The sequence below is a fragment of the Bradyrhizobium sp. BRP19 genome, from assembly GCF_020194195.1.
Classification (GTDB): Bacteria; Pseudomonadota; Alphaproteobacteria; order Rhizobiales; family Xanthobacteraceae; genus Bradyrhizobium; species Bradyrhizobium yuanmingense.
The window spans coordinates 221,298-277,334 of the sequence record NZ_JADYVZ010000005.1 but is presented as its reverse complement, the minus strand read 5'-3'; the positions used below and the strand labels follow the sequence as shown (position 1 = coordinate 277,334).

The window sequence follows — 56,037 nt, the reverse complement described above, 5'->3', positions numbered from 1 at the left end:
TCGACGAGCATTGTCACGGCAGTCTCCTCGCTTGGGCCTTCAGCCGCTGGTTCGCTGCGCCCTTGCCGAGACGCTGATTTCGTTCCGGCGGCCTTCTCCGTCAGCCGCCGCCGCAACCGACGTCCACCAGTCCCCCAAAGCATCGATCAAGGGCACGAGCGCGTGACCGGCGGAGGTCAGATCGTACTCCACGCGCAGCGGATATCCGCCGAATTCGGTGCGGCTGACGATGCCGGCGTCCTCCAGCTTGCGAAGCTCGAGCGCGAGCATCCTGTGTGAGATGGTCGGATTATCGCGGCGCAAGTCGCTGAAGCGCTTGGTGCCCTGCTTCAAATAATAGATCAGCAGAGTCGGCCAGCGACCGCTCAGAATCTGCATCACTTCCTCGATGGGACATCTCGACACGAGATCCTTCATCGGCGCCTCCAGGTTACAAAAAAGTTCGTAATTTACTTGATGCGGCGAGCGGCTAGGGTCGCATCACCGCTGCGCAGCGTGATCATCAGAAATCACGGAGAATGGATCATGGACCCAATTCTACTCTACGGCTTCCCGAAGGGAAGCTCCATGGGGCTCGTTGCGGCTCTCGAATGGCTGGGCAAGCCATATCGGCTGTGTCGGGTCGATATGTTGGGCGAGATGCGAAACCCGTCATACGCCCGTATCAATCCGCGACACGAGACGCCGGTCTTCATCACCGAGCAGGGCGAGGTGCTGACGGAAACGATGGCGATCGCGGCCTGGCTAGAGGCCAGGGATGTCGAACGGCGCATCAGCTTCGATCCGCTGTCGCGGCAAGCCGATCGCATGCATCAGCTCATGGCGTTCGTGAATACCGGTTTCACCGCCGCGTTCGCGCCGCTGTGGGCCGCATTGGAAGCCGAAGCCATGGAGCCTGCCGCGAAGTCGGTCCTGCGCGCCTTCGGCACAGCAAGGGTCATCGAGCGTCATGACAAGCTCGAAGAAATGATCGAAACGCAGCAATTTCTGCTCGGGGACCGGCCGACCCTCGCCGACGCCGTGCTTGTCGGTGTCGCACGCTGGCTCGACTTCCACGCGGTCGCGGAGAGGAGCCGCTGGCCGAAGCTGGCGGCGCTGCGCGCGCGCCTCGAAGCCGATCCCGCGGTCCTCTACGCCACCGCTCTGGAGGACGGCGGGTCTGATCCGGGAACGGGATCGTGCACAGGCCACGTCGCGCTAGCCGAATTGATCGCGCAGTTCGGCAAATAGCGGCCGGTGCGCACGCCTCGTCCTTCGAGACGGCGTTGACGCGCCTCCTCAGGATGAGGCTCATCAGCATCAGTGCTCGTTGAAAACTGCTGCCGCGCACTCCTCCCTCATCCTGAGGAGCCCGCTTAAAGCGGGCGTCTCGAAGGATGGGCCGCAGGGAATGCTCTCAAATGGCGATAGCGCTCCTACTTCACCGGGCGCTTCTCGAGCTTCCTCGCCAGCGTCCGCCGGTGCATGCCCAGCCGGCGGGCCGCTTCCGAGATGTTGAAGTCGGTCTCGATCAAGGTCTGGTGGATGCGTTCCCATTCCAACGTCTTGATCGAGGTCGGCCGCGAATCGAGCGCGACCTCGGCGTTGCCTTCGGCCTTGTGGAAGGCGGCCTCGATGTCGTCGGTGTTCGACGGCTTTGCCAGATAGTGACAGGCCCCCAACTTGATCGCCTCGACCGCGGTGGAGATGCTGGCAAAGCCGGTCAGCACCACGATCAGCATGTCCGGGTCATGCGTGTGCAGGAGCTCGACGCAGGCAAGGCCCGAGGCGCCGCCGAGCTTGAGGTCGACCACGGCATAACCGAAAGAGCGTTCCTCCAGCACCTGGCGCACCTCCTCGATCGAGGCGGCGAGTACCACCTCGTAGCCGCGGCGCTCGAACGAGCGCTTCAGCGTGCGGGCAAAACCCGCATCGTCCTCGACGACGATCAGCGAACGGTCAGGCGTCAAAATTCCCTCCGATCGCCAATGTTGCGAGCGGCAGCGTGAGGCGCACCGTGGCGCCGCGCTTCCTGTGGTTCTTGGCGCTCACGGTGCCCCCCAATTTGCGCACGACGTTCACCACCAGGAACAGGCCGAGCCCGCCGCCGGCGCGACCCTTGCTCGACTGGTAGGGCTTGCCCAGCTGCGCCAGCATCTCCGGCGCAAAGCCCGGGCCGCGGTCGGAGATCGACAGCACGAGATTGTCGCCCTCGCGCTCGGCGACGAGCTCGACCCACTCGCGCGAGACCTCATAGGCGTTGTCGAGCACGTTGAAGATCACCTGCTTCAGCGCGACGTCGGAGACGATTGCGACGTCCTCGCCGAAGGTGTTGACGAAGTAGAGCGTGCGGGCGGAGCGCGCATTGCGCCATTCGTCGACCAGCGCGGTGACGAAGGCCGTCACCGTCGTCGGTGAGGAGCCTTCACCGCGCGCTTCGCCCGCCGACACCAGGATGCCTGTCACGATCGACTTGCAGCGCTGCAACGAGGTTTCCATCTCCGCGAGGTCCTCGGCAAGCTCCTGATCGGCGGCAAGATCGGGCATGCGGCGCCAGTCGCTGAGGATTACCGAGAGCGAGGCGAGCGGCGTGCCGAGCTCATGCGCCGCACCGGAGGCGAGCAGGCCCATGCGCACGATATGGTCCTGTTCGGCGGCATGCTGGCGCAGCGCCGCCAGATGCGCGTCGCGCTCGCGCAAATTCCTGTTGATGCGGGTGACGAACACGACGAGCAGCACGGCGTTGAGCACGAAGCCCAGGAGCATGCCTGTTACGGTGAGCGTATAGGTCTCGCTCAACGGATTGGGCGGCAGATCGAGCGGCCGGTAGGCCAATGTCAGCCAGACGAAGCTGGCGCAGGTCAGCGCCACCAGCGACCAGGTCGATCGGGCATCGAGCAGCACCGCACCGAGCGTCACCTGGAGCAGGAACAGCGAGGTGAAGGGATTGGTGGCGCCGCCGGAGAGATAGAGCTGCGCGGTCAGCGCGGCGACGTCCAGTATCAAGGCGACCAACAGCTCGTTGTTGGTGATCGCAGCGCGATGGCGCACCCAGACCAGGCTGGAGACGTTGAGCAGCACCAGCGCGCCGATCACCGCGCCCATCCGCTCCAGCGGCAGGGGGATGCCGAGGCCGAAATGCACGGCACCGATGGTCACGATCTGGCCGACCACCGCGGTCCAGCGCAGCTGGATCAGCAGCGCCATGTTCTTGCGGTTGGTCTCGTCCTCGGTCGGCATGGTGCCGATCAGCTCGCTGCGCGCGTCGGCCTGCGATTGCAGCGTGACGGCTTGCCCGTCACGCCCAAGCGTCTGGGAAAGCGTTTTCCCGTCGTCAGGTCGGCTCGACGATCGTTCCAGCATCTGATCCCGTCCTGCGGGCGTCGGCATCCGAGCCGCCGGCCTTGTCGTGGACGAAGCGCTTGCGACGGAACAGCCCGCCGCCGAATATGACGAAAAGTCTGCCGGCCAGCATGAAAACCAGGGCAAACCACGTCAGCGCGTAGATCAGGTGGTTATTGGGAAAGCGGATCACGGTCAATCCGCCGATTGGGCCGCCGGCGATTTGTGATCCGGCGTCGGCGTCCACGAAGAAGGGCGCGACCTCGCGAAGACCGCGCGCCGCCGCAATGGCGGCGACGTCCCGCGAGTACCAGCGGTTGTGCTGGGGCACGTTGGTCCGCAAGAAGCCGCCCTTCGGCTCGGTGATGCGCAGGAGGCCGGTGATCTCGACTCGACCTTGCGGATTGCCGTCCCGGCGCGTCGATGCGTCGCGGCGCTCGGACGGCACGAAGCCGCGATTGATCAGGACCAGCATGCCGTCGTCGCGCGCAAGCGGCGTCAGCACCCAATAGCCGGGGCCTTCCTCGGTGACGGCCTGAACCAGCGTCTCGCTCTCATGCAGGAAGCGCCCGCTGAGGCTGACGTGCCTGTATTCGTCGCTTGCGGCGCTGACGGTGGACCACGAAGCGGGCGAGGGGATCGGCTGAGCCGGCGCGTGGACGCGCTGCTCGACCCGGTCGATCAGCGCCAGCTTCCAGGCGCGGCGCTCGATCTGCCAGACGCCAAGCGCGATCAGAAGCACGAAAGCAATGAGCGAGAGGACCGTGAGCCACAAGGACGGCGACCGCGCAGCCTTGCTGCGCGCATCTCCGTCCTCACCCGTCACGGTCCCGGTTTCGCTCACTTCATGCCGCTCATCTGGTGCATCGGCATCATGTTGCTGTTGAGGTGGCTCATCACCCACAGCGAACCCGACAGCGCGATCACCACCATCACGATGGTGAAGATCAGCGCCATCATGGTCCAGCCGTTCTCGGACGTCGTGTTCATGTGCAGGAAGTAGACCATGTGCACGACGATCTGCACGATTGCGAAGGCCATGATCACCAGCGCGGTGATCTGCTTGCTCGGCAGCGCGCCGCTCATCACCAGCCAGAACGGGATCGCGGTGAGCACGACCGAGAGCACGAAGCCGAGCATGTAGCCCGAGAACGTGCTGTGGGCGTGGCCGCCCTCGTGGTGATGGTCGTGCGCGCCAGCTGCGTGGGTATCAGTGCTCATCGCAGAACTCCCAGGAGATAGACGAAGGTGAAGACGCCGATCCAGACCACGTCGAGGAAGTGCCAGAACATCGACAGACACATCAGGCGGCGGCGGTTGGCCTCGATCAGGCCGAACTTTCCGACCTGCACCATCAGCGTCACCAGCCAGATCAGGCCGCAGGTGACGTGCAGGCCGTGGGTGCCGACCAGGGTGAAGAAGGCGGAGAGGAAGGCGCTGCGCTGCGGCGTGGCGCCCTCGTGGATCATGTGGGCGAACTCGAAGAGCTCGATGCCGATGAAGGCGAGGCCGAACAGGCCGGTGATCGCGAGCCAAACCTGCGTCTGCGCGACCTTGTTCTGCTGCATCGTCAGCATCGCAAAGCCGTAGGTGATCGACGACAGCAGCAGCATCGAGGTGTTCACCGCGACCAGGGTGAGGTCGAACAGGTCCTTCGGCGCGGGGCCGGCGGCATAGTTGCCGCCGAGCACGCCGTAGGTGGCGAACAGGATCGCAAAGATGAGACAGTCGCTCATCAGATAGATCCAGAAGCCGAGCGAGGTGCTCCAGCCTTCCGGATGCGGATGCTCGTCAGCGAGGTAGAAGACCGGTTCGCCGGTCTGCGAGGGATGAACAGCGGCAGTCATTTACTTGGCTCCGGCGAGCAGCTTGGTGCGCGCGTCCTCGGTCCGGATGATGTCGTCAGCCGGAATGTCGAAGTCGCGGTGATAGTTGAAGGTGTGGCCGATCCCGACGGCGAGCATCGCGATGAAGCTCAGGGCGGCGAGCCACCACATGTACCAGACGAGAGCAAAGCCCATCGCGGTGGCGAAGCCGGCGAGGATGATGCCGGTGCCGGTGCTGCTGGGCATGTGGATCGGCTTGAACCCGGTGAGCGGACGCTGATAGCCGCGCCGCTTCATGTCCCACCACGCGTCATTGTCGTGAACGACCGGGGTGAAGGCGAAGTTGTAGTCCGGCGGCGGCGAGGACGTCGCCCATTCCAGCGTGCGCGCGTCCCAGGGATCGCCGGTGACGTCCTTTAGCTGCTCGCGCTTGAGCAGGCTGACCGCGAACTGCATCAGCATCGCGAGGATGCCGATGAAGACGAACACGGCACCGATCGCGGCGATGACGAACCAGATCTGCAGGGACGGATCGTCGAACACGCGCAGGCGGCGGGTCACGCCCATCAGGCCGAGCACGTAGAGCGGCATGAAGGCCAGGTAGAAGCCCGTGACCCAGAACCAGAACGACATCTTGCCCCAGAACGGATCGAGCTTGAAGCCGAACGCCTTCGGGAACCAGTAGTTGATGCCGGCGAACGCGCCGAACACTACGCCGCCGATGATCACGTTGTGGAAGTGCGCGATCAGGAACAGGCTGTTGTGCAGCACGAAGTCGGCCGGCGGCACCGCGAGCAGAACGCCGGTCATGCCGCCGATCACGAAGGTCAGCATGAAGGCGATGGTCCACATCATCGGCAGCTCGTAGCGGATGCGGCCGCGATACATCGTGAACAGCCAGTTGAACATCTTCGCGCCCGTCGGGATCGAGATGATCATCGTGGTGATGCCGAAGAACGAGTTGACGCTGGCACCCGAGCCCATCGTGAAGAAGTGGTGCAGCCAGACCAGGTAGGACAGGATGGTGATGACCACAGTGGCGTAGACCATCGAGGTGTAGCCGAACAGCCGCTTGCCCGAGAAGGTCGAGGTGACCTCGGAGAAGATGCCGAAGGCCGGGAGAACCAGGATGTAGACTTCGGGGTGGCCCCAGATCCAGATCAGGTTCACGTACATCATCGGGCTGCCGCCGAAATCGTTGGTGAAGAAGTTGGTGCCGACGTAGCGGTCGAGCGACAGCAGCGCGAGCACCACGGTCAGGACCGGGAAGGAGGCGACGATCAGCACGTTGGTGCAGAGCGAGGTCCAGGTGAACACCGGCATCTTCATCATGGTCATGCCGGGGCAGCGCAGCTTGACGATGGTGCAGATCAGGTTGATGCCGGATAGCGTCGTTCCGACGCCGGCGACCTGCAGCGCCCAGATGTAATAGTCGACGCCGACATCGGGACTGTAGCCGATGTTCGACAGCGGCGGATAAGCCAGCCAGCCGGTGCGGGCGAATTCGCCGATGAACAGCGAGGCCATCACCAGCACCGCGCCGCCGACCGTCATCCAGAAGCTGAAATTGTTCAGGAACGGGAACGAGACGTCGCGCGCGCCGATCTGCAGCGGCACGACGTAGTTCATCAGGCCGGTGACCAGCGGCATCGCCACGAAGAAGATCATGATCACGCCGTGGGCGGTGAAGATCTGGTCGTAGTGATGGGCGTTAAGATAGCCTTCGGAGCCGTTGAACGCGAGCATCTGCTGGCCGCGCATCATCAGCGCGTCGGCAAAGCCGCGCAGCAGCATCACGATGCCGAGGATCATGTACATGATGCCGATGCGCTTGTGGTCCACCGTGGTGAACCATTCGCGCCAGAGATAGCCCCAGAGGCGGAAATAGGTGAGGCCGCCGAGCAGCGCGGCGCCGCCGAGCGCGACCACTACGAAGGTGCCGACGACGATCGGCTCGTGCAGCGGCAGCGATTCGAGGCCGAGCCGGCCGAAGATGAGCTTGAGAAGATCAGGAGACATGCGCGTTCTCTTTAGGAATCTGACTTCAGGAATCGGACTTGGGACGCTGTCCAAGGAAGAAGGACGAGGACTTCAGCGGCGTGAACGACGGGCGCTTCAGGCCGGCACCCAGGAGCGGCGCGAAATCGGTCGGAGCCTTGATCGAGGCGGTGGTCTGCCCCTGCGGCGCATCCGGCGTGCAGGTGCCGGCGACGAAGGTCGGCTCGGGTCCGAGCACCGTGCCGCGGCGGGCATACTTGTCGTAGGCGAGTGGCAGGGTGTTGTTCAGGCCCTGATGGCCGTTGCCGCCCTTGGCGTCGATCGCCATCATCTCGCTCTGGCACATCTTGCCGGTCTCGACGCACATGTTGAGGATCAGGCGGTAGAGATCGGCATCGACGGTGCCCCAGCGCCGCACCGGCTCGTTCTGGCTGGGCTTCTCCAGCTGGAGATATTCGGCGCGGCCGAGCGAGCCGCCGGCCGACTTGGCGCTGGCGATCCAGGCGTCAAAACCCTTGTCGTCGAGCCCCTTGAAGTTGAAGTGCATGCCGGAGAAGCCGGCGCCGCTATAGTTCGCCGAAAAACCCTTGTAGGTGCCGGCGTGGTTGACGACGGCGTGGAGCTTGGTCTCCATGCCCGGCATCGCATAGATCTGGCCGGCGAGCGCGGGGATGTAGAACGAGTTCATCACCGAGGACGCGGTGATGCGGAAGGTGATCGGGCGATCGACCGGAGCTGCGAGCTCGTTGACGGTGGCGATGCCGTAATCCGGGTAGATGAAGAGCCACTTCCAGTCGAGCGCGACGACGTCGACCTCGAGCGGGGCCTTGGACTTGTCCACCGCGCGCTCGGCATGAATGCGGCCGAGGGTGCGATAAGGGTCGAGCAGATGCGTGCCCATCCAGGTTAGCGCGCCGAGGCAGACGATGATGAGAAGTGGCGCCGACCAGATCACCAGCTCGAGCTTGGTCGAGTGATCCCAGTCCGGCTCGTAGCGGGCCTCGGTGTTGGACTGGCGGTAGCGCCAGGCGAACAGCACCGTCAGCGCCATCACGGGCACGACGATCAGCAGCATCAGGACGGTGGAGATGATGACGAGGTCGCGCTGTTGCGCTGCGATATCGCCGGCTGGCGCCAGCACGACGTAGTCGCAGCCGCTGAGCGCGGCAGCCAGAGGTAGTAGCGCCAGGATCTTGAGACGGGACACGGGCCGAGCCTTATGAGATTGAGTTTCCTTTGCGGGGCCAAGGGGTAGCTGCGGCGCAACAATGGGGACATTGGACAATTTGTCCAATGTTGCAGTGCGGGAGGTTGGGCCAGATAGGGCCAGATTGCCTGGGCCCCGCCGGGCGGTCGGCTTTGGTTTTCAGGACGTTAAGGGCGCACGAATGGCGACGGCACAGACCCCCGCAATGGCAAACCTCCACACGGGCGAGCACGGCCACGACCAGGCCAGTCCCGGCGAGATCGCCATCGGCGTCATCATCGGCCGTACCTCGGAATTCTTCGACTTCTTCGTCTTCGCGATCGCCTCGGTGATCGTGTTTCCGCGGCTGGTTTTTCCGTTCGCGAGCGAGCTGACCGGGACCCTCTATTCCTTCATGGTCTTCGCGCTGGCCTTCATGGCCCGTCCGATCGGCACCGTCATTTTCATGACGATCGACCGGGAATACGGCAAGACGGCCAAGTTGATCTCGGCGCTATTCCTGCTCGGCACCGCCACCGTCGCGCTCGCGTTCCTGCCCGGATATCAGGAGATCGGCGTCGCCGCGATCTGGCTGCTGGCGCTGGCGCGCATCGCGCAGGGTCTGGCCTGGGGCGGCGCCTGGGACGGCATGGCTTCGCTGCTGGCGCTGAATGCGCCGGCCTCGCAGCGCGGCTGGTACGCGATGGTGCCGCAGCTCGGCGCCCCGCTCGGGTTGATCGTGGCGAGCGCGCTGTTCGCCTATTTCGCCGGCCTCCTCTCGGCCGATGACTTCTTCGACTGGGGCTGGCGCTATCCGTTCTTCGTCGCCTTCGCCATCAATGTCGTCGCGCTGTTCGCGCGTCTGCGCATGGTGACGACGGAAGAATACGCTACGCTATTCGAGACCCGCGAACTCCAGCCGGCGCGGATCTCAGAGACGGTCGCGCGCGAAGGCCAGAACATCATGCTAGGGGCCTTTGCGCCGCTGGCGAGCTTCGCGCTGTTTCACATGGTCACGGTGTTCCCGCTGTCCTGGGTGTTCCTGTTCACCCACGAAAGCCCGGTGCGCTTTTTGATCATCGAGATCGTCGCCGCCGTGTTCGGCGTCGCCGCGATCGTGGCCTCCGGCATCATTGCCGACCGCGTCGGGCGCAAGTCGCTGCTGATGGGATCGGCGATCGCGATCGCAGTCTATAGCGGCTTCGCGCCGCAGCTGCTCGACGCCGGCGCGTTCGGCGAGACCATCTACATGGTGATCGGCTTCATCCTGCTCGGCCTGTCCTTCGGCCAATCCTCCGGTGCTATCGCCTCGAACTTCCGGCAGGCCTATCGCTATACGGCCTCGGCGCTGACCTCCGACATGGCCTGGCTGTTCGGCGCCGGCTTCGCCCCGCTGGTCGCACTGCTGCTCGCCACCAATCTTGGCGTCATCGCCTCGGGTGCGTATCTGCTGTCCGGCGCGTTCTGGACCCTGCTCGCGCTCTGGCTCAGCGGCCAGCGCGAGGCGGGGGACATGGACGCAGGGCGCTGATCACGCAGCGCATGCAGGGTGGGCAACGGCGCTGGTGGCGCCGGGCCCACCTCTAGGCATCACCCCTCCCGCTGCCGCAACAGCGCTTCGACATCCAGCCGCTTGGTGAACATCGCGAGCTTCCCGTCAGGCCCGAACGGCCATTGCTCCCGCGGCTTGTCCCAATACAGCTCCACGCCGTTCTGGTCGGGATCACGCAGGTAAAGCGCCTCGCTGACGCCATGGTCGCTGGCGCCATCGAGCGCAATCCCGGCCGTGAGCACCCGATGCAGCGCATCCGCCAGCGCAGGGCGCGTCGGAAACAGGATCGCGGTGTGATAGAGCCCGGTCGCATCAGGCGGCGGCGGTGAGCCGCCCTTGCTCTCCCAAGTGTTGAGCCCGATGTGGTGGTGATAGCCGCCGGCCGCGATGAAGGCCGCCCCCGAGCCCATCCGCTGCATCAGCTCGAAGCCGAGCACGCCGCAATAGAAGCCGAGCGCACGATCGAGATCGGCGACCTTAAGGTGGACGTGGCCGATCCTGGTGCCGGCAGGAATGGTGGGGCTTTGCGACATGTGAATGCTCCCTCGAAAACACGCACGTAAGCCCCGCTTCGAGCCAGTGCTATGGCCAAACTCGAAACCCATCGTTTCTGAATGGGAAACTAAGCCAGCTCCGACACCTCGCCCTCGGGCAGGCCGAACTCGAACGTGTTCAGCGTCATCGACACCAGCGTGTAGTAGCCGCACAGCCCGATGACCTCGACGACGCCGCGCTCGCCGAGCAGCTTGACCGCTTCGTCGTAGAGACCTTTCTCGACGCCGTGGCCCTCGTGCAGCGACTTCGCGAGATCGTAGATCATCTTCCCCATGGGATCGTCGAAGTCGGGGGTGCGGCGGTCGCGGATCGCATCGATGATCTCGCCCTTCATGCCGCCGGCGAGCGCGAGGCGCTTGTGCGCGTACCATTCGTAATGCGCGGTCCAGTGCCGCGCCGTCACCAGGATCGCGATCTCCGACAGCTTGGCCGGGAAGATCGTGTCGAAGCGCATGACCTCGCCGAGCCGCGTGGCGTGCCGGGCCATCTCGGGACTATTGAGCCAAGCCATCATCGGAGGCGGCGGCTTGCCGCGCTTGCCGGCGATCGACTCGTCATAGGTCTGCCGCTGGCTCTCGTTCATTTCGCCAGGCGAAAGAAGTTTTAGGCGCATTGTCGTTTCCTCTTTGTTTTCAAGGCTCGCCGCAGCAATGACTATACCCGATAAGTGGTTGAATTCCGCGGGGGCTTGGCCCAGACTCGCTGGCAACAATTCGAATGTTGGGTGATGGAAACGACCAATGACCGATCTCAAAACCAGCGATTCTGAATCCGCCGATCTCGAAACATTCCGCAACGAGACCCGCGCCTGGCTGGAGGCCAATTGCCCGCCGGAGATGCGCAAGCCCGCAACGTCGGACGCCGACGTGTTCTGGGGTGGACGCAATGCAAAATTCTCGTCCGAGCCGCAGCGCATCTGGTTCGAGCGCATGCGCGACAAGGGCTGGACCGTGCCGGATTGGCCGCGGGAATATGGCGGTGGGGGCCTGAGCGCGGCCGAGCACAAGGTGCTGCGTGCGGAGATGGCGCGGATCGGCGCGCGGCCGCCGCTGTCGAGCTTCGGCATCTGGATGCTTGGGCCGGCGCTCTTGAAGTACGGCAACGAGGCCCAGAAGAAGGAGCATCTGCCGAAGATCGCCGCGGGCGAGATCCGCTGGTGTCAGGGCTATTCCGAGCCGAACGCCGGCTCCGACCTCGCCTCGCTCCAGACCCGCGCCGAGAGCGATGGCGACGACTTCATCATCAACGGCCAGAAGATCTGGACTAGTTACGCCAATTACGCCGACTGGATCTTCTGCCTGGTCCGCACCGACCCGACCGCAAAGAAGCATGACGGCATCAGCTTCATCCTGTTCGACATGGCCTCGAAGGGCGTCTCGACCAAGCCGATCCTGCTGATCTCGGGCTACTCGCCGTTCTGCGAGACCTTCTTCGACAATGTCCGCGTGCCGAAGTCGCATGTCGTCGGCACCATCAACCGCGGCTGGGACGTCGCGAAATATCTGCTCCAGCACGAGCGCGCGATGATCTCGGGGATGGGCGAGCGCGGCGTCGGCCGGCCGCTCGGCCAGATCGCGGCCGATTCCGTCGGCACCGATGGGCAGGGCAGGCTCGACGACGCCATGCTGCGCGGTAGAATCGCGACCTTCGACGTCGATGAGGCCGCGCTGGCGGCCTGCGCCGAGCGCGCGGTCGATCTCGCCAAGGCCGGGCAGGCGCATCCGGCGTTCTCCTCGGCGATGAAATATTACGGCACCGAGCTCAACAAGCGCCGCCACGAGATCCTGATGTCGGCGGGCGGCGTCGATGCGCTGGAATGGGAGAGCGAGCGCTCCAGGCAGGGCGCGCGCCCGCGCGCCTGGCTGCGCACCAAGGCCAACTCGATCGAGGGCGGCACGTCCGAGGTCATGCTCGGCATCGTCGCCAAGCGCATCCTGGATCTGCCGGGGGCGTGAGGTTTCCGTCATTCCGGGGCGCGACGAAGTCGCGAGGCCGGAATCCAATTCATCCTCCCCCTCTGCCGCCCGATGGATTCCGGGCCTGCGCCTGCGGCGCATTCCGGAATGACGAACCAGATAGATTTCGAATCGGAAACACGCATATGGCCCTCGTCCTCACCGAAGAACAATCCATGCTCCGCGACTCCGCGCGCGGGCTGATCAGCGACAAGGCGCCGGTGTCGCACCTGCGCCACTTGCGCGACAGCAAGGACCCCACCGGCTTCTCCAAGGATCTTTGGCATTCCTTCGCCGAGATGGGGTTTGCCGGCTTGCTCGTGCCGGAAGAGTTCGGTGGCAGCGGTCTCGGTTTCGTCGAGGCCGGAATCATCATGGAGGAGATCGGCCGCACCTTGATGCCATCGCCCTTCCTCGCGACGTCAGTGGTGGCGGCATCAGTGCTGACCCGCGGCGGCAATGCCGCGCAGAAATCGGAATATCTGTCGAAGATCGCGAACGGCTCGCTGCTCGCGACGCTCGCGATCGACGAGGGCGCCAAGCATCGCCCGCTGCAGACCAGCCTCAAGGCTGTGCGCGCCGGCAACGGCTTCAAGCTCTCCGGTGCCAAGGCGCTGGTGATCGACGGTCATGTCGCCGATCTCCTCATCGTCGCCGCGCGCACCGCGGGCTCTGCCGGCGAACGCGAGGGCCTGACGCTGTTCCTGGTCAACCCCAAGGCCAAGGGCGTTGCGATCGAGCGCACCATCATGGTCGATGCGCACAATGCGGCGCGGATTGAATTCGCCAATGTCGAGGTCACCGCCGACAGCGTGCTCGGCGAGGTCGACCAGGCGGCCGGCCTGCTCGATGGCGTGCTCGACATCGGCCGCGGTGCGGTCGCCGCCGAAATGGTCGGTCTCAGCGACGAGGTGTTTGGCCGCACCGTCGAGTATCTGAAGAGCCGCAAGCAATTCGGCAAACTGATCGGCGAATTCCAGGCGCTGCAGCATCGCGCCGCCGAGCTCTACATCGACATCGAGATCACCCGTGCCGCCACCATGAAGGCGCTGCAGGCACTGGACGCCGACATTGCCAAGGCCGCACCCGCCGTCGCCGTCGCCAAGGCGCGCGCCGGCACCACCGCCACGCGCGCGGTGCAGGAAGGCGTGCAGATGCACGGCGGCATGGGCATGACCGACCAGTTCGACATCGGCTTCTTCATGAAGCGCGCCCGCGTCTGCGAGGAGTTGTTCGGCGATGCGAACTATCACACCGAGCAGTTGGCCAGGTCGCGGGGTTATTGAGATGCCCTCGTAGGGTGGGTTAGCACTGCAGAAGCGCGAAGCGCATCTGCAGTGCTAACCCACCATCTTCGTCCGGCAAACGCGGAAGCATGGTGGGTTACGCCGAGCAATTGCGCTTAGCGCAATTGCAAGGCTAACCCACCCTACGACGTTCGCCGGAGACACCCCTTACCGCATCGGCGGTGCGTACTGCACGCCGCCTGCGTTCCACAGCTGGTTCATGCCGCGCGGGATCTTCAGCTTCGACTTCTCGCCGATGTTGCGATCGTACATCTCGCCGTAATTGCCGACGTGGCGGATGATGCGCGCGGCCCAGTCCTTGGTGAGGCCGAGCTGCTCGCCGTAGCGGCCTTCGGTGCCGACGAGGCGCATCACCTCCGGCTTCTTCGACTTCAAGGCCTCGTCGATGTTCTCCGAGGTCACGCCGAGCTCCTCGGCGTTGATCATCGCGTAAAGCGTCCACTTCACGATCATCATCCAGTCGTCGTCGCGCTGGCGCACCACGGGGGCGAGCGGCTCCTTGGAGATCATGTCCGGCAGGATCATGTGGTCGCCGGGCTTCGTCAGGTTCAGCCTGAGAGCATAGAGCTGAGAAACGTCGGCGGAGAACGTGTCGCACTTGCCGGTGTCGTACGCCTTCACCACGTCGTTGAGGTTATCGAACTTCACCTCTTCATACTTCATGTTGTTGATGCGGAAGTAATCGGCGACGTTGAGTGTCGTCGTGGTTCCGTTCTGCACGCAGACCTTGCTGTCTGCCAGGTCGAGCGAGGTCTCCTTGTTGCGCGTGCGCGGCACCATGAAGCCGACGCCGTCGTAATAGGCCACGGCCGGGAAATACAAATCGTAGTCGAGCTCGCGCGCCATGCTCCAGGTCGTGTTGCGCGAGAGGATGTCCACCTTGCGGCTCTGCAGCTCCTTGAAACGCTCGTTGGCGTCGAGCGGAACGAACTTCGCCTTGCCGGGGTCGTTGAAGATCGCAGCGGCCACCGCGCGGCAGAAATCGACGTCGAAGCCGGTCCAGTTGCCCTTGTCGTCGGGGATCGAGAAGCCCGGCAGGCCCTTGTTGACGCCGCACAGCACCTCGCCGCGGCGAACCGTGCGCCTCAGGGTGCGGGTGTCGTAAAACTCGTAAATGATCGCGCCGATGGCGACCAGCACGGCGATGGCGACCCCGATCAGCAGGCCGCCACGAAAAGTGCGCATCATGTTGCTCTCTCGAAAAATCGGGAAAAGGAATCAGGCGAGGACGGAGTGCATGATCCGGATCCGGACGACCGCGTTGGCGCAAGGCACGCTGCGGCCGTCCGAAGAATCATGCCGGGATCATGAACCTTAGAGCTCGGGCTTCTGCCGGATGACCACCTTGGTGCCGACAGGGACGCGATCGTAGAGGTCGGCGACGTCGGCGTTGACCAGGCGGAAGCAGCCGGACGACACCTTGGTGCCGATCGTGTCGGGTCGGTTGGTGCCGTGGATGCGGTAGACGGTGGTGCCGAGATACATGGCGCGGGCCCCCAGCGGGTTGCCCGGGCCGCCGGCCATGAAGCGCGGCAGATAGGGCTGGCGCTGGATCATCTCCGGCGGCGGTGTCCAATCCGGCCACTCCTTCTTGTTGGTGATGGTCACCAGCCCCTGCCACTGGAAACCGTCGCGGCCGACGCCGATGCCGTAGCGGATGGCGCGCCCGCCGGGCTGCACCAAATAGAGGTGACGTTCGGCCGTCGAGACGATGATCGTGCCCGGCGGCTCGGTGGTGCGGAAGTAGACCACCTGCTTCTGCCATTCCGGCTCGAGCTGGTATCCGTCATCGGCGATCAGGCCCGGCTCGTCGCCGCGGTCCGGCTGCTGGGCGAAGGCGTGCGGCGTGGACAGGACCAGTCCCATCGCAGCCACGAAAATCCCGGTCAGGCGACGAAAATTCGTCATTTCAAGCTCTCCCCGCTGCCACAGCGCAAATCATTCGGAACCATCAAACCTGAGGGGCAAGTTCATGGCAAGTTGATGGCGCGCCGTCCTGGCATGTCACGAGAATGCTTTGGTTTTTTGACGGGCCCGGCGCAATGCCACGAACAGGGGATGGCGCGAAAAGCATAGGATGTGCGGCTGGGCGGGGTGCGCTCCCTTCCCCGCTTGCGGGGGAGGGTTGGGGAGAGGGTGCTTCCGCAATGGGACACTCCCCCAGAGGATAGAACCCTCACCCGCCGCTACGCGGCGACCTCTCCCGCAAGCGGGAGAGGCTTAGATCGAACGCGTGGTGAGATCGAGGCCGACAATTTGCGCCAGCTAGATCTTGTTGCTCTCCGCCGGGATCCCGAGCCGCCGCACGATCTCCGCCGCGACGGCGCGGGCTTCGACGCGCGAGCCGATGCGGGGGCTGCGAAACCGCCGCCCCGAATGCAGCCGGATCACCACGATGCAATGCTCGTCCTCGGAGCGGCCGCGGCGCTCGACCGTGATCGTTTTCACGTCGGGTCCGGCGATGCGGTCGGCGCGCAGGCTGCCGTCGCCCCACAGGCGCTCGACGCGAATATCGTTCGGCCCGATGATCCAGAACGCGCCGGTCGCAAGGTTGGCATAGCGATAGACGGCGAATGCGGCGATCGCGCCCAGCGGCAGCAGCAGGATATCGACATGGCTCGGCGAGAGGCCGCGCCACAGCTTGTAGGCATAGGGGGCCGCGGACAAAGCCACCGCGATCAGTGCGACGATGCGGATCTCCCGTGCAGGAAACGCCTCGAGAGGCTCGCCGAGATGCATCTCGGGATTGCTGGCATCGAGCGGGTTGCTCGGCGCCTCGACATTGGGAACGTCGAAATGCGCCGCGATCCACGCCACGGTGTCGCGGACATGGGTGACATCGGAAATCGGCGGCGAGGTCAGCCGCTCGCCCGAGGCCAGGGTGAAGACGAGCTGGAAGCGGGCCTTCACCCGCTTGCTGCCGGGGACCTGTAGCGCGGCGATCTCGTCCTTGCCGACGAGGCGCGTCCGGAGCTTTCCGAACGGCCGCTGCCGGCCGATCAGGATCTCGTCCGGCGTGATGATCCACACCACCGCCGGCGCCATCATGATGCCGACGACGAATCCGGCTCCCACCAGCAGCGCCACCGTCGATATCGTGATTTCCAGGAGGTCCTGCGTGAACAGACCCGGCGTGAAGCAGAGCGCAACGGCAGCCGCACAGCCGGCCACGACCAGCCGCTGCGCGATCGAGGAACCTTCACGAAGGCGGATGTCGGTGCTGGTGGTCGCGTCCATTGCGGGGGCTGATTGCGTCGGTTGCGAAACTCCACGGACGGCTCCGTGGAGTCAAGCAACAAGGGCGACAATTGAAGCCCGCCGCGCGATGACCGTGCGGCGTCAGCTGCTCGCGTTCAGCAGCTTGGCCACCGTGCGGTCGATCTCGTCATAGCTGCCTTCGCCGGCGTGCTGGAACACGATCTTGCCGCTCTGGTCGACGATGTATTGCGCCGGCCAATATTGATTGCGATAGGCGCTCCAGGTTTTGGACTCATTGTCCTGCGCCACCGGATAGGTGATGCCATGGCGCTTCAGCGCGGCCTGCACGTTGGCGGCGGAGCGCTCGAACGGGAATTCCGGCGTGTGCACGCCGACCACGACGAGGCCTCGATCCCGGTACTTGGCGTAGAGGCCGGTGACATGCGGCAGCGTGTTGACGCAGTTGACGCAGCCATAGGTCCAGAAATTGACCAGCACGACCTTGCCGCGGAGATCGGCGATATGAAGCGGCTTCGAGTTGAACCAGTTGGTGATGCCGGTGAAGTCGGGCGCGGCCTGCTGGTTCGCGGCGGCGGTGACGACAGGCGCGGCGCGTGCGGCCTCGTCGCAGATGCCGGGGATCACGACGCCGGTCACTGTGATGCCGATCAGTGCAGCAGACATTGCGAGCAGCTTGAGAGTCATGGAAAGTGTCCTCCGGTGAAGATGAGGGGGATCACAGGCCGATCTGGCCGGTGGGGTAGAAGCCGGTGAGCCACGCCACGATCAGCGTGTCGTATTGAAAATAGGCGGCGACCGCGAAGCCGATCACGACGACGCCAAAGCCCTGCTGCAGCCGCGGTGAGATCCGGGCCAGGCTGCGTACGCGCGTGGTCGCGGCCTGTCCGCCGTAGGCTATTCCCAGCATCGGGATCGCAGCGCCAATGGCATAGGCGACCAGCAGCGTGCCGGCCCAGGCAACGTTCTTCGACGTCGCCACCAGCGTCAGGATCGAGCCGAGCACGGGCCCTGCGCAGGGCGTCCAGACCAGTCCCAAGGTGGTGCCGAGGATCAGCCCACCGAGCGCGCCCTCGCGCTGTGTGGCGCCGATGTTGCCGAGATCGAGCCAGCCGTTGATCCGGAGCGACAGCCATTCGAACGGCGCCGGCCACAGCATCAACAGGCCGAAGCCGAGCAGCAGGACCGCTGCCGCCTCGCGCAGCACGTTCGGATCGAAATCGAAGGCCCGCGTGATCGCGCCGAGCGCCAGCGCGACCATCGAGAAGGAAAAGACGAAGCCGAGCGCGATCATCGCGGGTCGCAGATGCCCCGCGCGCCCGATCGAGGCGCCGAGCAGGATCGGCAACATTGGCAGCGTACAGGGCGCCGCGATGGTGAGGATGCCGGCGAGGAGAGCAAAGAGCAGGTCGAGCATGAGGCACTCGTGAGGGAGGTCACGAGGGCTGTTCGCGTGCGGTGGGGCGGTCGTTACGCAGCGTCACGGCTTCGTGACGGGGGCTGTTGCTTTGCAGAGCACGGTGGCCGCGGGCTCCCGCCTCTCCCGCTTGCCGGAGAGGCCGGCGCACTCGCAGAGTGCGGCGGGTGAGGGTTCTTTCCTCTGGGGGGAGTGCCCCGTTGCGGAAACACCCTCTCCCCAGCCCTCCCCCGCAAGCGGGGGAGGGAGCGCACCGACCGCGGAGCCGGCAACCACTCAGGCCCAAATAAAAACGACCCGGACGGGGCATCGTCCGGGTCGCTGGAGGTCTTGGGAGGTTTAACGAAACCGTATGGGAGCTTTATAGAAGGGAAGTTTTTCCGCCTGATGTTGTCGTTTGTTTCAATTGTTTCGTCAGTGGTAACGCTTCCGTGTCCGGGGAGAGGGCCAAAACGGAGGTCCTATCCCCTTGAAAACATTGTTGTTAAGCGGCGAAACGGTCGACGCCGGCGCCCTTAAGCAAATCGGCGAGTTGCTTGCGAGCATAGAACATCCGCGTCTTCACCGTGCTCTGGGGGATGCCGATGATCTGGCCGACCTCCTCCACCGACTTCTCTTGGTAATAGACGAGGTTGATGATCTCCCGATGCGCCGGCGACAGCTTCTGCACGCAGGCGCGCAGGATGGCGCTGGTGTCGCTGCGGTCGAGCGAGGTCTCCGGCGTGTCGCAACCATCAGGGATCTGACGCACGTCCTCCTGATCGATGTCCTCAAAGCGGCGCTGGCGCATCGCGGTCAGCGCCTTGAAGCGGGCGATCGAGAGCAGCCAGGTGGACACCTGCGAGCGGCCCTGGAATTGGCCGGCGGTCCGCCACACGTCCAGAAACACCTGGCTGACCAGATCTTCCGCCGTGGTGGCGTCGCGCACGATGCGCAGGATGAATCGGTACACCCGTACATTGTGCCGGCAGTAAAGGATGTGCATGGCCGTCCGGTTGCCGTCGGCAATGCTTGCGAGGAGCATGTCGTCCGAGGTCGCCTGAGCGGCAATGATGCTCTGGCTGGCTTGGGCGTTGATGGCAATGACGTTCGGCATGGACTTGGCTCCCCGTAGCGCCGCAACCGAGCGGCGTTTCCTTGGGTCAAAGTGTTAATGAGCCAACGTTTCGGGACGTCTGCACGAAAAGCGGAAAATGGTTTCGTGCGCCGTCAAATTGTTTCGCCGGACAGGGTGCGACGAAACATTCGGGGCAAAAAACCTTGTGATTTCAACGTACGGAAAATACGGGGGTGGGGATTCGGGGCCGGACGGGCGCGCCGCGGAACGAATTTAGGAGGATTGCGTTTGGTCGCGCCGCACCTACCGCTGTCGTCCCGGGGCGATAATCTCGTAGCCCGGATGAAGCGCAGCGAAATCCGGGGCAACTCCATCCGCGGCTACAGCACCCCCGGATTGCGCTGTGCTCCATCCGGGCTACGGCAGAGCGGGTTGTGCCGCTCGCCCTACGCCTTCTCGCCCTGCGGCGAGAACAGATAGCCGCCGCCGCGGATGGTGCGGATTACGGCAGGCTTGGCCGGGTCGGGCTCGATCTTGCGGCGGATGCGCATGATGCGCAGATCGACCGCGCGGTCGAAGGCTTCGGCGTCGCGGGCGTTGGCAAGCTCGAGCAGGCGCTCGCGCGACAGCACGCGCTTCGGATTGGCCGCGAACACCTTGAGCAGCCCGAACTCGGATGCGGTCAGCGGATGCTCGTTGCCCTCGTCGTCGCGCAAGGCCTGCGCTTCGAGGTCGAGCCATTTGGTGCCGAAGCGCACCAGCTGCTCCTTGTCCGACTTCGCCGCCGGCGCCTCTGCCGCCTTGGCCGGTCCGCTCCGCCGCAGCACCGAGCGGATGCGCGCCATCAGCTCGCGCAGCTCGCAGGGCTTCGCCACGTAATCGTCCGCGCCGAGCTCGAGGCCGACGACGCGGTCGATCGGGCTCGCGGTCGCCGTCAGCATGATGACGGGCACGTTGATGCGGCTCTTGAGGTCGCGGATGATCGAGAGCCCGTCTTCCTCGGGCATGTTGAGGTCGAGCACGACGAGATCGGGCATGCTGCCCTGGATCGCGGCGCGCAAGGACTTGCCGCCGTCGCACAGCGTCACGGTGAAGCCGTGCATCTTGAGGTAATCGCCGACCATCTCCCGGGCCGGAGCCTCATCGTCGACGATCATGATGTGCTGGCTTTGGGTCATGGGCTTTGCATCATGGGCTTTGCATCACGGGCTTTGGCATCACGGCGCTTCAGTCGCAGGGAGGGTGATGGTGAAGGTCGAGCCCTTGCCGGGGCCCTCGCTCTCGGCGGTCACCTCGCCGCCGTGCATGTCGATGATACGCTTGACGATGGAGAGCCCAAGTCCCGTCGAGCTCTCCCCGGCAGTCGGCTTGGCCGACAGCCGCTGGAACCGGCCGAACAGCCGGCCGAGGTCCTCCGGCGACAGCCCGGCGCCCTCGTCGCTGACGCTGACGATGGTGTCGCTGCCCTCGTGGATCACGGTGACGTCGATCTTGCCGCCGATCGGCGAGTATTTGATGGCGTTGCTGATGAGATTGTCGATCGCCTCGCGGATGCGGTCGGTGTCGCACATGGTGACGATGTTGGGCGGCGCGGTGACGCTGATCGCCTGCTGCTTGTTGACCGCGAGCGGCTGGTTGGCCTCGGCGACTTCCTTGACCAGGGCGGCGACGTCGACCGGCTCGCGGCGGATGGTGATGTCGAAGGCATCGGCCATCGCGTCCGAGATCAAATGATCGACCATCGTGGTCAGGCGCTTGGTGGCGTCGCGGATGTGGTCGACCTGGGCGACGACCCCGCTTTCCGAGGCGCCGGTCGAGATCAGCTCCTTGAGCATCTCGGTGCGGCCGAGAATGACGCCGAGCGGGTTCTTCAGGTCGTGCGCGACGGTGCCGAGAATCTCGTTCTTGAAGCCGTTGGCGCGCTGCAGCCGCAGCCATTGCGCCGAGAGGCGGCGGTTGGCCTGCATCAGGGCGCGGGTGCGCTGGGCGACGCGGTCCTCCAGCTGGGTATTGGCGTCCTGCAGCTGCTGGTAGAGGATGACGTTGTCGAAGGCGATCGAGAGCCTGGAGGAGAAGATCTCGACCAGCGAACGGTCGGTCTCCGACAGCTCGCGCTCGGCCTGGAGGAGCACCACGACCTCGCGGCCCGATCCGGTGCGCAAATAGATCACGCTCCGGTGGTCGGCGAATTCGTTCTTGCGGCGCTGGAACGCGGCCTCCACCATCTCGCGCAGCTCGGGGTCGAGCGCCTTCGATGAGGTGGTGCCGATGAAGCGGCTGTAGCAGCCGCTGCCGGCGAGCACCGAGAGCTCGGGGTCGATGCCGCCATTGTCGCGCAGCACCAGGATGCCGGCGCAGTCGACGTTGAGCAGCGAAGCGAGCTGGGTCAGGACGCCCTCAGCGAGCCGCTGCATCGACTTGAAGTCGTACAGCGTGGACGCCGCGTCGATGATGATCTCCAGCCCGCGCCGGGTCTGCACCATGCGCTCAAGCTGCTGGTAGGAGCGCAGCGCCGCGGTCAGCGAGGTGAACAGCTTGTCGGCGGTGAGCTCGGTCTTGGCCTTGTAGTCGTTGATGTCGTACTGCACGATGACGCGCCGCTCCGGCGCCTGGCCGGGCTGGCCGGTGCGCAGGATGATGCGCACGGTCTCGTTCCGGATCTCGTTGCGGATGAACTCGACCAGCTCGAGGCCGGCGACGTCGGTCTCCATGATGACGTCGAGCAGCACGGCGGCGACGTCGCGGTGCTCGGCCATCAGCTTGCGCCCTTCGGCCGCGGAATAGGCCGACAGGATCTCCAGGCTCTGGCCGTTCAGGCTGTAGTCCGACAGCGCGAAACGCGTACCGTCATGCACGGCCGGATCGTCATCGATGACGGCGATCTTCCATTTCCGGGCGTTGCTGTCCTCCGACGCGGTACCGGTGTCGTCGATCAGGTGGAGGACATCGTCCTGTTCGGCCATTGCGAAGATCCGTCACTTTCTGTGCTTTGCGCGCCGCCCTTGGCGACGCGGGGCATGATAATGCGAAAAGTAGTGCCTTGTCCCAGCTTGGATTCCAGCATCATCCGGCCGCCGAGCTGCTGGGTGACGAGGTTATAGACGATATGAAGGCCAAGTCCCGTGCCGCCTTCATTGCGCCGGGTGGTAAAGAAAGGGTCAAAGGCCTGGCGCTGCACGTCCGGGGTCATGCCGGCCCCGTCGTCGGAGAAGCTGATCTCGATGTCCTCGGTGCCGCGCGGCCGCGCCGAGATCGCGATCCGGCCGGCGCGGCCGTCGGCGAAGGCGTGGTTGGCGGCGTTGAGGAAGAGGTTGGTCAGGATCTGGCCGTAGGAGCCGGGATAGCCGTCGAGCAGCAGCCCCTCGGGGACATCGACCTCCAGCGTGATCGGCGAGCGCTTCAGCACCGGCTTGAGGCTGGCGATGATCTGGTCGGTAGCTTCGCTGAGCGAGAACTGCCGCCGCTCGGCATGGGAGCGGTCGACCGCGACCTGCTTGAACGACTGGATCAGCTCGCCGGCGCGGGTCAGGTTGGCGACGAGCTGCTGCGAGGCGTCGCGCGAGGACTGCACGAATTCCTCCAGCTGTGAGCGGCGCAGGCCGCCCTCGCCCTTGAGCTGGGCTTCGAAAATCTCGGTGCGCCGGGCAAAGCTCGAAGCCACCGTCAGGCTGATGCCGATCGGGTTGTTGACCTCGTGCGCGACGCCGGCAACCAGGCCGCCGAGCGCGGCCAGCCGCTCGGCGTCGATCAGGTTCTGCTGCGCGGTGTTGAGCTCGAGCAGGGCGCTCTCGGCCTTTTCCTTGGACGCGCGCAGCTCGTCCTCGGTCCGGCGTTTGGCGATCGCGTTCTCGCGGAACACCTCCACCGCGCGCGCCATGGCCCCGACCTCGTCGCGCGCTTTCGTGCCCTGCACCTCGCGGTCGAGGTCGCCGAGCGTGATCGCCCGCATCGCGGACATGATCTGCTGCAGCGGCAGGCGGATCGACAGCGCGATCAGGACGCCCGCGGTGAGGATGATGCCGAGGAAGATCACCGCGATCGACAGCACCCTGCGTGAGATATCCGCCAGCGTGCGGTCGAACACCTCCTGCGCCTTCTGCTCGCGCTGGCGCATCTTGGTCGAGAGGTCGTCGATGGCGCCGATCGCCTCGGCCTGGCTGGCGTCGATGGTGTTGCGGAGCAGCTCGGTGCGGCTCGCAAGCTGCTCGGAGAGTTTTGCAAAGCCCTCGCGAAGTGCGGCGGTGCGGGCCGCGAGCCGCCGCAAGGCCATCTTCTGCAGGTCGTTGTCGGCGAGATCGATCATGACCGGGATGGTCCTCTCGATCGTCTCGGTATGGCGGCGCGCGTCGTCGGCGGCGCCCGACGACTGCGACAGGTAATAGGAATTGGCCGCGACCAGCATCGCGGTGAAGGCTTCGCGGGATTTGCCGAGCGAGGGCCAGATCAGCGCGTCGCGATGGCCGGTGGCACCCTCGATGATGGAGTAGAGTCCCGCCATGTCCCTGGCCGGGCCCTGCACCTGCTCCTCATAGGTCTTGGCGATGGTGGACTGCACGCTGCGCAGCTCGCCGAAGCCGTTGAGGAAGCGGTCGGTGGTGCGCTCCAGCTCCTCGACCGACCCTGATAGCATCGGGTCCTTGGCGGCGCGGTTGGTCAGCGTGCCCAGCACCGCCTCGCGCAGCAACAGGATCTCGGCGAACAGGTCCGGACTCGGCTGGTTGATGTAGCGGTGGATCAGGTTCTGCAGCCGCCCGGTCTCGCTTTCGAGCAGCGCCAAGATCCGGTCGGACTCGCGCACCTGGCGCACATCGTCCCAGGCCGAGCCGAGCACCTTGGCGCCGTTCCAGATCATCGCCACCAGCACCACGACCACGGCGGAGTTCAGCGCGGCGATCGACAGGATGCGCCAGCGGATCGGCACCGCCCGTAAGAGGCCGACGATGCGCGCGCGCAGCTGCCCGATCGGGCCGGGTGGCTTGTCCGCGTGATCGCTATGTCCAAGCGCAGCCAACAGGCCTCACTCCACCTTGCGAATCCGTTCGATCAGCGCGGCCGCCGCGGGGTCGCGCGCGGCCTTGGCGTAGATTGCGGCCATGGCGTCCTCGAACGGCTTGCGGTCGATGTCCCTGATGATGGTCACGCCGGCTTCCTGCGCTTTGCGCTGCGACTGTTCCTCGAGGTCGCGCCACTTCTCGCGCATGAACCGGCTGGAGCGCTGCGCGGCCTCCTTAAAGATCGTCTGCTCCTCCGCCGACAGGCTGTTCCAGGCCTTCAGAGAGATCACCAGCACCTCCGGGCTCATCGTGTGCTCGGTCAGCGTGTAATGGCCGGCATGCTTGTAATGGTTCGTGGTCACGAAGGATGGCCAGTTGTTTTCGGCGCCGTCGATCAGATGGTTGGCAAGCCCGGTGAGCACCTGCCCGTAGGGCAGCTCGACCGGTTCGGCGCCGAGCGCGCGCATCATCTGGCTCATCAACTCCGACTGCTGCACGCGGATCCGCAATCCCTTGAGGTCCGCGATGGTCTTCACCGGGCGGACCCCGTTATAGATCGAGCGCGCACCCGAATCGTAGAAGGCGAGCCCGACGAAGCCGTAGGGCTCGAAGCTACCGAGGATCTCGCTGCCGACAGGTCCGTCCAGCACCTTCTGCATGTGCTCGATGGACCGGAACAGGAACGGCATCGCCAGCACGTTCATCGCCGGGACGAAATTGCCGATCAGGGCGACATTGGTCCGGTTGAGGTCGATCGCACCGGCCCGGGTCTGCTCGATCGTCTCCTTTTCCTCCCCGAGCTGGCGGGAGTGGAACACCTTGATCTCGTGGCGGCCCTTGGTGCGCTCGGCGATCAGGGCGCCCATGTAGCGCAGCGCCTGGACGGTCGGGTAATCTTCGGCCTGGGTGTCGGCGGCGCGAAATTCGCGCGCAACCGCACTCGTCGCGCGCATGCTCGACGAGACTGCGGCAAGCAGAAGCGCGACGAAGACCACCCCGGTCCGCGAGAGTTCGGCACGGCTCAACACTGGCACACTCAACCCCTCAGTGGTGGAGTCTATGGCGGAAGGAAAAGGTTCAATGCAATCTAAAGCGTTTTCAAGCGAAGTGGATACCGGTTCGCGTAAAGAAAACCCGTCAAATTAATAATTTAGAACCCGTTCCGATCGGAACGGGGCTCCAGCAGAAGTTAAGGGAAGCCCCATCCCGTCCCCGGCCAGCGGGCTGATTGTGCGGCGCGGCCGGCGTTCATTCCCGGTTGAAACGGCCACTGCCGGGCCTTAAGCAGGACAGCCGCCACGTCGACCGCGGCCTGGGAAGAGCCATCCTGATGTCAGCCTTGCGCCTTTTGCAGCTCGTTGCCGCCTTTGCGGCCCTCGCATTGGCCGCCCCTGCGCGGGCTGCCACCGAGATCGCCTGGTGGCACGCCATGTCCGGCGAGCTCGGCCGGCAGCTGGAAAAGCTCGCCGCCGACTTCAACGCCTCGCAATCCGATTACCGCATCGTGCCCGTCTACAAGGGCAATTACACCGAGACGGTGACGGCGGCGATCTTCGCCTTCCGTTCGCGCACCCAGCCCGCCATCGTCCAGGTCAACGAGGTCGCCACCGCCACCATGACCGCGGCCAAGGGCGCGATCTATCCGGTGTTCAGCCTGATGCGGGACCAGGGCGAGCCGTTCTCGCTCAGTGATTATCTGCCCGCGGTCTCCGGCTATTACACCGATGCGGCCGGCAATCTGTTGTCCTTTCCGTTCAATTCCTCGACGCCGATCCTCTATTACAACAAGACCATGTTCCGCGACGCCGGCCTCGATCCGGAGGCGCCGCCGAAGACCTGGCCGGAACTGGGAGCGGTCGCCAAGCGCCTGCGCGACCGCGGCGCTGCTTGCGGCTTCACCACGTCCTGGCCGTCCTGGATCCATGTCGAGAATTTCGCCGCCTTCCACAATCTGCCGCTGGCCACCCGCACCAACGGCTTTGCAGGCCTCGATGCGGAATTGACCATCAACAATCCGATCGTGGTCAAGCACGTCGGCCAGCTTGCCGAGTGGCAAAAGACAAAACTGTTCGACTATAGCGGCCGCGGCCAGTCGGCCGAGCCGCGATTCCAGAAAGGCGAATGCGGCATCTTCATCGGCTCCTCGGCCACGCGGGCCGACATCAAGGCGAATTCGAAGTTCGAGATCGGCTACGGCATGATGCCCTATTGGCCCGACGTGAAGGGCGCGCCGCAGAACTCGATCATCGGCGGCGCCACGCTGTGGGTGCTGCGCGACCGTCCGCGCGAGGAATACAAGGGCGTGGCGCGCTTCTTCGCCTATCTGTCCCAGCCCGGCGTGCAGGCCGCCTGGCACCAGAACACCGGCTATCTCCCCGTGACCCGCGCCGCCTTCGAGCTGACGCGCTCGCAAGGCTTCTACGAGCGCAATCCGGGCTCGGCGATCTCGTTCGAGCAGATCACGCTCAATCCGCCGACTGAGAACTCCAAGGGCATCCGGCTCGGCTCCTTCATCCTGATCCGCGGCGTGATCGAGGACGAGCTCGAGCAGGCCTTCGCCGGCCACAAGAGCGCGCAATCAGCACTCGATTCCGCCGTCGAGCGCGGCAACAAGCTCTTGCGCCAGTTCGAGCGCGCCAGTCCGGACAGGTAGGGTGGCTGCGCTGCGAATGAAGCTTGATGTTGGCGCGCACGATCTTTCCACCGCGTCATGGCCGGGCTTGTCCCGGCCATCCACGCCTTGCCACGCGGTACGAAGAACGTGGATGCCCGGGACACGCCCGGGCATGACGAACTCAAACGCATAAAGCACGCGATGTCGCTGACATTGCCTCACCTCGCCGACGCCGCAAGCTTCCGCGCTTTCCGCTCCGCGTCCACGCAATGGCTGCCGATCGCCCTCGACATCGCACGTAGCCATGGCCTCGATGCCGGCTCGCCGCATGTGTTTGCGACCGGCACCAATCTCGTGGTCGGCCTCGGCGAGACGCTGATCCTGAAGATCTTTCCGCCGCTGCTCGCAGCGCAATTCGTCTCGGAGCGCGCGTCGCTGGCGCAGCTCAAAGGCCGTCTGCACCTGCCGATCCCCGAGATCGTCGCGGAGGGGATGCGCGACGGCTGGCTCTATCTCGTCATCACGCGCCTTGCCGGCACGCTGGGTTCGGAGGTCTGGCCATCACTGCCGGAGCCGCAGAAGGAGCGGCTGCTGCGCCAGATCGGCGAGACCATTGCGAGCGTGCAGCGCGCGCCGCTTGGACCGCTCGCGCATATCGAGCCGCGCTGGGACGCGTTCTTGCGCCGGCAGATGCAGGCTTGCCGCGCGCGGCACGAGCGTCTCGGCCTCGCACCAAAATTCCTCGAGGGCCTCGACGACTTCCTGCGCGATGCCGCAAAGCTGATCCCGATGGACGCGCCGCCGGTGATCCTGATCGGTGAATACATCCCCGAGAACTTTCTGCTCGCCTGTGACGACGGCCAATGGTCGCTCGGCGGCCTGTTCGATTTCGGCGACGTGCTCACGGGGTGGCGCGATTACGATCTGCTCGGCCCCAGCGCCTTCATGGCGGCGGGCCGTCCGGGCAGAGTGAATAGCCTGCTCGAAGGCTTTGGCTATACGACACTGGATTTTACCCTCAAGCGCCGCCTGATGGCCCTGATGCTGCTGCACCGCGCCAGCGACCTGAACAGCCACATCTGCATCGAGGGCTGGCAGGAGCGGGCGGATGATCTGGTTGAGCTGCAGGAGTTGATCTGGCCCAACTGAGTGCCCCCTCCGTCATTCCGGGGCGCCGCGCAGCGGCGAGCCCGGAATCCATTGTGCCGCGCGTTCTGCCGCCCGATGGATTCCGGGTTCGATGCTGCGCATCGCCCCGGAATGACTCTGGGGGCAGGGGCGAGCGCCGGCGGCTGCCTCCATAATGATCCCTCAAGTCGATCAGCCTAAGTTTTACGCAATTGTGCGTCTTTGTATGCAATTGCGCGTTGCGGTGCAGAGTGCTGAGAACAGGAATAATTTGTGATATCAGCGGCTTAGATGGACTTTAGTCTTCCGTTAAGCCTTGGCACAAACCTTGCGAATCCAGTTCCAGCTAAAAACTTTGTGTTGGAGCGATTTCATGAAGCGCCGCGATTTCCTCAAATCCGTTTCCGGGTTGGCCGCTGGCGCGGCGCTCCCGGCCATGCCGTCCGTGATCTCCCCGGCCAAGGCCGATGCCCGCTCGGAGACCTTGCTGATCGTTTCCGAAGGCGGCCCGAACAATCTCGACATCCATGGCATCGGCACCAACGTGCCCGGCTATGAAGTCTCCTGGAATTGCTACGACCGCCTGATCAGCCACGAGATGAAGAGCGGTCCCGGCGGCGTGCCCTATTACGACCGCGACAAGTTCAAGGGCGAGCTCGCCGAGGATTTCAAGGTCGACGACATGTCGGTCACCTTCAAGCTGAAGAAGAACGCCAAATTCCACGACGGCGCGCCTGTTACCGCGAAAGACGTGAAATGGTCGCTCGACCGCGCCGTCAGCGTCGGCGGCTTCCCGACCTTCCAGATGAGCGCGGGTTCGCTCACCAAGGCCGAGCAATTCGTCGTGGTCGACGATCACACCGTGCGCGTCGACTTCCTGAAGAAGGACAAGCTGACGATCCCCGATCTCGCCGTGATCGTGCCCTGCATCGTCAATTCCGAGCTGGTGAAGAAGAATGCCAGCGAGAAGGATCCCTGGGGCCTCGAGTTTACAAAACAGCAGACCGCCGGCTCCGGCGCCTACAAGGTGACGAAGTGGACCGCCGGCACCGAAGTGATCATGGAGCGCAATGAGGATTGGGTCGGCGGTCCGCTTCCCAAGATCAAGCGCGTGATCTGGCGCATGGTGCCGCAGGCCGGCAACCGCCGTGCACTGCTCGAGCGCGGCGATGCCGACATCTCCTATGAGCTGCCGTTCAAGGATTTCCAGGAGATGAAGGCGAACGGCAAGCTCAACGTGGTGTCGCTGCCGTTCTCCAACGGCATCCAGTATATCGGCATGAACGTCACCAAGCCGCCGTTCGATAACGTCAAGGTGCGACAGGCCATCGCCTATGCGTTGCCGTACCAGAAGATCATGGACGCCGTGCTGTTCGGTCTCGGCAATCCCATGTTCGGCGCAAAGGACAAGGCCACCGAAGTCGCCTGGCCGCAGCCGCACAAGTACAACACCGACATGGAGAAGGCGAAGGCCCTGCTGGCTGAAGCCGGTTACGCCAACGGCTTCGAGACCACGATCTCGTTCGATCTCAACTTCGCCGGCGTCAACGAACCGCTCTGCATCCTCGTGCAGGAGAGCCTCGCCCAGCTCGGCATCAAGACCACCATCAACAAGGTGCCAGGCGCCAACTGGCGCACCGAGCTCAACAAGAAGGAGATGCCGCTGTTCACCAACGTGTTCTCGGGCTGGCTCGATTACCCCGAGTACTTCTTCTACTGGTGCTATCACGGCAACAACTCTGTCTTCAACACCATGAGCTACAAGTCGGCGGCGATGGACAAGTTCATCGACGGTGCGCGCACGGCGGCCGCCACCGGCGACAAGGCCGCTTACGATGCCGACGTGAAGGGCTTCGTCGATCTCGCCTTCGCCGACGTCCCGCGCATCCCGCTCTACCAGCCCTTCGTCAACGTCGCGATGCAGAAGAACATCAGCGGCTACCAATACTGGTTCCACCGCAGGCTCGATTATCGCGCGATGGCGAAGGGGTAAGGGGTCATGAGTGAGGTGCGCACGCCTCTCTCATTCCCTCTCCCCTTGTGGGAGAGGGTGGCTCGCCGCGTAGCGGCGAGACGGGTGAGGGGTAGCCACGAACTCCGATCTCGTTTGTCGCTACCCCTCACCCCAACCCTCTCCCACAAGGGGAGAGGGGGCGCAGCGGCGCAAGCCGTGCGAGCTTGTTCCCAATCGGAATGCGGAAGGAGGTTGCTATGCTGACCATGATCGGCAAGCGCCTGATGTTCGCGATTCCCTCGCTGATCGGCGTCGTCATCGTCACCTTCCTGCTGACGCGCGCGCTGCCGGGCGATCCCGCGGCATACTTCGCCGGCCCCGCCGCGACCAAGGAAGCCGTCGAGCAGATCCGGAAAAAACTCGGCTTGGACAAGCCGCTGGTCGAACAGTTCTTCCGCTATGCCAACGATCTCGCGCACGGCGATTTCGGCAACTCGCTGACGACGGGCCAGCCGGTCGCGACCGAGATCCGCAACCGCCTGCCGGCCTCAGCCGAGCTGACGCTGCTCGGCCTGTTCGTGTCCGTTGCGATCGCCATTCCGCTCGGCGTGCTGGCGGCAACGCGGCCGGGATCATGGATCGACCATCTCTGCCGGGTCACGACCACGGCCGGCGTGTCGCTGCCGGTGTTCTTCACCGGCCTCGTGCTGGTCTATGTCTTCTACTTCCGGCTCGGCTGGTCGCCGGCGCCGCTCGGCCGTCTCGACGTGTTCTACAGCGCGCCGCCGACGGTGACAGGCTTCTATCTGATCGACACCCTGATCGCGCGCGATCTCGAGGCGTTCCGCTCGGCGCTGAGCCAGCTCATTCTTCCCGCAACGACGCTCGCAATCTTCTCGCTGGCGCCGATCGCGCGCATGACGCGCGCGTCGATGCTCGCGGTGCTCGCATCCGAATTCGTCCGCACCGCGCGCGCCAGCGGCCTGTCGCCGGCAACCGTGATCGTCACCTACGCGTTCCGCAACGCGATGCTACCGGTCATCACCACGCTCAGCATGGTGTTCTCGTTCCTGCTGGGCGCCAACGTGCTGGTCGAGAAAGTGTTCGCATGGCCGGGCATCGGCTCCTACGCGGTGGAGGCGCTGATCTCCTCGGACTTCGCGCCGGTGCAGGGTTTCGTGCTGACCATGGCGGTGATGTACGTGCTGCTCAATCTGATCATCGACATCTTGTACGGCGTGATCGACCCGCGCGTGCGGTTGGAGGGCTAGGCTATGAGCTCCGTAGCGCCTGCTGTTGAACCTGTCGGCCCCGCCCGCACGTCAGGCCTCGTCGCGGTGCTTGAGCAGACCCGCTATGTCCTCGGCGAGAACAAGGTCACGGGTTTTGCCTTTGCGCTGCTCCTGATCATCGTGTTCGCCGCGCTGTTCGGCCCTTACGTGGTGCCGTACGATCCGCTCGCCTCCGACACCGCGGCTGCGTTGAAACCGCCGTCGGCGGCGCACTGGTTCGGCACCGACCAGCTGGGGCGCGACATCTTCAGCCGCGTCATCGTCGCCACGCGCCTCGACTTCTTCATCGCGATCGCTTCGGTCGCGCTGGTGTTCCTGATGGGCGGCCTTGCCGGCATTGCGGCCGGCTATTTCGGCGGCTGGACCGACCGCGTCGTCGGCCGCATCGCCGATACCATCATGGCCTTCCCGCTGTTCGTGCTGGCGATGGGCATCGTCGCCGCGCTCGGCAACACCGTGCAGAACATCATCCTGGCCACCGCGATCGTGAACTTCCCGCTCTATGCCCGCGTCGCGCGCGCGGAAGCCAATGTCCGCCGCAATGCCGGCTTCGTGCAGGCCGCGCGTCTGTCAGGCAACGGCGAGTTCCGCATCCTCCTGGTGCATATCCTGCCGAACATCATGCCGATCATGATCGTGCAGATGTCGCTGACCATGGGCTACGCCATCCTCAACGCCGCCGGCCTCTCCTTCATCGGCCTCGGCGTCCGTCCGCCGACCGCCGAATGGGGCATCATGGTCGCCGAAGGCGCGGGCTTCATGGTGTCGGGCGAATGGTGGATCGCGCTCTTCCCCGGCCTTGCCCTGATGATCGCCGTGTTCTGCTTCAACCTCCTCGGCGACGGCCTGCGCGACATCGTCGACCCGCAGCGGAGAACGTGATGGCAGACGTACGTCAGAAATTCTCCAATGATTTCAGTCGCCATTCTACTGTGCATGGGGTTGTTTTTGAACTTTTGAACGGCGGGAGACCGGCATGACCGCCCAGCCGCTGCTCGACGTCCAGGACCTCACGGTCGAATTCACCACCCGCCGCGGCATCGTCAAGGCGGTGCAGCACGTCAACATCTCCGTCGCCAAGGGCGAGACGCTCGCCATCGTCGGCGAATCCGGCTCCGGCAAGTCGGTGACATCCTACGCGGTGATGCGCATTCTCGACCGCGCCGGCAAGATCGCCGAGGGCTCGGTGATGTTCTCCGGCATCGACGTCAAGGCGGCGACCGAAGACCAGATGCGGGACTTGCGCGGCCGCGAAGTCTCGATGATCTTCCAGAACCCGCGCGCCGCTCTGAACCCGATCCGTAAAGTCGGCGACCAGATCGAGGACGTGCTGCGCACCCATGTGCAGCAGGCCCAGGTCGCCGACCACGGCGAGAAGGCGATCGAGGCGCTCGAGCAGGTTAAGATCGCCCGCCCACGCGAGCGGTATCACGCCTATCCGTTCGAGCTGTCGGGCGGCATGTGCCAGCGCGTCGTCATCGCGCTCGCGCTGGCCTGCAATCCGCAGCTGCTCATCGCCGACGAGCCGACGACCGGATTGGATGTCACCACGCAGAAGGCGGTGATGGACCTGATCGTCGAGCTGACGAAACGCCGCGCGATGTCGACCATCCTGATCACGCACGATCTTGGCCTCGCTGCCGCCTATTGCGACCGCGTCGTCGTGATGGAGAAGGGCCGCGTCGTCGAGACCGCCACGGCTGCCGACATTTTTGCCAACCCTCAGCACCCCTACACCAAGAAGCTGATGCGCGCGACGCCGCGGCTCGGGGTGAGCTTGCGCGATCTGCTGCCGGACGAGGAGGGCGCAGCCACATCTGCATCCCTTGTCGCCGCGCCTGACCAGCACGCTTCTCAAAGCGAAGGGAAGAGCGATCAGCTCCTCCTCCGCGTTGAAAAGCTCGTCAAGGAATATCCCCGCCAGGGCGCGACCGCCGTGCTCGGCAAGCTGTTCGGCCGCAAGCCTCCCGTCGAGCCCGACGTGTTCCGCGCCGTCGACGGCATCAGCTTTGCGATCGGTCATGGCGAGAGCGTCGGTCTGGTCGGCGAATCCGGCTGCGGCAAATCGACCACGTCGATGATGGTGATGCGCCTGCTCGACCAGACCTCCGGCCTGATCCAGTTCGACGGCGAGGACATCGGCGGCATTCAGCCTGCCGCCTTCGCCCGGCTGCCGCAGCGCAGCCGCATCCAGATGGTGTTCCAGGACCCGACCGACAGCCTCAACCCGCGCTTCACCGCCGCGCGCGCGATCGCCGACCCGATCATGCAGCTTGGCGATATCAAGGGCCGCGACGCGCTCCGCGCCCGCTGCGAGGAACTCGCCACCATGGTCGGGCTGCCGCACAATCTGCTCGACCGCTTCCCGCATCAATTGTCCGGCGGCCAGAAGGCCCGCGTCGGTATCGCCCGGGCGATCGCGCTGCATCCCAAGCTCGTCATCCTGGACGAGCCGACCGCGGCGCTGGACGTCTCCGTGCAGGCTGTCGTCCTCAACCTGCTGCAGGACCTCAAGGCGAGGCTAGGTATGAGTTATCTGTTCGTCTCGCATGATTTGAACGTGGTGCGCTTGTTGTGCGATCGTGTCATTGTGATGCGGACCGGACGGATCGTCGAGGAGGGCTCTTCCGAGCAGGTTCTCGGCGATCCCAAGGACGACTACACCAAGGAGCTGCTGACGGCGATCCCGCATCCGCCGTTGCCGACACACTAAGACTGCACTGATTGCTTGAGAGCGTGATGGCCGAACCCCTGGACGACTATATCGACGCCGTATCGAAGGCGCTGGCGCTGCCGATCGAGGAGGCCTGGCGGCCTGCCGTGCGCGCCAACCTCGAGGTCTCGTTGCGGCTTGGCCGTCTGGTCGACGAATTCGCGCTGCCGGACGAGACCGAGCCGGCGCCGATCTTCACGGCCTGACGCCATGTCCGCCAAGCCAGAGATGACGGCCTCCGAGATCGCAAGTGCGGTTGCGGGGCGCAAGATGTCCGCGCTCGATGCCACTGAAGCTGCGCTCGCGCGCATCGAGCATCATGACGGCATCCTCAATTCCTTCACCGACGTCACCGCCGAACGAGCCCGGGCGAAAGCGCGCGCGATCGATGCCGACATCGCCGCGGGCAGGAAAGTCGGTCCGCTCGCCGGCGTCCCCTTCGCCGTCAAGAACCTGTTCGATGTCGCGGGCCTGCCAACGCGCGCCGGATCGAAGATCAACCGCGACCTCGCGCCCGCCAGACGCGATGCGATCTTGATCGAGCGGATGGAGGCGGCCGGAGCCGTTCTCGTCGGTGCGCTCAACATGGGCGAATATGCCTACGATTTCACGGGCGAGAACATCCACGACGGTCCCTCGCGCAATCCGCACGACACCACCCGGATGAGCGGCGGCTCCTCCGGCGGCTCCGGCAGCGCCGTCGGCGGCGCGCTGGTGCCGATCGCGCTCGGCTCCGACACCAACGGCTCGATCCGCGTGCCGTCGTCCTTCTGCGGCATCTTCGGCCTGAAGCCGACCTATGGCCGGCTGTCACGTGCGCGCTCCTTCCCGTTCGTGGCGAGCCTCGATCATCTCGGCCCGTTCGCGCGCTCCGTCGCCGATCTCGCGCTCGCCTATGACGCGATGCAGGGTCCGGATGCCGACGACGGCGCCTGCACCACGCGGGGGTTAGAGCCCGTCACGCCGCTGCTCGATGAGTCCATCTCCGGCCTGCGCGTTGCGATCGCCGGCGGCCACTTCCAGAAGAACGTGTTTCCGGAAGCGGTCGAAGCCGTCAGCCGCGTCGCCAAGGCGCTGGGCGCAACGCAAGTGGTGGATGTTCCCGAAGCATCGCGCGCCCGTGCCGCCGCCTATGTCATCACCACCACTGAAGGCGCTTCGCTCCATCTCGATCGCCTGCGCAAGCGCCCTGGCGATTTCGACCCGGCGGTGCGCGACCGGCTGATCGCGGGCGCCATGGTGCCGGCCCCGCTGGTCGACCGCGCCCAGAAATTCCGCCGCTGGTATCGCGCGCAGCTTGCCGAGATCTTTCGGTCGGTCGACGTGCTGCTGGCGCCGGCGACGCCCTGCACCGCGCCGAAGCTCGGCCAGGTCAATTTCAATCTCGACGGCGTCGATTTGCCGGTGCGCGCCAATATCGGCATCCACACCCAGCCGATCTCCTTCATCGGCCTGCCGGTGGTCGCGGTCCCCGTGCCGCTCGAGCCGCTGCCGATCGGCGTGCAGATCATTTGTGCGCCCTGGCGCGAGGACATCGCGCTGCGCGTCGCGCACGCATTGGAGAAGATGGGCGTCGTCGCTGCGCCCGCGCCGAGAGGGTTCTAAGATGCAGATCGATCTCCCCGAGGTGATCGCGGAAGTCAAAGCCGCGTTCGAGCGCTATGAGCAAGCCCTCGTCAGCAACGACGTCGCCGTGCTCGGCGAGCTCTTCCGCAACGATCCGCGCACCTTGCGCTACGGCATCGGCGAGAACCTCTATGGCTACGAGGCAATCTCCGGTTTCCGCGCCGGCCGTTCGCCGGTCGGGCTGAACCGCCGCACCGCCAAAACCGTGATCACCAGCTATGGCCGCGACACGGCCGTGGCGTCCACCTTGTTCTATCGCGATACGGCTCCCGGCAAGGTCGGCCGGCAGATGCAGACGTGGATACGTTTCCCGGAGGGCTGGCGCGTCGTCGCCGCTCATGTCAGCATCATCGACGAGCCGAAAGAGACCGTATGACGCTTGATGATCTTCCGCAGGGCGCATTGCCGGCCGAGCCGGTGGTGCCGCGCGTCGACCGTGCATCGCCGTCGCTGCTGAAGGTCACGCGCGCCGAGGAGCTGCGGCTGCAGCTTGCCGACGAGATCGTGCGGGGAACGCTGGCACCGGGCTCGCCGCTGGACGAGACCGACATCGCGCGGCGCTTCAACGTCTCGCGCACGCCGGTACGCGAGGCACTGCGCCAATTGGTGGCGAGCGGCCTCGTCGAGGCGCGGCCGCATCGCGGCGCCGTGGTGGCGCGGCCATCCGTCGAGCGGCTGAAAGGCATGTTCGAGGCCATGGCGGAGCTCGAGGCCTTGTGCGCCGGTCTTGCCGCCGAACGCATGTCGGCGGCGGAGCGTCATGGCCTCGAGGCCGTCCACGAGGAGCTGCGGGTGCTGAGCTACACCGGCAATCCCGAGCGCTTCCACGAGGTCAACGAGCGCTTCCACAACGCGATCTACGCCGGCTCGCAGAACGGCTACATCGCCGAGATCACGCTCGCGACCCGCGTGCGCGTGCAGCCGTTCCGCCGCGCCCAGTTCCGCAACCTCGGCCGCCTCGCCAAATCGCAAGCCGAGCACGACCGCGTCGTCGTCGCCATCATGCGCGGCGACAAGCAGGGCGCCGCCGCCGCCATGCGCGCGCATATCGAGCTGGTGCGCGGGGAGTACGAGATCTACGCGGTGTCGGTGTGAGTTGCGTGTTCACCACGAGGTGAAGGAGAGGCGTCGGTTCTCAGGAACCCGGCTTTGCACCGATCGTTTCCTCCCATCGATCCGATAAGGAGAATACACCATGGCCTCCTCCGAGAAAGATCCCCGCCATCACACCCAGAAGATGAAGCAGCGTCTACAGGAGACGGTGACGCATCTGCGCGAAGACATCCGCAAGGTCGACGAGCCCCAGCTCACCGCGATGTTCGAAACGTCCGCAGAGGTGCTGTCCGGCCTCGTCAAGGCGTTCGACGACTACGAGAAGAAGAACGAAGCCGCCTGGCGCAAGTCGGTGTGAGGCCCCGGTCGCTGTCTACGCCGTTGTAGCTTCAGCCATAAACTTCCGCCAGCCGCCATAGGCGGTGATGTCGCGAGCTTCGCCCAGCACTTCCGGCTCGACCAAAAATCCCTTCACGCTGCGGCCGTCGGCGAGCCTGATCGTGCCGATCGCCATGGGCGCGGGAATCGCGTTGACGAACTTGCCGAAGGCGGACGACGACAACGACCAGATCTCCAGCTCGATGGCAGCGCCTTGGCCGGCCTCGACGCGCAGCATGCCCGGCTTCGGCGGCGTCGTCTTGAGCGCATAGAGCTTGTAGTCGGGCGCGGTCTTCGTCGCCTCGATCAGCTTTCCGTTCAGCGCCGTCAGCTCGCCGTTCAGCGCCATGCCAGTGAGATGCGCGCCGACCACCGCAATCGGGATTTCATCGCCATTGCTTGCGGGCAGTGGCGCGAGCGGGGCCTGTGCCACACCTTTCGCGCCGACCGTCAGTTTGGTATCGGCATGGAACACCCGGCCGATGCTCGCGAGCAGCGCGTCGCGCCCTGCGGGCGCCAGCAGAGTGATGCCGAACGGAATTCCGTCGCTGCGCATCGCAGCCGGCACGGCGAGACCGCAGAGGTCGAGCAGGTTCACGAAATTGGTGTAGGTGCCGAGCCGGCTGTTGAGCTCGATCGGATTGGCCAGCACCTGCGCGGTCGTATAGGCCGTCGGCGCCGTCGGCAGCACCAGCGCGTCGATGTTGGCGAACGTGCGCTCGGCGATCTTGCGCAGGCCCTGCAGGCGATAGAGCGCCGAGAAGGTTTCCGCCGCGGTCAGCCGCGCGCCGGCCGCGGTGATCTCCCGCGTGACGGGGTGGATCGTGTCTGGCGCGGACGCCAGCAGGTTTTTGATCACGAGGTAACGCTCGGCGACCCAGGGGCCCTCATAGAGCAGCCGCGCCGTCTCGTAGAACGGCTCGAGGTCGAACTCGACCAGCTTTGCCCCGAGCGCGGTCCATCGCTTCAGCGCATCGTTGTAGGCGGCTTCCGCTTTCTTGTCGCCGAAGAAGATCAGCTGGCCGTTGCGCGGCACACCCAAGCGCAGGTTTGCCGGCATCGGCGTGATCGCGCCGAACGGCCGGTCGCGCGAGAATGGATCGGCCTGGTCGGGGCCGGCCATCACCGACAGCGCGAGTGCGGCATCGTCCACGGTCAGTGCGAACACCGAGATGCAGTCGAGCGTGCGGCAGGCCGGCACCAGGCCTGCGGTGGAGATCATGCCGAGGCTCGGCTTCAGCCCCACGATGTTATTCAGCATCGCCGGCACGCGGCCCGAGCCGGCGGTATCCGTGCCGAGCGACAACGGCACGAGCCCGGCGCCGACCGCAGTGGCCGAGCCCGAGCTCGAGCCGCCGGGAATGAGATTCTCGCGGATCGAATTCCGGGGAATGCCGTAGGGCGAGCGGACGCCGACGAGGCCGGTCGCGAACTGGTCGAGATTAGTCTTGCCGATGATGATCGCCCCCGCTGCGCGCAGGCGCTCGACGGCGGTCGAGTCGTGCGTGGGCCTGTAGGAGAAAGCCGGGCAGGCCGCTGTCGTCGGAAAGCCGAGCGCGTCGATATTGTCCTTCACTGCGACCGGCACGCCGTAAAGCGGCAGGCTGGCAGCATCCGCGCGGGCCGCGAGCTTCTCCGCTTCCGCGATCGCGTCCTTCTCGTCGCGCAGGCTGATGAACACGGCGGGATCGTCGTAGTCGCGGATGCGCTGATAGGTCCGCGCGACGGTCTCTGCCGGCGAAGACCGACCCGCGCGGTGCGCGGCCACAATCGCGGCGATCGTTTCAGGCTGCTCGGCCCCCATGGCGGCAAAACTCCGGCAATTCGACTTCGCCCGGAGCGAAGCAAGCGATGTGCCATTGTGTACAGAATCCGGGCAGGATGATCGTGCCGGATCTTATCGTGCGATCAGTGGCTTGGGGGACATTTCGGCCGGCGCCCGGCCGGTCGCCTCAGGGACCTATCTGCCCAAATCATAGGCAGCCGGGCTCAGGTGAAGCCGGAGAGGATCCGGAGCAGCTGTGCCCGGTTCTCCTTGCCGATCTTCGCCTCGACGTGCCGCTCGTGCTCGGCCGCGAGCCGCTTGAATTTCGTCAGCGCCGTCTCGCCCTGCGCAGTGAGGTGCAGCGCATGCGAGCGCCGGTCCTGCTTCGACTTGATCCGCTTCACCAGCTTGCGCTGTTCGAGGCCGTCGAGCAGGTGCACCAGCCGGGCGCGCTCGATGCCGAGGCGTTTTGCCACCGCCATCTGCGACAGGCCCGGATTGGCGCCGATCACGGTCAGCACCGAATATTGCGTCGGCCTGATGTCGACCTCGCCGAGCGTCTTGATGAAGTCCTGAAAGATCCAGATCTGGAAGCGCCGCACTGCATAGCCGGCGTGGCCGACCAGCGCGTCGAGGCCGACGCCGTCGGCGCCATCGCCTGGTGCCGCGCCGTTGCCGGCGCGCTTGCGTGGGGCGTGGCGGCCGTGGGCCCGGGATGCTGTGGCTGTCACGTCGTGTCTCCTGTCGCGCAACCCTAGCGCCCTTGGGCCAAGAGCGAAAGATTGTTGTTGACGACAACAATTGCCACGCCCAACATTATGACCAAAGCGGCCCGGAACGAGGCTGCGCCGATCCTGTAAACCGGGATGGAGGAGGAAACACATGACAGCCGCCTCACATGGTGACGTTGCAGGCCTGTTCGCAGTCCCAAGGACCGTCGCGGAGCATCGGCCCGACGGCAGCATCGTTCTGCGCTCGCCCGAGCCTCTCGGCGAGACTGCGCGCTGCACCGGCGATTGGCTGGAGCAATGGGCGCAGCAAAGGCCGGATGCGATCTTCCTGGCCGAGCGCGGCAATGTCGAAATGCCCTGGACCACCGTCACCTATGCGCAGGCGCTTCGCAAGGTGCGCGCCGCCGCGTCCTGGGTCCTGGCACAAGGGCTCAGCGCGGACCGCCCCGTCGCGATCCTCTCGGACAACAGCATCGATCATGCGCTGCTCGCGCTCGCCGCCCAGCATGTCGGCGTGCCCTCGGCGGCGATCTCGCCGGCCTATTCGCTGATGTCCAAGGATTTCGACAAGCTCAAGAGCATGATCGCGCTGCTCGATCCTGGCGCGATCTACGTCTCTGCGCTTCAGCCGTTCGCACCGGCGCTGGCTGCCATCGAGCCGCTGCACAGCGCGCAGATCATCAGCGGCAATGCCGATGACACTGAGGTGCTCGCGTTCCGCGCCGTTGCGGCCACCCCCGAGACGGCCGACGTCGCAAGAGCCTTTGCGGCACTCACGCCTGATACGATCGCGAAATTCCTGTTCACCTCGGGCTCGACGGGCACGCCGAAAGCCGTCATCAACACCCAGCGCATGCTGACGTCGAGCCAGCAAGCCAAGGCGCAGACCTGGACCTTCCTCGAACGGAGCCGCGATCTCGTCATTCTCGATTGGCTGCCCTGGAGCCACACCTTCGGCGCCAACCACAATTTCAACCTCGTGCTGCGCAACGGCGGCGCGCTCTACATCGATGGCGGCAAGCCCGCGCCCGGCCTGTTCGCGACCTCGCTCGCCAACCTTAGAAGCGTGATGCCGACGGTCTATTTCAACGTGCCGCGCGGCTTCGACATGCTGATCGCGGCACTGCGCAGCGACGAGGAATTGCGCCGCCGCTTCTTCGGCGAGGTGAAATTCGCCTTCTATGCCGGGGCCGCGCTGCCGCAGAATCTGTGGGATGCTCTCGAAGAGCTCTCACTCGAGACGGTCGGCCGCAAGCTGCCGATGGTCTCGGCCTGGGGCTCGACGGAAACCTCACCGCTCGCCACCGACTGTCATTTTCTCGCCGAGCGCTCCGGCAACATCGGCGTGCCCATTCCCGGCACCGAGCTGAAGCTCGTCACCTCCGGCGACAAGCTGGAGGTGCGGGTGCGCGGCCCCAACGTCACGCCCGGCTATTGGAAGGCACCCGAGCTGACCAGGCAAGCGTTCGACGAGGAGGGCTTTTACTTGATCGGAGATGCGGTGAAGCTTGCCGATAGCGCGCGCCCCGAGCGCGGCCTGTTCTTCGACGGCCGCGTTGCCGAAGACTTCAAGCTCAATTCCGGCACCTGGGTCAGCGTCGGCGGCTTGCGCGTTGCCGGCATCGCCGCGCTGGCGCCGCTGGCGCAGGACATCGTCGTCGCCGGTCACGGCGGCGACGAGGTGCGCTTCCTGGTGTTCCCGAATATTGCCGCCTGCCGCGCCCATGCCGGCCTGCCCGAAACGGCGGCGGCCAGCGACGTGCTGGCGCACGACAAGGTCCGCAGCGCCATCGCGCAGGGTTTGGCGAAGCTGAAACAGCAGAGCGCCAACTCCTCCGGTCACGCCACCCGCGCGCTGCTGCTCGCCGAGCCACCGTCGGTCGACGGCGGCGAGATCACCGACAAGGGCTACATCAACCAGCGCGCCGTGCTGACGGGCCGCGCCGATGCGGTGGCGCGGCTGAACGATGACGCGTCGGGAGAGTGGATCGGATTGTAAAGGCCGAGTTAGCGACGCCATATTCCGCTGTCATTCCGGGGCGCGCCTCTTGGCGCGAGCCCGGAATCCATTTCACCGTAGGGGTGGTGCACGATGGATTCCGGGTTCGCGCTACGCGCGCCCCGGAATGACGAGTGGGATACGCCAACAACCCTGTCGCAATATCCTGCCGATTCTTTTGTTGCCTAAGCAACTAATTTGTGCGAACCGTTCCAGACAGGGATGACGGCGGGCGAACCGCCGCGTTCTTTTCTGGAGGAAGCAATGCGCGGCAGAAGGGGTGCCGTCGGCAAATGCCGGCGCATGATCGGGAGTGACGGGAGCTTGCGCGCCGGGCACGACCCGTCAAGTGTCGATGCTGCCGGTCACCGCGCCGAGATTTTCGTGCAGCCGGCGCAAGAGATCGATCAGCACCTCGCGTTCGTCCTTACTGAGGCAGGACAACAGCCGCCGCTCGCGTTCGAACGCAGCGACGATCACCTTGTCATGGGTGGCGCGGCCCCTTGCCGTCATCGAGATCGAGTGGGTGCGGCCGTCGTTCGGGTCGGTGCGGATCGACACCAGCCCGCGCTTTTCGAGGCCGGCAAGCGTCCGGCTCACCGGCCCCTTGTCGAAGCCGATGACGTGGCAGATGCGCGAGGCGGGAATGCCGGGTTCGATCGCCAGCAGCGACATGATCCGCCATTCGGTGACGTTGACACCGAACTCGCGCTGATAGAACGCGGTCGCGCTGTTCGACAGCTTGTTGGCGATGAAGGTGATGAACGCCGGGACGTAACGGTCGAGATCGAGCGTCGGCCCTGCATCATGGGGCGCGGGCTTGTGGCGGGCTTTGGTCGAAGACGGCGGCATATCGGGTTTCTGACTCGCGGCGGGCCCAAAGACCTAAGGGCATGCGCCGCCCTTTCACAAGATCAAAATGAGGGAGGTCTTCCATGACCGCATCCGGTGCTGCGGGATCGGGCGTCCCGCATCTCGACGTCGACCCCTTCGACATGAGCTTTTTTGCCGACCCCTATCCGGCGCATGAGCTGCTGCGGGAAGCCGGCCCCGTGGTCTATCTCGACAAGTGGAACGTCTATGGCGTGGCGCGCTATGCCGAGGTCCACGCTGTGCTGAACGATCCCGCAACCTTCTGCTCCAGCCGCGGCGTCGGCCTTTCCGACTTCAAGAAGGAGGCGCCGTGGCGACCGCCGAGCCTGATCCTCGAGGCCGATCCGCCGGCGCACACCCGCACCCGCGCCGTCCTGTCAAAAGTGTTGTCGCCGACCGTGATGAAGCAGGTCCGTGACCGCTTTGCCGAGGCGGCCGAGGCGCGTGTCGATGCCCTGCTGCAGATGCGCAGCTTCGATGCGATCGCGGATCTCGCCGAGGCCTATCCTCTGTCGATCTTTCCAGATGCGCTGGGCCTGAAACCGGAAGGGCGCGAGCATCTGATTCCCTACGCAAGCGTGGTATTCAACGCGTTCGGCCCACCCAACCAGTTGCGCCAGCAGGCGATCGAACGATCGGCGCCGCATCAGGCCTATGTCGCCGAGCAGTGCCAGCGCGAGAATCTGGCGCCCGGCGGCTTCGGCGCCTGCATCCATGCACAGGTCGACGAGGGCGCCATCACGCCCACCGAAGCGCCGCTGCTGGTGCGCTCGCTGCTGTCGGCCGGACTCGACACGACGGTCAACGGCATCGGCGCTGCGGTGTATTGCCTCGCGCGCTTTCCCGATCAATGGCAGCGGCTGCGCGACGACCTCACGCTCGCGCGCGGTGCCTTCGAGGAGGCCGTGCGCTTCGAGAGCCCGGTGCAGACCTTCTTCCGCACCACCACCCGTGAGGTCGAGCTCTCCGGTGCGCGAATCGGTGAGGGCGAGAAGGTGCTGATGTTCCTTGCCGCCGCCAACCGCGATCCAAGGCGCTGGGACGACCCCGACCGCTACGACATCACCCGCCGCACCTCCGGCCATGTCGGCTTCGGCTCCGGCATCCACATGTGCGTCGGCCAGCTCGTCGCCCGCCTCGAAGGCGAGGTGATGCTGACGGCGCTGGCGCGCCGCATCGCGAGAATCGAGATCACGGGCGAGCCGAAGCGCCGTTTCAACAACACGCTGCGCGGGCTCGACAGCCTGCCTGTGACGATCACCCCGGCCTGACGAGGAGCTTGATGCCTGCCATTACCTTCATCCATCCCGACGGCAAGTCCGATCGCGTCGAGACCGCGGGCGGCGAGAGCGTCATGCAGGCCGCGACCCGTCACGGCCTCGACGGCATTCTGGCCGAATGCGGCGGCAACGCGATGTGCGCGACCTGCCATGTCTATGTCGACGAGAGCTGGCTCGCGCGCCTGCCTGCGATGGCCGACGACGAGGATGCGCTGCTCGACGGCACCGCCGCTGAGCGGCGACCGACGAGCCGGCTGTCCTGCCAGATCACGATCACGCCCGATCTCGATGGGCTCGTCCTGAAGTTGCCAGAGCGGCAGGTCTGATCTGCCAAGCCGTCGGATCTTCAAAATATCAAACAGGGAGGGAATGATGAAACATCTGAAGTGGACGCTCGCGCTGGCTGCGAGCTTGGTGACCGGCGCGGCGAGCGCCGAAATATCGGACAATGTCGTGCGCGTCGGCGTGCTCAACGACATCTCCGGCATCTTCCAGGACACCAATGGCATGGGCTCGGTCGAGGCCGCGCGGATGGCGGCGGAGGATTTCAACGGCGGCGGCAAGGGCATCAAGGTCGAGATCGTCTATGCCGATCACCAGAACAAGGCCGATGTCGGCAACGCCATCGCGCGCAAATGGCTTGACGTCGAAGGCGTCGACGCGATCGTGGACGTGCCGAACTCGGCCGTCGGTCTTTCCATCAACGCGCTTTTGCGCGACAGCCGCATGACCTTCTTGGCGTCATCGACGGCGAGCTCGGACCTGACCGGCAAAGCGTGCTCGCCCAACACCATCCAATGGGTCAACGATGCCTGGGCGACCGGCAACACCACCGCAGCCGCCATGGTGTCGCGCGGCGGCAAGGACTGGTATTTCCTCACGGTCGATTACGCGCTCGGCAAGGGCATCGAGGCGGAGGCGCAGAAATACATCGAGGGTCACGGCGGCAAGGTGATCGGCTCGTCCAAGCATCCGCTCGGCACCTCCGATTTCGCGTCCTTCCTGCTGCAGGCGCAAAGCTCGAAGGCGCAGGTCATCGGGCTCGCCAATGCAGGCGGCGACACCATCAACGCGGTGAAACAGGCCGCCGAATTCGGCATCCAGCAGAGTGGGCAGAAGCTCGTCGCCTTCCTGCTCTTCATCAACGACGTTCACGGCATGGGCATCAAGGTCGCGCAGGGCCTCCAGCTCATGGAAGCCTTCTACTGGGACATGAACGATGATACCCGCGCGTTCGCCAAGCGTTTTGCTGCACGGCCCGGCATGAACGGCAAGATGCCGAGCGGCAATCAGGCCGGAGTCTATGCTTCCACGCTCGCTTATCTCAACGCCGTCGCCGCCACCGGCAGCGACAATGCCAAGCAGGTCGTGCCCGAGATGAAGAAGTTCAAGGGCAAGGACAAGCTGTTCGGCGACACCGCGATCCGTCAGGACGGTCGCGTCGTGCATCCGATGTACCTGTTTGAGGTGAAGAAGCCGGAGGAGTCGAAATATCCGTACGATTATTACAAGCTGGTCGCGACGATTCCCGCAGACCAGGCGTTCCGCCCGCTGGCGGAGGGCGGATGCGAGCTGGTGAAGTAGGAGCGGCGAGCGCGCAATTGCACCCTCTCCCCTTGTGGGAGAGGGTGGCTTCGCGAAGCGAAGCCGGGTGAGGGGTCTCTCTCCTCACGAACAATCGCGAGAGTTGAGAGAACCCCTCATCCGGCGCCGTAGCCGAAGCTCGCTTCGGCGTTCTTAAGAACGGCGGCCGAAGGCCGCCTATGCCACCTTCTCCCACAAGGGGAGAAGGAAGTAAGACTACACCACCTTGCTCGACCCCTGCGTGATCAACCGCGCTGCGCGCTGGTCTCGCGCGTAGATCCACAGCCAGCTCAGCGCGACGCTGAGGCGGTGGCGCAGGCCGATCAGGAAGTAGATGTGGGCGATGCCCCAGATCCACCACGCGATGGTGCCGCGCAGCTTGATCTTGCCGAAATCGATGATTGCGAGCCGCTTGCCGATCTGCGCGAGGTTACCGGAATGCTTATAGCGGAACGGACCCGCTGCAGCGCCGCGCAGGCGCGCTTTGATGGTCTCCGCGACGTGACGGCCCTGCTGCTTGGCGGCCGGCGCGATGCCGGGCACCGGCTTGCCGTCCCAGGCGTTGATGCTGACGGTATCCCCGATCGCGAAGATCTCGGGATGGCCTGATATGGTGAGGTCGGCCTCGACCAGCACGCGCCCGGCGCGATCGTGCGCTGCGCCGAGCCATTCGGCAGCAGGCGAGGCGCGCACGCCGGCGGCCCAGATCCGTGTCTTGGCCTCGAGCAGCTTGCCGCCGAACACGACGCCCTCGCGATTGATCTCGGTGACGGCCTGCCCGAGCACGACCTCGACGCCGATCTTTTCCAGCGAGGCCTGCGCATAGGCTGATAGCTCGTCGGGAAAGCCGGCGAGCACGCGCTGGCCGGCCTCGATCAGTACGACGCGGGCCTTGTGCGTGTCGATGTTGCGGAAATCGGCGGGCAGGGTGTGATGCGCCATCTCGGCGATGGTGCCGGCGAGCTCGACGCCGGTCGGGCCGGCGCCGACGATCACGAAGGTCAGCCGTGCCGCGCGCCGCTTTGGATCGATCTCGCGCTCGGCGCGCTCGAACGCCACCAGGATGTGCCGGCGCAAGGTGGTCGCATCCTCCAGCGTCTTCAGGCCGGGCGCGAACTGCTCCCATTCATCGTGGCCGAAATAGGCGTGCCGCGCGCCCGTGGCCAGCACCAGCGTGTCGTAGGGCACCTCGCTGCCGTCGTCGATCAGCACGCAGCGTCGTTCGGCATCGACGCCGCTCACGGTGGCGAACAGCGTCGTCACCTCGCGCCGGTCGCGCATGAGATGACGGATCGGCCAGGCGATCTCGCTGGTTGCGAGCGAGGCGGTCGCGACCTGGTAAAGCAGGGGCTGGAACAGATGATGATTGCGGCGGTCGATCAGCGTGATCTCGACGGGAGCGCCCGCAAGCCGGTAAGTCGCCTCCAGCCCGCCGAAGCCGGCGCCGACGATGACGACGCGATGGGGATTTGCGGCCATGATTTAACCCTCGAATCTCGCTGCTGCTCGCCTTCATTTAAGTGCGGATTGGGCGCCGCGGTCCAATAGAGGTCATCAATCGTCGCATAGGCCCGCTGTATCGATCCGGCTCGAAAAAGCGCCGCGGCCTCCCGGACCGGCCCTGGGCCGGCCTCGGCCGAAGTGAGTAGAATTATAATTCTTGCCATCTCAGATCAGGGCGAAATATGGTGCAGGGCGGGCGCTGAGCCATTGGCGGCGCGACATATTTTGCGTTCAATAGAGACAGGCCTGGAGCGGCGATCACCCCGCTTCCAGGACCGATAATTAAGGAGGGAGTGTTATGAGGACGGCATTCTGGCTGGCGGGCGCAGCGGCGCTGGTGCTGGCAAATCAGGCATTCGCCGGAGACACCATCAAGATCGGCTTCGTCTCGACCTTCAGCGGCCCGACCGCCGTGATCGGCAACGACATGCGCAATTCGTTCGAGCTCGCGCTCGATCATCTCGGCCGCAAGATGGGCGGCAAGCCGGTCGAGGTGCTCTACGAGGACGACGGGCAGAAGCCCGACGTCGGCAAGCAGAAGACCGAGAAGCTGGTGCAGTCCGACAAGGTCGACTTCATCGTCGGCTATATCTGGTCGAACGTGCTGCTCGCCTCGCTCAAGACCGCGGTCGATTCGAAGACCTTCCTGATCTCGGCCAATGCCGGTCCGTCGCAGCTCGCGGGCGAGCTGTGCTCGCCTTACGTGTTCTCGACCTCCTGGCAGAACGACCAGACCCCGCAGGCGGTCGGCACCTATATGAACCAGAAGGGTGTCAAGTCGGTGTTCCTGATCGGCCCGAACTATGCCGCCGGCAAGGACATGCTGGCCGGCGTCAAGAGCACCTTCAAGGGTCAGGTCGTGGGTGAGGAATATACGGTGTGGCCGAGCCAGCTCGACTTCTCCGCCGAGCTCTCCAAGGCGCGTGCCTCCGGCGCCGAGTCGATCTTCGTGTTCTACCCGGGTGCTGCTGGCGTGCAATTCCTGAACCAATATGCACAGGCCGGGCTGAAGAGCACGATGCCGCTCTACACCGCCTTCACCATCGACGAGCTCTCGCTGCCGCTCCAGAAGGAGAACGCGCTCGGGGTGCCCGGCGCGCAGCAATGGGTCAACGACCTCCCCAACGAGCAGAACAAGCGCTTCGTCGCCGACTACCGCAAGAAGTACCCCGGCCTGCGCCCGACCTTCTACGGCGCGCAGTCCTATGACGCCGCGAACCTGATCAACAGCGCCGTCGTCGCCGTGAAGGGAGACACCTCCAAGAAGGACGAGATGAAGGCCGAGATGGAGAAGGCCAACTTCAAGTCGGTGCGCGGCGCGTTCAAGTTCGGCAACAACCACATCCCGATCCAGAACTTCTATCTGCAGGACGTGGTCAAGGATTCCGAAGGCCAGCTCGCCTTGAAGACCGTCGCCACCATCGTCGAGAACGACCAGGATCGCTTCCACGAGAAGTGCAAGATGAAGTGAGCCACAAGCGACGTAGCCCCTTCTCCCCTTGTGGGAGAAGGTGGCGCGAAGCGCCGGATGAGGGGTTCTCTCCCCTTGCAAGATTGTCCGTGAGGAGAGAGACCCCTCACCCGTCTTGCCGCTTTGCGGCGAGCCACCCTCTCCCGCAAGGGGAGAGGGGAAGCAGAATTGCCTACACCCTCGGCATGCTTGCCGGGCGCACCTCGCGCGCTTGCGCTGCGAGCCTGATGCCGGCGTTGGCGGCGCCAAAACCCTGATAATTCCTGCGTTCGACGATCTCGAAGAAGAAGCGCTCGTCGAAGATGTGGGTGTAGACCTGGAAGAACTCGCCGTCGCCTTCGCGGTCGTAGAGGATGTGGTTGGCGCGCAGCTGCGCCATCAGTTCGGGCGAAAGATCGTATTTGGCTTCGATGTCGTCGTAGTAATTGTCGGGGATGTCCAGGAAGCCCGCGCCGCGCCGGCGCATCGCGGCGACGGTCGCAAAAATATCCTGACACGCGAAGGCGACATGCTGCACGCCCGAGCCGAAGAACTCCGAGATGAAGCGTGCCGGCAGGGTGCGGTTGGCGGAGGAGCCGTTGAGCACGAAGCGCAGGCTCTGGTCGGCGTTGATGACGGCCTGGCTCTGCACGAGGCCTCTGGGGTCGGCGATCTCCATCTGCGGCAGGCGTTTCAGATCGAGAATGCCGGTGTAGAACAACAGCCAGGTCAGCATCTCGTCATAGGGCATCGACTGCGCGATGTGGTCGACCGCGACCAGCGCATCGGCGCTTGAATCGCTTGCAACAGGCTCGAAATCGGTGTTCCAGTTCTTGCCGGCCTGGTCGAGAAAATAGAGCAGGCTGCCGCCGACGCCATGGATCGCGGGAATCTCGAGTTCACCCGGTCCGACCGGCTGGTAGAAGGTGCGCGCCTTCAGCGTCTCGGCGCGCTGCATGGCGCGGCCGGCATCGTCGACGTCGAGCGCGATGGCGCAGACGCCGGGCCCGTGGGTGACATAGTGCGAATGCGCAAAGCCGTCGGTCTCGCAATTGATGACGAGCTCGACCTTGCCCTGCGACCAGCGCTCCACCGCCTTGCTGCGGTGCTGGCCGGTCCTGCGGAAGCCGAGCTGTGAGAACAGGCGGCCAAGCTCGCCGGCCTTGCTCTCGTTCACGGCAAATTCGATGAAGCCGGTGCCGCGGCTCTTCGCCTTCGGGGCCAGCGCCTTGCCGGCGAAATTCGGCCAGTCCGGTGCGAGCTGGTCCTCCAGCAGAATCAGCGAGCGCAGGCCATCGACGGCGGTCTGTGCGGCCGAGCCGGCGCGGAACTGGTCGTTGAAGATTTCCAGCGACAGCGGTCCGGCATAGCCGGTCGCTGCGATCGCCGCCATGAACGCGCCGACCGGCAGGTCGCCCTGGCCGGGGAAGGAGCGGAAGTGCCGGCTCAATGACAGGATGTCGAGCTCGAGCCTTGGCGCGTCGGAGAGCTGCACCAGAAAGATCTTGTCGCCGGGGATCGAGGCCATGGCGCGGGTCGGAAAGCCAGGTGCCAGCGCATGAAAGCTGTCGAGGATGACGCCAATCGCGGGATGATCGGCGCGGCGCACGATCTCCCAGGCGTCGCGATAATCGTTGACGTGGCGGCCCCAGGCCAGCGCCTCATAGCCGACGCGCAAACGACGTTTCGCGGCGCGATCGCCAAGCTCGCGAAAATCGTCAGCCGCGCGGTCGATGCCGCCGAGCGCGGCGGGTGAGACGTTGGAGCAGATCAGCAACAGATCGGTGCCGAGCTCCTGCATCAGATCGAACTTCCGCTCCGCGCGGGCGAAGTTGCGCGCGCGCTGCGGCTCCGGCATGCCTTCGAAATCGCGGAACGGCTGGAACGCACAGATCTCGAGATTGAGGTCCGTGCACATCTTCGCGATATCGCGTGGGCCGGCGCCGAACGACAGCAGGTCGTTCTCGAAGATTTCGACCGCATCGAAGCCCGCGGCGGCGATGGCGCGGAGCTTTTCGTCGAGGCTGCCTGAGAGGGAGACGGTGGCGATCGAGCGCTTGTTCATGCGGCCTGCTCCATGATCCGCCCCGGCGAGATCGTTTGCCCGGTACGCGCGGCCGCGCTGACGGCTTCGACGACGGCGAGCGTTCCCATCGCGTCCTCGACCGAGATCAGCGGTTGTTCACGGCCGGCAATCATTGCGCAGAAATGCCGGAGCTGCTCGACCAGCGGATCGAACGCGGGCGGCGCGATGGTCGCGCGCGCCAGCGGCGCGTACCAGCCGGGCTGCTCTGCGTATGACCACAGCTCCATGTTCGGCACGGAGAGCGAACCCGCCGTCCCTGCGAAGATGTAGCAGGGCTGGTCCTGCCTGGGATAGGCCGGGTTCTCGCCTGAGGAGAGCTCCCAGCTCCACGGCGCCGGCGTCGCATCCGACACGGTTACCGTGCCCAGCGCGCCGTTGGCGAAGCGCAGCAGCAGCGCGGCGGTGTCCTCGACCGCGAAGCCGCGCACCTTGTTCGAGGTCAGCGCCTGCACTTCGACGATCTCACCGCAGATGAAGCGGAGATTGTCGATGTCGTGGATGAGATTGATCAGCAGCGGCCCGCCGCCTGCTTCGCGCCGCCAGGCGACCTCGAAATAATCGTCGGGCTTCCTAAGGAGCCATAGCCCGACCACGGCCGTGAGCTGGCCGAGCTTTCCGTTCGTCACGGCCTCGCGGGCCGACTTGATGATGGGATTGTGCCGCCGATGATGGCCGACCAGCATCGGTACGCCGGTGCGTCTCACCGCCGCGCACAGGCGCTGCGCGGTGGCAACCGTCTCGGTCACCGGCTTCTCGACCAAAGCCGGCACGCCGGCTTCGGCGCAGTCGAGCGCCATCTGCAAGTGCAGCGTGTTGGGCGATGCAATGATGAGGCCGTCGGGCTTCTCTTCTGCGAGCAGGGCACGATGGTCTGCGTAGCAGGGCACGCCATGCGCCAGCGCATAGTCCTTGGCGGCGGGCGAGGGGTCCGCGATGCCGGCGAGCACGCAATCCCCGGAGGACTCGATCAACTCGATATGGCGACGGCCGATCAGGCCGGCGCCGGCCACGGCGATCCGCAACTTCGCCTTCATGCCGCACTCTCCTCCATGGCGCCGCCGAGGAAGAGCTGCCCGATGCGCGGATCGTTCAGAATGCGCCTGGCGTCATCGACCATGCGGGTCTGGCCAAGCTCGAGCACGATGCCGATGTCGGAGATCTCCAGCGCCGAGCGCGCGTTCTGCTCGATCATCAGGATGGTGACGCCGCGATCGCGCAAGCTTTTGAGGATGTCGAAGGTCTGCTGCACCATCAGCGGCGACAGGCCGATCGAAGGTTCGTCGACCAGCACCAGCTTCGGCTCGAGCAGCAGCGAGCGGGCGATCTCGAGCTGCTTCTGCTCGCCGCCTGATAGCGTCGAGGCCTGCTGCGCGGACTTGCGCCGCAATGCCGGAAACAGGTCGAGCGCCGACTCGATCCGCTTGGGCAGGTCGAGGCCCTTGTCGGCGGCGACGCCGCCGAGCTCGATATTGTGGCGCACCGACAGCTCGGGAAAGATGTTGCGGCCCTGCGGCACGTAGCAGATGCCGGCGTTGAGCAGCGCGCGCTGGCTCAAATTGGTGACGTCGCGGCCCGCGAAGCTGATCTTGCCTTCGCGCAGCTTGAGCAGGCCGAAGATGGCCTTGAACACCGTCGATTTGCCGGCGCCGTTCGGGCCGATGATCGTCGTGATCGTGGCTGACGGCACGGCAAACGTCGTGCCGTTCAAGATCGTCATCTTGCCGTAGCCGCCGACGAGATTGTGGACCGAGAGAATGGGATCGCTCATTAGGCGCTCCTAATGTCCGAGATAGGCTTCGATCACGGCGGGGTTCTTGCGGACCTCGTCGGGCCGGCCCATCGCCAGCACCTTGCCTTCCGCCATCACCATCACGCGCGAGCACAGCGACATCACGAACTCCATGTTGTGCTCGATCACGACGAAGGTGGCGTTCTTCTCGCGGTTGATCGCGACCAGGCGCTCCTTGAGGTCCGCCAGCATCGACGGGTTGACGCCGCCGGCTGGCTCGTCGAGCAGCACCAGGCGCGAGCCGCCCATGAAGGCCATGGCGGCATCGAGCAGTTTTTGCTGACCATAAGAGAGACCCCCAGCCGGCTCGTCGGCGAGATGGTCGAGCTTGAAGAAGCCGATCATCTGGTTGGCGGCCTCGGTCAGCCCGGCATCGGAGCGGCCGACCAGGCGCGAGGCCATGTTGCCCTGGTGCTCCTGTCCGGCGAGGATCAGGTTCTCGCGCACCGAGAGCTTTGGGAACACCTGCAACAGCTGGAAGGTGCGGCTGACGCCGAGCTTGTTGAGCTCGGAGGGACGCAGGCCCGTGACGACCTGTCCATCGAGCTTGACCTCGCCGCCGGTCGGCGTGAGCTGGCCGAGGATGCAGTTGAACAGCGTGGACTTGCCGCAGCCGTTCGGCCCGATCAGGCCGAGGATCTCGCCCTCGCGCACGTCGAACGAGACCCCGTTGACGGCGTGGATGCCGCCAAAGCTCTTCTTGATGTCGGTGACTTCGAGGACCGCGCTCATTGCGCCGTCTCCAGGCGCGACTTTGCGACGGCGCGCAGCGCGGACGCCGCCTTGGTGCGGCGCTCGGCGAGATATCGGTCGAGGATTCCGAGAATGCCGGTCGGCGACCAGATCAGCAGCAGCATCACGGCGACGGCGTAGAGCATCAGATAATAGCCTTCCGTGAAGCGCAGCCATTCCGGCAGCAGCACCGCGATCATCGCTCCCAGGAAGGGGCCGAAATAGAAGCCGGCGCCGCCGACGATCACCATCAAGAGGAGATCGAGCGAGAGCGACAGGTTGAACGGCACCGGATCGATATATTGCGTCAGCGGCGCATAGAGCGCGCCGGCGACGCCGCCGAGCGCCGAGCCGATCGCGAAGGCCATCAGCGTGTAGCGGCGGGTATCGACGCCGAGGGATTGCGCGCGCAACGGATTCTCGCGCAACGCCATGAAGGCGCGGCCCCAGGGCGAACGGATCAGCCACCACACCGCAAGCGAGACGATCGCGAGCGAGCCGAGGCAGACATAGTAGAACGGCAGCGGCTTGTTGGTCGCGATGCCGAAGATGTGCGGACGCGGGATGTTGGAGATGCCGTAGATGCCGCCGGTCAGCCAGCTCTCGTTGCGGAACACCAGGAAGGCGAGGGTGGAAAAGGCGAGGGTGACGAAGGCGAGGTAATGATGCTGCACGCGCAGTGCGGGATAGCCGAGCACCCAGCCGATCGCAAAGCTCAAGACGATCGCCACCAGGATCGCCGCCGGCAGCGGCCAGCCATGCGTGGTCATGATCGCGGCCGCATAGGCGCCGATGCCGACGAAGGCGCCTTGCGCCAGCGAGACCTGGCCGGCATAGCCGAGCGTGAGATTGAGCCCCATGGCGGCGATGCTCATCACCGCCCATTGGCTCAGGATGAACAGGCCGTAGCGGTTGAAGTTCATGGGGACGATGATCAGCGCGGCGATGATGGCAAGGCCGAGCGCGATCTTCAGGGGTTTGGCGATGCCGCTCATACGGTGCGCTCCTCGGCACGGCCGAGCAAACCCTGCGGCCGGAACAGGATGACGGCGATCAGGAACATCATCGGCACGGCGGCGCGATACTGCGTCGACACATAGGCCGCCGCGAGATTGTCGAGTACGCCGATCAGCAGGCCGCCGGCGATGGCGCCGCGCACCTGGTTGAAGCCGCCGACGATCGCGGCGATGAAGGCGGCCTGGCCCAGCACCTCGCCGGACGAGAATTTTGCGAGGTAGATCGGTGTGATCAGCAGCGAGGCCAGCGCCACCAGGAAGGCGTTGATCAGGAAGGTCAGCAGGATCATGCGCTCGACCGGGACGCCGATGATGCGGGCCACCGTCGGGTTCTGCGCCGCCGCCTGCATCTGGTGGCCGAGCGAGGTACGGCTCAGCAGCGTGGTCAGGCCGAGAACGGCGAGGATGGCAACAGTGAGCACGCCGATGCTCTGCAGCGACACAGCATGGGCGAGGATGGAGATGTCGCCGGTCGGCACGATCGAGGGGAAGGGCGAAGCCTCCGCGCTGTAGAACTGCTTGACCGATTCCTTGATGCCGATCGCGAGCGCCATGGTCGCGATCGCCAGCGGTAGCACACCGTGACGCATCATCGGGTCCACCAGCAGCATCTTGAAGGCGAGCCCGAGCAGGATCAGCGAGAGCAGGATGCCGACGATGATCGCGAGCCAGAACGGCGCGCCCACATGCATCGCGGCTAGCATCAGGAACGCCGGCAGCATCACGAACTCGCCTTGCGCGAAATTGATAGTTTGCGAGGTCTGCCACAGCAGCGTGAAGCCGACCGCGACCAGCGCGTAGATGGCGCCGGTGGCGAGCCCCGCGACCAGTAGATCGAATAGGTTGGACATGTTCCCCTCTTTCCTCTCCCTCTCCCCGCTCTCTTTCTTCTCCCTCTCCCCGTACTTACGGGGAGAGAGTTGGGGTGAGGGGCTGTCTCCGCGTACTCGATTGTCACCGTCGTCGCGGAAGCAGCCCCTCACCCCGCCCTCTCCCCGCGAAGGGGCGGGGAGAGGGAGACGAAAGATCTCTCCCCGCGTAGAGCGGGGCGAGGGAGAAGGGCCACGCTTCACTTCACCTTGGGCAGCACCTGCTTCACCACCTGCTTGCCTTCGACCACCTCGACCAGGAAGCTCTGGCGGTCGATGTCGCCGGTGTCGCTGAAGGTGACGTCCATCAAAATGCCCGGCTCGTCCGCGGCCTTGATGGTGAGGCCGTGCAGCGTGTCGGCGAACTTCTTCGGGTCGACCTTGCCCATCTTTTCCGTGGTCGCCTTCACCATGTAGACGGCGAGGTAGCCCTTCAGGCCGTTATGATCGGGGACGTAATTGTACTTCTTGGAGAACTTCTCGCGGAACGCCTTGACCAGATCGACCGGCGCGTCGGTGGTGAGGCCGACATGGCCGCGCGCGCCGTTGGCGGCATCGCCCGCGAGCTCGATCACCTTCTGGCCGATCAGCGTGGTCTCGCCCATCAGCGGCGCGGTGACGCCCTGGCGCTTCAGCTCTTTCAGGATGCGCGCGCTCTCTTCCTCGTTCAGATAGACGAACACGGCGTCGGGATTGGCGGCCTTGATCTTGCCGACGTCGGCGGCGAAGTCGGCCTGGCCCGCTTCGGTGGAGAGATCGGCGACGACCTTGGATCCGAGCCGGTCGAGCTCCTTGACCACGACGTCGCGGCCACCGCGGCCGAAGTCGTTGTTGACCCAGACCACCGCAACGGTCTTCGCCTTCATCTCGTCGTGGATGTACTTTGCGACCTTCGGCATTGAGGATTGCTGGCCGAAGGAGGTGCGGAACAGGAACTTGTTTCCTGTCTGCGTCAGCTCGGCGGCTTCGCCGCCCATGATCTGCGCGATGCCGGCTTCGGCCGCGAGCGGCGCGGTCACCTTCACCGAGCCGGAATAACCGGGCCCGAGCAGCACATAGGGCTCGGCGTCGAGCGCCTTCTGCACCTGGGCGCGCGCCACCCCGGGGTTGGACTGCGAGTCGGCGTGGCTGACCTCGAGCTTGCGGCCGAGCACGCCGCCCTTGGCGTTGATCTCCTCGATCGCGAGGTCGATGCCGTTCTTCCAGTTCGTGCCGACG

At 65.1% G+C, this 56,037-nt stretch carries 52 protein-coding genes (2 of these 52 running past the window's edge); 20 read left to right on the top strand and 32 right to left on the bottom strand.

The annotated features are described in order from the left end of the window. A protein-coding gene (locus I6F36_RS18830; RefSeq protein WP_225128588.1) for an adenylate/guanylate cyclase domain-containing protein crosses the window boundary here: on the bottom strand, positions 1 to 11 show its 5' portion. The gene continues 1,378 nt to the left of window position 1, outside the view; only the first 11 of its 1,389 coding nucleotides appear in the window; its start codon is at positions 9 to 11; its stop codon lies off the left edge, out of view. 28 nt (positions 12 to 39) lie between these two features. Beyond that, positions 40 to 417 (bottom strand): helix-turn-helix domain-containing protein, encoded by a 378-nt coding sequence (locus I6F36_RS18825; protein ID WP_057028499.1) that lies wholly within the window; start codon positions 415 to 417, stop codon positions 40 to 42. 108 nt (positions 418 to 525) lie between these two features. Here I6F36_RS18825 and I6F36_RS18820 point away from each other — a divergent pair, with 108 nt between their 5' ends. Next, positions 526 to 1,230, top strand: a complete 705-nt coding sequence (locus tag I6F36_RS18820; RefSeq protein WP_225128411.1) for a glutathione S-transferase family protein — start codon at positions 526 to 528, stop codon at positions 1,228 to 1,230. A 185-nt stretch (positions 1,231 to 1,415) separates the two neighbouring features. Here I6F36_RS18820 and I6F36_RS18815 read toward each other — a convergent pair whose 3' ends face one another. From I6F36_RS18815 to cyoA, 7 genes are read right to left on the bottom strand one after another with little or no spacing between them, the layout of a single operon-like run. Continuing rightward, complete coding sequence (locus I6F36_RS18815) at positions 1,416 to 1,949, bottom strand: response regulator transcription factor (protein WP_225128413.1); 534 nt, start codon at positions 1,947 to 1,949, stop codon at positions 1,416 to 1,418. Next, positions 1,939 to 3,342 (bottom strand): ATP-binding protein, encoded by a 1,404-nt coding sequence (locus I6F36_RS18810; protein ID WP_225128415.1) that lies wholly within the window; start codon positions 3,340 to 3,342, stop codon positions 1,939 to 1,941. Before I6F36_RS18810 ends, I6F36_RS18815 begins: the two co-directional genes overlap by 11 nt. After that, a complete protein-coding gene (locus I6F36_RS18805; protein ID WP_225141197.1) occupies positions 3,314 to 4,165 on the bottom strand; it encodes an SURF1 family protein in 852 nt (283 codons plus the stop codon). The genes I6F36_RS18810 and I6F36_RS18805 overlap by 29 nt, the downstream gene beginning before the upstream one ends. Next, the gene (cyoD, locus tag I6F36_RS18800) at positions 4,162 to 4,542 is read right to left on the bottom strand and encodes a cytochrome o ubiquinol oxidase subunit IV (protein ID WP_036001948.1); all 381 of its coding nucleotides are present in this window, start codon (positions 4,540 to 4,542) and stop codon (positions 4,162 to 4,164) included. Before cyoD ends, I6F36_RS18805 begins: the two co-directional genes overlap by 4 nt. After that, positions 4,539 to 5,168 (bottom strand): cytochrome o ubiquinol oxidase subunit III, encoded by a 630-nt coding sequence (cyoC, locus tag I6F36_RS18795; protein ID WP_225141195.1) that lies wholly within the window; start codon positions 5,166 to 5,168, stop codon positions 4,539 to 4,541. The genes cyoD and cyoC overlap by 4 nt, the downstream gene beginning before the upstream one ends. Then, positions 5,169 to 7,166: a cytochrome o ubiquinol oxidase subunit I gene (cyoB, locus tag I6F36_RS18790; RefSeq protein ID WP_225171931.1), complete on the bottom strand. Its 1,998-nt coding sequence runs from the start codon at positions 7,164 to 7,166 to the stop codon at positions 5,169 to 5,171. A 25-nt stretch (positions 7,167 to 7,191) separates the two neighbouring features. Beyond that, complete coding sequence (gene cyoA, locus I6F36_RS18785; RefSeq protein WP_225157600.1) at positions 7,192 to 8,352, bottom strand: ubiquinol oxidase subunit II; 1,161 nt, start codon at positions 8,350 to 8,352, stop codon at positions 7,192 to 7,194. A 181-nt stretch (positions 8,353 to 8,533) separates the two neighbouring features. On the opposite strand from cyoA, the gene I6F36_RS18780 reads away from it, so the two are divergent. Continuing rightward, positions 8,534 to 9,862 (top strand): MFS transporter, encoded by a 1,329-nt coding sequence (locus I6F36_RS18780; RefSeq protein WP_225140617.1) that lies wholly within the window; start codon positions 8,534 to 8,536, stop codon positions 9,860 to 9,862. 59 nt (positions 9,863 to 9,921) lie between these two features. Here I6F36_RS18780 and I6F36_RS18775 read toward each other — a convergent pair whose 3' ends face one another. Both I6F36_RS18775 and I6F36_RS18770 read right to left on the bottom strand, forming a co-directional pair. Then, the gene (locus I6F36_RS18775) at positions 9,922 to 10,416 is read right to left on the bottom strand and encodes a VOC family protein (protein WP_109142145.1); all 495 of its coding nucleotides are present in this window, start codon (positions 10,414 to 10,416) and stop codon (positions 9,922 to 9,924) included. Between the two features lie 89 nt (positions 10,417 to 10,505). Then, positions 10,506 to 11,051 carry a carboxymuconolactone decarboxylase family protein gene (locus tag I6F36_RS18770; protein WP_036001930.1) on the bottom strand — a complete coding sequence of 182 codons (546 nt, stop codon included), beginning with the start codon at positions 11,049 to 11,051 and terminating at the stop codon, positions 10,506 to 10,508. 127 nt (positions 11,052 to 11,178) lie between these two features. On the opposite strand from I6F36_RS18770, the gene I6F36_RS18765 reads away from it, so the two are divergent. Both I6F36_RS18765 and I6F36_RS18760 read left to right on the top strand, forming a co-directional pair. Then, a complete protein-coding gene (locus tag I6F36_RS18765) occupies positions 11,179 to 12,393 on the top strand; it encodes an acyl-CoA dehydrogenase family protein (protein WP_225171930.1) in 1,215 nt (404 codons plus the stop codon). A 146-nt stretch (positions 12,394 to 12,539) separates the two neighbouring features. Continuing rightward, a complete protein-coding gene (locus tag I6F36_RS18760) occupies positions 12,540 to 13,679 on the top strand; it encodes an acyl-CoA dehydrogenase family protein (RefSeq protein WP_225171929.1) in 1,140 nt (379 codons plus the stop codon). Between the two features lie 168 nt (positions 13,680 to 13,847). Here I6F36_RS18760 and I6F36_RS18755 read toward each other — a convergent pair whose 3' ends face one another. The 10 genes from I6F36_RS18755 to I6F36_RS18710 all read right to left on the bottom strand — a co-directional run bounded on the left by I6F36_RS18755 (position 13,848) and on the right by I6F36_RS18710 (position 25,418). Continuing rightward, positions 13,848 to 14,885 carry an amino acid ABC transporter substrate-binding protein gene (locus I6F36_RS18755; protein ID WP_036001959.1) on the bottom strand — a complete coding sequence of 346 codons (1,038 nt, stop codon included), beginning with the start codon at positions 14,883 to 14,885 and terminating at the stop codon, positions 13,848 to 13,850. 129 nt (positions 14,886 to 15,014) lie between these two features. Further along, positions 15,015 to 15,608: a L,D-transpeptidase gene (locus I6F36_RS18750; protein WP_036001920.1), complete on the bottom strand. Its 594-nt coding sequence runs from the start codon at positions 15,606 to 15,608 to the stop codon at positions 15,015 to 15,017. A gap of 357 nt (positions 15,609 to 15,965) precedes the next feature. Continuing rightward, the gene (locus I6F36_RS18745) at positions 15,966 to 16,937 is read right to left on the bottom strand and encodes a hypothetical protein (RefSeq protein ID WP_225171928.1); all 972 of its coding nucleotides are present in this window, start codon (positions 16,935 to 16,937) and stop codon (positions 15,966 to 15,968) included. Positions 16,938 to 17,039: 102 nt separating this feature from the next. Beyond that, complete coding sequence (locus I6F36_RS18740; protein ID WP_225171927.1) at positions 17,040 to 17,603, bottom strand: thioredoxin family protein; 564 nt, start codon at positions 17,601 to 17,603, stop codon at positions 17,040 to 17,042. Between the two features lie 31 nt (positions 17,604 to 17,634). Beyond that, a complete protein-coding gene (locus I6F36_RS18735; RefSeq protein ID WP_225140621.1) occupies positions 17,635 to 18,333 on the bottom strand; it encodes a cytochrome c biogenesis CcdA family protein in 699 nt (232 codons plus the stop codon). 484 nt (positions 18,334 to 18,817) lie between these two features. After that, the gene (locus I6F36_RS18730; RefSeq protein ID WP_225171926.1) at positions 18,818 to 19,429 is read right to left on the bottom strand and encodes a sigma-70 family RNA polymerase sigma factor; all 612 of its coding nucleotides are present in this window, start codon (positions 19,427 to 19,429) and stop codon (positions 18,818 to 18,820) included. Between the two features lie 407 nt (positions 19,430 to 19,836). After that, a complete protein-coding gene (locus tag I6F36_RS18725) occupies positions 19,837 to 20,568 on the bottom strand; it encodes a response regulator (protein WP_036001902.1) in 732 nt (243 codons plus the stop codon). A gap of 39 nt (positions 20,569 to 20,607) precedes the next feature. Further along, positions 20,608 to 22,353 carry a DUF3369 domain-containing protein gene (locus tag I6F36_RS18720; RefSeq protein ID WP_225128430.1) on the bottom strand — a complete coding sequence of 582 codons (1,746 nt, stop codon included), beginning with the start codon at positions 22,351 to 22,353 and terminating at the stop codon, positions 20,608 to 20,610. Beyond that, entirely contained in the window at positions 22,323 to 24,353 is a 2,031-nt protein-coding gene (locus I6F36_RS18715; RefSeq protein WP_225128589.1) for an ATP-binding protein, read from the bottom strand. The genes I6F36_RS18720 and I6F36_RS18715 overlap by 31 nt, the downstream gene beginning before the upstream one ends. Before the next feature lie 54 nt (positions 24,354 to 24,407). Continuing rightward, positions 24,408 to 25,418: a TRAP transporter substrate-binding protein gene (locus tag I6F36_RS18710; RefSeq protein ID WP_057028609.1), complete on the bottom strand. Its 1,011-nt coding sequence runs from the start codon at positions 25,416 to 25,418 to the stop codon at positions 24,408 to 24,410. A 296-nt stretch (positions 25,419 to 25,714) separates the two neighbouring features. Between I6F36_RS18710 and ugpB the strand changes: the two genes are divergently transcribed. The 11 genes from ugpB to I6F36_RS18655 all read left to right on the top strand — a co-directional run bounded on the left by ugpB (position 25,715) and on the right by I6F36_RS18655 (position 37,122). Next, complete coding sequence (gene ugpB, locus I6F36_RS18705) at positions 25,715 to 27,037, top strand: sn-glycerol-3-phosphate ABC transporter substrate-binding protein UgpB (protein WP_225128432.1); 1,323 nt, start codon at positions 25,715 to 25,717, stop codon at positions 27,035 to 27,037. A 162-nt stretch (positions 27,038 to 27,199) separates the two neighbouring features. Next, positions 27,200 to 28,147 carry a phosphotransferase gene (locus I6F36_RS18700; RefSeq protein WP_225128433.1) on the top strand — a complete coding sequence of 316 codons (948 nt, stop codon included), beginning with the start codon at positions 27,200 to 27,202 and terminating at the stop codon, positions 28,145 to 28,147. 352 nt (positions 28,148 to 28,499) lie between these two features. Beyond that, entirely contained in the window at positions 28,500 to 30,119 is a 1,620-nt protein-coding gene (locus I6F36_RS18695) for an ABC transporter substrate-binding protein (RefSeq protein WP_225128434.1), read from the top strand. Positions 30,120 to 30,337: 218 nt separating this feature from the next. Next, on the top strand, positions 30,338 to 31,351 hold the full coding sequence (locus I6F36_RS18690) for an ABC transporter permease (RefSeq protein ID WP_225128435.1): 1,014 nt from the start codon (positions 30,338 to 30,340) through the stop codon (positions 31,349 to 31,351). Between the two features lie 3 nt (positions 31,352 to 31,354). Next, complete coding sequence (locus tag I6F36_RS18685; RefSeq protein WP_025033639.1) at positions 31,355 to 32,254, top strand: ABC transporter permease; 900 nt, start codon at positions 31,355 to 31,357, stop codon at positions 32,252 to 32,254. A gap of 94 nt (positions 32,255 to 32,348) precedes the next feature. Next, entirely contained in the window at positions 32,349 to 34,085 is a 1,737-nt protein-coding gene (locus I6F36_RS18680; RefSeq protein WP_225140628.1) for an ABC transporter ATP-binding protein, read from the top strand. Between the two features lie 26 nt (positions 34,086 to 34,111). Next, complete coding sequence (locus tag I6F36_RS18675; RefSeq protein WP_036001861.1) at positions 34,112 to 34,291, top strand: DUF4089 domain-containing protein; 180 nt, start codon at positions 34,112 to 34,114, stop codon at positions 34,289 to 34,291. A gap of 4 nt (positions 34,292 to 34,295) precedes the next feature. Continuing rightward, the gene (locus I6F36_RS18670; RefSeq protein ID WP_225171925.1) at positions 34,296 to 35,690 is read left to right on the top strand and encodes an AtzE family amidohydrolase; all 1,395 of its coding nucleotides are present in this window, start codon (positions 34,296 to 34,298) and stop codon (positions 35,688 to 35,690) included. 1 nt (position 35,691) lies between these two features. Further along, positions 35,692 to 36,087, top strand: coding sequence for an oxalurate catabolism protein HpxZ (gene hpxZ, locus I6F36_RS18665; RefSeq protein ID WP_109142158.1), 396 nt, complete (start codon positions 35,692 to 35,694; stop codon positions 36,085 to 36,087). Then, a complete protein-coding gene (locus I6F36_RS18660; RefSeq protein WP_025033634.1) occupies positions 36,084 to 36,806 on the top strand; it encodes a GntR family transcriptional regulator in 723 nt (240 codons plus the stop codon). Before hpxZ ends, I6F36_RS18660 begins: the two co-directional genes overlap by 4 nt. Before the next feature lie 100 nt (positions 36,807 to 36,906). Next, entirely contained in the window at positions 36,907 to 37,122 is a 216-nt protein-coding gene (locus tag I6F36_RS18655) for a hypothetical protein (protein WP_036042810.1), read from the top strand. A 15-nt stretch (positions 37,123 to 37,137) separates the two neighbouring features. Here I6F36_RS18655 and atzF read toward each other — a convergent pair whose 3' ends face one another. Together atzF and I6F36_RS18645 are read right to left on the bottom strand one after the other, a co-directional pair. Continuing rightward, entirely contained in the window at positions 37,138 to 38,946 is a 1,809-nt protein-coding gene (gene atzF / locus I6F36_RS18650; protein WP_225171924.1) for an allophanate hydrolase, read from the bottom strand. 185 nt (positions 38,947 to 39,131) lie between these two features. Then, a complete protein-coding gene (locus I6F36_RS18645; RefSeq protein WP_036001842.1) occupies positions 39,132 to 39,638 on the bottom strand; it encodes a MarR family winged helix-turn-helix transcriptional regulator in 507 nt (168 codons plus the stop codon). Positions 39,639 to 39,789: 151 nt separating this feature from the next. Between I6F36_RS18645 and I6F36_RS18640 the strand changes: the two genes are divergently transcribed. Next, positions 39,790 to 41,637 carry a feruloyl-CoA synthase gene (locus tag I6F36_RS18640; RefSeq protein WP_225171923.1) on the top strand — a complete coding sequence of 616 codons (1,848 nt, stop codon included), beginning with the start codon at positions 39,790 to 39,792 and terminating at the stop codon, positions 41,635 to 41,637. A gap of 345 nt (positions 41,638 to 41,982) precedes the next feature. Here I6F36_RS18640 and I6F36_RS18635 read toward each other — a convergent pair whose 3' ends face one another. After that, the gene (locus I6F36_RS18635; RefSeq protein ID WP_225171922.1) at positions 41,983 to 42,489 is read right to left on the bottom strand and encodes a MarR family winged helix-turn-helix transcriptional regulator; all 507 of its coding nucleotides are present in this window, start codon (positions 42,487 to 42,489) and stop codon (positions 41,983 to 41,985) included. An 83-nt stretch (positions 42,490 to 42,572) separates the two neighbouring features. On the opposite strand from I6F36_RS18635, the gene I6F36_RS18630 reads away from it, so the two are divergent. The 3 genes from I6F36_RS18630 to I6F36_RS18620 are packed head-to-tail and all read left to right on the top strand — an operon-like array spanning position 42,573 to position 45,374. Then, positions 42,573 to 43,781: a cytochrome P450 gene (locus I6F36_RS18630; protein ID WP_225171921.1), complete on the top strand. Its 1,209-nt coding sequence runs from the start codon at positions 42,573 to 42,575 to the stop codon at positions 43,779 to 43,781. An 11-nt stretch (positions 43,782 to 43,792) separates the two neighbouring features. Beyond that, entirely contained in the window at positions 43,793 to 44,116 is a 324-nt protein-coding gene (locus I6F36_RS18625; protein ID WP_036001831.1) for a 2Fe-2S iron-sulfur cluster-binding protein, read from the top strand. 46 nt (positions 44,117 to 44,162) lie between these two features. Beyond that, positions 44,163 to 45,374 (top strand): ABC transporter substrate-binding protein, encoded by a 1,212-nt coding sequence (locus tag I6F36_RS18620; protein ID WP_128266029.1) that lies wholly within the window; start codon positions 44,163 to 44,165, stop codon positions 45,372 to 45,374. Positions 45,375 to 45,590: 216 nt separating this feature from the next. Here I6F36_RS18620 and I6F36_RS18615 read toward each other — a convergent pair whose 3' ends face one another. Beyond that, positions 45,591 to 46,853, bottom strand: coding sequence for an NAD(P)/FAD-dependent oxidoreductase (locus I6F36_RS18615; protein ID WP_036001827.1), 1,263 nt, complete (start codon positions 46,851 to 46,853; stop codon positions 45,591 to 45,593). A 322-nt stretch (positions 46,854 to 47,175) separates the two neighbouring features. Between I6F36_RS18615 and I6F36_RS18610 the strand changes: the two genes are divergently transcribed. Next, positions 47,176 to 48,348, top strand: a complete 1,173-nt coding sequence (locus I6F36_RS18610) for an ABC transporter substrate-binding protein (protein WP_225171920.1) — start codon at positions 47,176 to 47,178, stop codon at positions 48,346 to 48,348. 172 nt (positions 48,349 to 48,520) lie between these two features. On the opposite strand, the gene I6F36_RS18605 is transcribed toward I6F36_RS18610, so the two are convergent. The 7 genes from I6F36_RS18605 to I6F36_RS18575 all read right to left on the bottom strand — a co-directional run. Further along, positions 48,521 to 50,392 (bottom strand): bifunctional sugar phosphate isomerase/epimerase/4-hydroxyphenylpyruvate dioxygenase family protein, encoded by a 1,872-nt coding sequence (locus tag I6F36_RS18605; protein ID WP_225171919.1) that lies wholly within the window; start codon positions 50,390 to 50,392, stop codon positions 48,521 to 48,523. Then, a complete protein-coding gene (locus tag I6F36_RS18600; RefSeq protein ID WP_225171918.1) occupies positions 50,389 to 51,447 on the bottom strand; it encodes a Gfo/Idh/MocA family protein in 1,059 nt (352 codons plus the stop codon). Before I6F36_RS18600 ends, I6F36_RS18605 begins: the two co-directional genes overlap by 4 nt. Then, on the bottom strand, positions 51,444 to 52,181 hold the full coding sequence (locus tag I6F36_RS18595) for an ABC transporter ATP-binding protein (protein WP_225171917.1): 738 nt from the start codon (positions 52,179 to 52,181) through the stop codon (positions 51,444 to 51,446). Before I6F36_RS18595 ends, I6F36_RS18600 begins: the two co-directional genes overlap by 4 nt. 9 nt (positions 52,182 to 52,190) lie before the next feature. Further along, positions 52,191 to 52,934: an ABC transporter ATP-binding protein gene (locus tag I6F36_RS18590; protein WP_036001814.1), complete on the bottom strand. Its 744-nt coding sequence runs from the start codon at positions 52,932 to 52,934 to the stop codon at positions 52,191 to 52,193. Then, positions 52,931 to 53,929 carry a branched-chain amino acid ABC transporter permease gene (locus tag I6F36_RS18585; RefSeq protein WP_036020342.1) on the bottom strand — a complete coding sequence of 333 codons (999 nt, stop codon included), beginning with the start codon at positions 53,927 to 53,929 and terminating at the stop codon, positions 52,931 to 52,933. Before I6F36_RS18585 ends, I6F36_RS18590 begins: the two co-directional genes overlap by 4 nt. Then, positions 53,926 to 54,801, bottom strand: a complete 876-nt coding sequence (locus I6F36_RS18580; RefSeq protein WP_225171916.1) for a branched-chain amino acid ABC transporter permease — start codon at positions 54,799 to 54,801, stop codon at positions 53,926 to 53,928. Before I6F36_RS18580 ends, I6F36_RS18585 begins: the two co-directional genes overlap by 4 nt. 218 nt (positions 54,802 to 55,019) lie before the next feature. Then, on the bottom strand, positions 55,020 to 56,037 hold the 3' portion of the coding sequence (locus tag I6F36_RS18575; RefSeq protein WP_036001805.1) for an ABC transporter substrate-binding protein. The gene runs 113 nt beyond the window's last position; 1,018 of the gene's 1,131 nt are visible here — the last part of the coding sequence; its start codon lies off the right edge, out of view — the gene reads right to left on this strand; the stop codon is at positions 55,020 to 55,022.

What these genes read in the sequence shown, in the direction of transcription:
- I6F36_RS18755 (WP_036001959.1), bottom strand. Translation starts at nt 14,885, where the DNA reads ATGCGCACTTTTCGTGGCGGCCTGCTGATCGGGGTCGCCATCGCCGTG.
- I6F36_RS18685 (WP_025033639.1), top strand. Translation starts at nt 31,355, where the DNA reads ATGAGCTCCGTAGCGCCTGCTGTTGAACCTGTCGGCCCCGCCCGCACG.
- atzF (WP_225171924.1), bottom strand. Translation starts at nt 38,946, where the DNA reads ATGGGGGCCGAGCAGCCTGAAACGATCGCCGCGATTGTGGCCGCGCAC.
- I6F36_RS18765 (WP_225171930.1), top strand. Translation starts at nt 11,179, where the DNA reads ATGACCGATCTCAAAACCAGCGATTCTGAATCCGCCGATCTCGAAACA.
- I6F36_RS18625 (WP_036001831.1), top strand. Translation starts at nt 43,793, where the DNA reads ATGCCTGCCATTACCTTCATCCATCCCGACGGCAAGTCCGATCGCGTC.
- I6F36_RS18640 (WP_225171923.1), top strand. Translation starts at nt 39,790, where the DNA reads ATGACAGCCGCCTCACATGGTGACGTTGCAGGCCTGTTCGCAGTCCCA.
- I6F36_RS18825 (WP_057028499.1), bottom strand. Translation starts at nt 417, where the DNA reads ATGAAGGATCTCGTGTCGAGATGTCCCATCGAGGAAGTGATGCAGATT.
- I6F36_RS18660 (WP_025033634.1), top strand. Translation starts at nt 36,084, where the DNA reads ATGACGCTTGATGATCTTCCGCAGGGCGCATTGCCGGCCGAGCCGGTG.
- I6F36_RS18620 (WP_128266029.1), top strand. Translation starts at nt 44,163, where the DNA reads ATGAAACATCTGAAGTGGACGCTCGCGCTGGCTGCGAGCTTGGTGACC.
- I6F36_RS18680 (WP_225140628.1), top strand. Translation starts at nt 32,349, where the DNA reads ATGACCGCCCAGCCGCTGCTCGACGTCCAGGACCTCACGGTCGAATTC.
- I6F36_RS18695 (WP_225128434.1), top strand. Translation starts at nt 28,500, where the DNA reads ATGAAGCGCCGCGATTTCCTCAAATCCGTTTCCGGGTTGGCCGCTGGC.
- I6F36_RS18720 (WP_225128430.1), bottom strand. Translation starts at nt 22,353, where the DNA reads ATGGCCGAACAGGACGATGTCCTCCACCTGATCGACGACACCGGTACC.
- I6F36_RS18745 (WP_225171928.1), bottom strand. Translation starts at nt 16,937, where the DNA reads ATGGACGCGACCACCAGCACCGACATCCGCCTTCGTGAAGGTTCCTCG.
- cyoC (WP_225141195.1), bottom strand. Translation starts at nt 5,168, where the DNA reads ATGACTGCCGCTGTTCATCCCTCGCAGACCGGCGAACCGGTCTTCTAC.
- I6F36_RS18690 (WP_225128435.1), top strand. Translation starts at nt 30,338, where the DNA reads ATGCTGACCATGATCGGCAAGCGCCTGATGTTCGCGATTCCCTCGCTG.
- ugpB (WP_225128432.1), top strand. Translation starts at nt 25,715, where the DNA reads ATGTCAGCCTTGCGCCTTTTGCAGCTCGTTGCCGCCTTTGCGGCCCTC.
- I6F36_RS18735 (WP_225140621.1), bottom strand. Translation starts at nt 18,333, where the DNA reads ATGCTCGACCTGCTCTTTGCTCTCCTCGCCGGCATCCTCACCATCGCG.
- cyoB (WP_225171931.1), bottom strand. Translation starts at nt 7,166, where the DNA reads ATGTCTCCTGATCTTCTCAAGCTCATCTTCGGCCGGCTCGGCCTCGAA.
- I6F36_RS18750 (WP_036001920.1), bottom strand. Translation starts at nt 15,608, where the DNA reads ATGACGAATTTTCGTCGCCTGACCGGGATTTTCGTGGCTGCGATGGGA.
- I6F36_RS18760 (WP_225171929.1), top strand. Translation starts at nt 12,540, where the DNA reads ATGGCCCTCGTCCTCACCGAAGAACAATCCATGCTCCGCGACTCCGCG.
- I6F36_RS18600 (WP_225171918.1), bottom strand. Translation starts at nt 51,447, where the DNA reads ATGAAGGCGAAGTTGCGGATCGCCGTGGCCGGCGCCGGCCTGATCGGC.
- hpxZ (WP_109142158.1), top strand. Translation starts at nt 35,692, where the DNA reads ATGCAGATCGATCTCCCCGAGGTGATCGCGGAAGTCAAAGCCGCGTTC.
- cyoD (WP_036001948.1), bottom strand. Translation starts at nt 4,542, where the DNA reads ATGAGCACTGATACCCACGCAGCTGGCGCGCACGACCATCACCACGAG.
- I6F36_RS18630 (WP_225171921.1), top strand. Translation starts at nt 42,573, where the DNA reads ATGACCGCATCCGGTGCTGCGGGATCGGGCGTCCCGCATCTCGACGTC.
- I6F36_RS18610 (WP_225171920.1), top strand. Translation starts at nt 47,176, where the DNA reads ATGAGGACGGCATTCTGGCTGGCGGGCGCAGCGGCGCTGGTGCTGGCA.
- I6F36_RS18585 (WP_036020342.1), bottom strand. Translation starts at nt 53,929, where the DNA reads ATGAGCGGCATCGCCAAACCCCTGAAGATCGCGCTCGGCCTTGCCATC.
- I6F36_RS18595 (WP_225171917.1), bottom strand. Translation starts at nt 52,181, where the DNA reads ATGAGCGATCCCATTCTCTCGGTCCACAATCTCGTCGGCGGCTACGGC.
- I6F36_RS18700 (WP_225128433.1), top strand. Translation starts at nt 27,200, where the DNA reads ATGTCGCTGACATTGCCTCACCTCGCCGACGCCGCAAGCTTCCGCGCT.
- I6F36_RS18635 (WP_225171922.1), bottom strand. Translation starts at nt 42,489, where the DNA reads ATGCCGCCGTCTTCGACCAAAGCCCGCCACAAGCCCGCGCCCCATGAT.
- I6F36_RS18675 (WP_036001861.1), top strand. Translation starts at nt 34,112, where the DNA reads ATGGCCGAACCCCTGGACGACTATATCGACGCCGTATCGAAGGCGCTG.
- I6F36_RS18725 (WP_036001902.1), bottom strand. Translation starts at nt 20,568, where the DNA reads ATGACCCAAAGCCAGCACATCATGATCGTCGACGATGAGGCTCCGGCC.
- I6F36_RS18775 (WP_109142145.1), bottom strand. Translation starts at nt 10,416, where the DNA reads ATGTCGCAAAGCCCCACCATTCCTGCCGGCACCAGGATCGGCCACGTC.
- I6F36_RS18820 (WP_225128411.1), top strand. Translation starts at nt 526, where the DNA reads ATGGACCCAATTCTACTCTACGGCTTCCCGAAGGGAAGCTCCATGGGG.
- I6F36_RS18615 (WP_036001827.1), bottom strand. Translation starts at nt 46,853, where the DNA reads ATGGCCGCAAATCCCCATCGCGTCGTCATCGTCGGCGCCGGCTTCGGC.
- I6F36_RS18590 (WP_036001814.1), bottom strand. Translation starts at nt 52,934, where the DNA reads ATGAGCGCGGTCCTCGAAGTCACCGACATCAAGAAGAGCTTTGGCGGC.
- I6F36_RS18740 (WP_225171927.1), bottom strand. Translation starts at nt 17,603, where the DNA reads ATGACTCTCAAGCTGCTCGCAATGTCTGCTGCACTGATCGGCATCACA.
- I6F36_RS18770 (WP_036001930.1), bottom strand. Translation starts at nt 11,051, where the DNA reads ATGCGCCTAAAACTTCTTTCGCCTGGCGAAATGAACGAGAGCCAGCGG.
- I6F36_RS18670 (WP_225171925.1), top strand. Translation starts at nt 34,296, where the DNA reads ATGTCCGCCAAGCCAGAGATGACGGCCTCCGAGATCGCAAGTGCGGTT.
- I6F36_RS18730 (WP_225171926.1), bottom strand. Translation starts at nt 19,429, where the DNA reads ATGCCGAACGTCATTGCCATCAACGCCCAAGCCAGCCAGAGCATCATT.
- I6F36_RS18655 (WP_036042810.1), top strand. Translation starts at nt 36,907, where the DNA reads ATGGCCTCCTCCGAGAAAGATCCCCGCCATCACACCCAGAAGATGAAG.
- I6F36_RS18810 (WP_225128415.1), bottom strand. Translation starts at nt 3,342, where the DNA reads ATGCTGGAACGATCGTCGAGCCGACCTGACGACGGGAAAACGCTTTCC.
- I6F36_RS18780 (WP_225140617.1), top strand. Translation starts at nt 8,534, where the DNA reads ATGGCGACGGCACAGACCCCCGCAATGGCAAACCTCCACACGGGCGAG.
- I6F36_RS18605 (WP_225171919.1), bottom strand. Translation starts at nt 50,392, where the DNA reads ATGAACAAGCGCTCGATCGCCACCGTCTCCCTCTCAGGCAGCCTCGAC.
- I6F36_RS18580 (WP_225171916.1), bottom strand. Translation starts at nt 54,801, where the DNA reads ATGTCCAACCTATTCGATCTACTGGTCGCGGGGCTCGCCACCGGCGCC.